Origin of the sequence: Streptomyces sp. NPDC091282 (assembly GCF_044757385.1) — a bacterium.
GTDB lineage: Bacteria > Actinomycetota > Actinomycetes > Streptomycetales > Streptomycetaceae > Streptomyces > Streptomyces gramineus.
The window spans coordinates 111,772-167,752 of the sequence record NZ_JBIVUX010000013.1 but is presented as its reverse complement, the minus strand read 5'-3'; the positions used below and the strand labels follow the sequence as shown (position 1 = coordinate 167,752).

The window sequence follows — 55,981 nt, the reverse complement described above, 5'->3', positions numbered from 1 at the left end:
GCCGCTGGCACTCCAAGGAGGCGGACCGCCTGATCGACATCGAGGAACTGTCCGAGGACCCGGCCGCGCGCACCCGCGCCCTCTCGGACCTGCAACGCCTGATGCGCGAGGAAGCACCCTTCGTCTTCCTCTACCAGATCGACAACATCTACGCCCGCAACGACCGGCCCCGCTGGATCCCGGGAGCCGCGGGCGTCCTCGCCATGGAGAGCGCGGAGGTGACCCGGTGAGCACACCGACCCTCGACCGACCACCCGCACCTGCGGCACCGGCCGCCCGCCCCCGCCGCGGGACGGCACTCCTGCGCGACGTCGGGAAACGCCTGGCCATCGCCGTGTTCGTCCTCTTCTGCACGGCGACCGTCACCTTCTTCCTGGTCCGCCTGTCCGGCGACCCCGTGAAGATCCTGCTGCCACCGGACGCCACCGCCGCACAGGAACGGGCACTGCGCCACTCCCTGGGCCTGGACCGGTCCCTGCTCTCCCAGTACCTCGACTACCTCTGGGGACTGCTCCACCTCGACTTCGGCGACTCCCTCGTCTACGGACAGCCCGTGAGCGAGATCCTCGCCGACCGGCTGCCCGCCACCCTCCAACTCGCCGCCGCCGCCCTCGCCGTGACCCTCGTCATCGCGATCCCGGCGGGCATCGTCGCCGCCATGCGCCGCGGCCGGGGCACCGACAGCACCGTGATGACCGGAGTCCTGCTCGGCCAGTCCACCCCGCCGTTCTGGGTCGGCATCCTGCTCATCCTGGTCTTCGCCGTCTGGCTGCGCGTCCTGCCCGCCTCCGGCTACGGCACCTTCGCCAACCTGATCCTGCCCGCGATCACCCTCGCCGTGTACTCCGTCGCCGTCGTTGCACGGCTGCTGCGCTCCTCGCTCGTCGACGTGCTCTCCTCGGACCACATCCGCAGCGCCCGCGCCAAGGGCTTCGGCCCCCTCCAGGTGGTCCTCAGGCACGGACTGCGCAACGCCTCCCTGCCCGTGGTGACCGTCGTCGGCCTCGAAGTCGGCAATCTGCTCGGCGGCGCGATCCTCACCGAACGGGTCTTCTCCTGGCCGGGGGTCGGACAGCTCACCGTCGAGGCGATCTCCAACCGCGACTTCCCGCTCGTCCAGGCCACCGTCCTGTTCTTCGCCACCACCTTCGTCGTGGTGAACCTGCTCGTCGACCTCTCCTACAGCTTCCTCGACCCGAGGGTGAGGACGTCCCGATGACCGTCATGACCCCCGCCACCACTGACCGGGCCGCGGCGCGGACACCGAACGGCGGCCCCGGCACCGGCGCCCGGTCCGCCGTCCTGCGGGCGCTGCTGCGTAACAAGCTCGCCGTGGCGGCCCTCGTCGTCCTCGCGCTGCTGCTCGTCGCCGCCCTGTCCGCCCCGCTGATCGCCCCCTATGACCCCAACACCCAGAACCTGCTGCTACGGCTCCGGCCTCCCGCCTGGCAGCACGGCGGCAGCGCTGCCCACCTCCTGGGCACCGACCAGCTCGGCCGCGACATGCTCTCCCGCGTCGTCTACGGCGCCCGGGTCTCCCTGCTCGTCGGCGCCGGCGCCGCCCTGCTCGCCGGTGTCATCGGCACCGTCGTCGGCCTGTCCGCCGGATACCTCGGCGGCTGGGTCGACCGCACCCTCATGCGCCTCGCAGACGTGCAACTCGCCTTCCCCGCGCTGCTGCTGGCGCTCGCCGTCGTCGGCTTCCTCGGCTCGGGACTGTGGATGGTGATCCTGGTCCTCGGCTTCACCGGCTGGGTCTCCTACGCCCGCGTCGTACGCTCCGAGGTGCTGTCGCTGCGCAGCCGCGACTTCATCACCGAGGCCCGCGCCATCGGCGTCACGGACGTCACCATCATGCGCCGCCACCTGCTGCCGAACGTGATGGCACCGCTGGCCACCATCGGCACCCTGCACGTCGCCGCCGCCATCGTCGCCGAGGCCTCCCTGAGCTACCTCGGCCTGGGCGTGCCCAAGGAGACCGTCACCTGGGGCGCGATGCTCTCCGACGGCCAGCTCTACCTCGGCACCTCCTGGTGGGTCGCCGTCTTCCCCGGCATCGCCCTGATGCTGACCTCCCTCGCCATCAACATCACCGGCGACGCCCTGCGGGACGTCGCGGACCCGAAGGCCTACCGCCGATGACCAACGACCGACGCACCCCCGAACCGTCCCGGCGGACGGACGACGAGCAACCGCTGCTGGCGATCGACGGCCTCAGCGTCGACTTCCGGCTCGCCACCTCCGTCGTCCACGCCGTCCAGGACGTCTCCCTGCACGTCCACGCCGGCGAAACCCTGGCCGTGGTGGGGGAGTCCGGCAGCGGCAAGAGCGCCACCGCGCTGTCCGTGCTGCGGCTCAACCCCAGCCCGCCCTGCGTCTACACCGGGGGCGAGATCCGCTTCGACGGCCGCGACCTGCTGAAACTCTCCGAGAAGGAACTCGGCAAGGTCCGCGGACGCGACATCGCCATGGTCTTCCAGGACCCCATGACCTGCCTCGACCCGCTCCAGCGCGTCGGCAGCCAGGTCGCCGAGGTCCTGCGGCTGCACACCGGCATGTCCCGCGCGGACGCCGCCGAAGCCGCACTGGCCGCCCTGGACGAGGTCGGCATCCCCGACCCGGCCGCACGCTACCGCCAGTACCCGCACGAACTCTCCGGCGGCCTGCGCCAGCGCGTGATGATCGCCACGGCCCTGGTGGCCCGCCCCCCGCGTCCTGATCGCGGACGAACCGACCACGGCCCTCGACGTCACCGTGCAGCGCCAGATCCTCGACCTGCTCGTCACCCTCCAGCACAGGCACGACATGGCCGTGGTCCTCATCACCCACGACCTCGCCGTCGTCGCGGAGACCGCCGACCGGGTCGCGGTGATGAACCAGGGCAAGGTCGTCGAGACCGGCGACGTCCTCGACGTCTTCGACCGGCCCGCCGACCCCTACACCCGCACCCTGCTGGCGGCCACCCCGCGACTGGAGGCGGCATGAGCACCGACGGCACCACACCCACGTCCACCCCCGAGGCAGCGCCCGCTCCGGTCATCCTCGAACTGGTCGGCCTGCGCAAGGAATTCGGCACCCGGCACACCAACGTCGCCGTCGACGACGTCTCCCTCGACGTCCACGAGAACGAGACCCTCGCCCTGGTCGGCGAGTCCGGCTGCGGCAAGACCACCCTGACCCGGCTGCTGCTCGGCCTGCTCGAACCCACCGCCGGCAGCGTGCGCTTCGACGGACAGGACCTCGCAACCCTCTCCGCGGCCCAACTGCGCGGCATCCGGAGGCAGATGCAGGTCGTCCTCCAGGACCCCTACTCCAGCATGAACCCGCGCATGCGCATCACCGACATCGTCGCCGAGCCCCTGGTCACCCACGATCCCGAGGCCCGCGGACGGCGCGCACGGGCCCGCAACCGGGAACGGGTCGGGGAACTCCTCGAAGCCGTGGGCCTGGACGCCGGCATCCAGGACCGCTACCCCCACGAGTTCTCCGGCGGCCAGCGCCAGCGCGTCTCCATCGCCCGCGCCCTCGCGCTCCACCCCCGCCTGCTGGTGCTCGACGAACCCACCAGCGCCCTGGACGTTCGGGTGCAGGCGACCGTCCTCGATCTGCTGGCCGACCTCCAGCAACGCCTGGGCCTGACCTACCTGTTCGTCTCCCACAACCTCGCCGTGGTGGCCCAGGTCGCCGACCGGGTCGCGGTGATGAGCGAAGGCCGCCTCGTCGAGGTCGGCGAGGCGACGCGGGTCCTGCGCGACCCGCAGCACCCGTACACCCGGCGCCTGCTCGACGCCGTACCGGTCCTCGACCCGCGCTGCGGGCGCCGGGCCGCCGAGCGGGCCGCGGCGACGGCGGGCGGGCAGAGCCGATGACCAGGACCGCTCCACGGGAGGCGACACCCGTGCGCACGGCACAGGCCCCCGCCTCCACGCCCGCCCTACGTGTGAGACAGGACCAGCCCCGCCCCGCCCAGCAGCGCCACGTCGTCGACGGCCGCCGTACCGACCAGCACCCGCGGCCGCTCGGCCCCCGCGAAGGCGACCGCGTCCCGCAGCCGCTCCTCCACCACGACGCGGAACCGCTCCCCGCCCTCGCGGGCCTCGCCGTGCAGGATGAACAGACCCGGCGCGAAGAGCTGCTGCACGTTCACCAGCCCGAGTGCCAGGTTGTGCGCGTACTCCTCCACCACCCGGTCGGCCAGCGGATCACCGCAGGCGACCAGCGACTCCAGCGAGCACGCCGGACCGAGCCCCGCGGCACGCGCCCGTGCCCGCAGCCAGCCGGTGGTGGCCAGCGTCTTCCAGCATCCCCGGCTGCCGCAGGTGCAGCGCTCACCGCTGGCCGACACGGTCATGTGCGCGCCGCTGCGGCCGCCCGGCGGGGCCATCACCTCACCGTCGTACAGGATGCCCACGCCCAGCACCTCGCCGGTGGACACCGAGGCGAACGTACGCCGCCCGCGGCCCGCGCCGAACCAGCGGTCGCCCAGCACCTGCAACCGCGCCCGGTGCTCCACCCGCACCCCGGCCCCGGTCAGCGCGGCCAGCCGGTCGGCCACCGGATAGCCGTGCAGCGCGGGCACGTCGTTGACCTCCAGGATCAGGCCCGCGCCGGGATCCACGAGCCCCGCAGCGGCCACCCCGATCCCCTGCAACCGGTGCTCGGCGAAGAGCGGCGCGACCCCGGCCAGCGCCCGGTCGATGTCGGCGGGGACGGCACGCGCCGCGTCGTACGACGACTCGGTGCGGTCCATGACCCGGCCGGCCATCGACAGCACGGCCGCCCTGACCCGGCCGGGCACCAGTTCGACGGCGCCCAGCCGCGGCGCCGCGGGAGGAGCGGCCGGCTGCTCCGCAGCGTCGGGGACCAGTCGCAACAGGGAACTTTTGTGGACCATGCGCCGACTCTGCCATGGCCCCGTTTCGGAGAGGTAGCACCGTGAGTCAATCGAGGCTGACCGAACTCACCTGGCGTGAGGTACGCAGGGCCGGCGAGGAGGGCATCGTCCTGCTGCCCATCGGTTCGCAGGAGCAGCACGCCGCGCACCTGCCGATGGGCACCGACACGCTGCTCGCCGAAGAGGTCGTCGACCGCGCACTGGACCTTTTGGACCGTGAGCCCGGGGCGCCGCACGTCGTACGACTGCCCGCCCTGCCCTTCGGGCACAGCCCCCACCACCTGTTCGCCGCGGCCGTCTCGCTGTCCGCGGCCACCCTCGCCGCGGTCCTGGACGACATCCTCGACTCCCTGGTGACCAGCGGCTGCCGACGCATCCTGGTCGTCAACGGTCACGGCGGCAACGACGAGATCATGCGGCTCGCCGTCAAACGGCTCGCGCTGCGCGCCGAGGTGACCGCCGCCGCCTGCTCCTACTGGACCCTCACCACCGGCGACGACCCGGCCGGGCGGCCCGAGGTCACCCCGGGACACGCCGGATGGTTCGAGACGTCCCTGATGTTCGCGGCCCACCCCGACCTGGTCCGCACCCCCGTACCGGCCCGTACCCCCGTCGAACCCCCACCTCTGTTCGACCACCCGCCCCACCCCGGCCTGACCGTGGAACGCCACGGCGAGTGGGAGCGGGTCGGCGGCTCCACCGACGACCCGTCCGGCGCCGACGCCGACCGGGGCCGGCTGCTCCTGGACGACCGGGCGCGCGCACTGGCGCACGCGATCCGGGCCTTCGACACCGCGAGCCGGTCAGCCCGATGACGCGAGGAGAAGAAATGAAGATCACCGACGTCGACGTGTGGGTCGTCAACCTCCCACTCGTCAATCCCTTCACGAGTTCCTTCGAGACCAAGACCGGCGAGACCCGCACCGTCGTCCGCGTGCGCACCGACACGGGCGTCGAGGGCTGGGGCGAGACGATGTGGGGCCGGCCGGTCGCCGCGATCGTCCGCCGGATGATCCCCGACCTGATCGGCACCAGCCCCTTCGCGGTCGAGAGCTTCCACCGCAGGCAGCACATGGTCCCCTTCTTCTACGGCTACCTCGGCTACGCGGCGATCGCCGCCGTCGACGTCGCCTGCTGGGACGCCATGGGCAAGGCCACCGGTCAGTCCGTCACCGACCTGCTCGGCGGCCCCGTGCGCGACGAGGTCCCGATCACCGCGCTGATCACCCGCGCCGACGCACCCGGTGCGACCGGCGCCTACCTGCCCAAGGCCATGGCGGAGCACGCCGTACGCGTCGTCGCCGAGGGCGGCTTCGAGGCCGTCAAGCTCAAGGGCACCCGGGACTCCCGGGGAGACGTCGCCATCCTGCGTGCCGTCCGCGAGGCACTCCCCGACCTGAACCTGCGCGTCGACCCCAACGCGGCCTGGTCCGTGCCGGATTCGATACGCGCGGGCATCGCCCTGGAGGAACTCGACCTGGAGTACCTGGAGGACCCCTGCGTCGGCATCGAGGGAATGAGCCAGGTCAAGGCGAAGATCCGCATCCCGCTGTGCACCAACATGTGCGTCGTCCGCTTCGAGGAGTTCGCCCCGGCCATGCGGCTCAACGCCGTCGACGTCATCCACGGGGACGTCTACAAATGGGGCGGCATCGCCGCGACCAAGGCGCTCGCCGCGCACTGCGAGACCTTCGGCCTGGGCATGAACCTGCACAGCGGCGGCGAACTCGGCATCGCCACCGCGGCCCACCTGGCCGTGGTCGCGAGCACCCCCGTCCTGTCACGGGCCATCGACAGCATGTACTACCTGCACGCGGACGACATCATCGAGCCGCTGCACCTGGAGAACGGCCGACTGCGCGTCCCGTCCGGGCCCGGCCTGGGCGTCACGGTCGACGAGGAGAAGCTCCTCCACTACGCCGCCGTCAACGAGCGCGAAGGAGACCTGACCGGATGACCGGCACACCGAACGGCAAGCGGCCCGTGAGCACCCCCGACGCACCACGTCCGGCCGGCGCCTACTCCCAAGGGGTCGTAGCGGGCGGCTTCCTCCACACGGCCGGCTTCGGCCCGCAACACCCGGCCACCGGCGAGGTTCCGCAGGGCGTCGGCGCGCAGACCGCCCAGGTGCTGCGCAACGTCAGCGCGGTCCTGGCCGCCGAGGGCCTGACCCTGCGGGACGTCGTGAAGGTCACGACCCACCTCCAGCACCTCGAACGGGACTTCGCCGCATACGACGCGGCCTACCGAGCCTTCTTCGAGGCCCCCTGCCCCGTACGCACCACCGTGGGATCCGACTTGATGGACATCCTCGTGGAGATCGACGTGGTGGCGGCCCTCCCGGCTCCGGCCCCACCCGACTGACACGGCACCGCGCCCGGCGGCCCGACGGAGGCCGGCGGGCGCGGCGACCGAGGGGCCACCGGAACCGATCAGGTGCCGAGGCTCCGGATGGTCGTCTCCACCAGCTGTCTGGCTCTGGAACCGTTCCAGGAGGTGTAGTTCGAAAGCTGGGCCACCGCCGCACTCACCCACTCCCGGTCCCCGAGCCGGTCCAGAGCCTTGGCTTCGCTGAGCTGGGCGAAAAGGAACTTCAGCACCATGACGTGGCTGCCTTTGTAGCCTCGCTGGTGATGGGTGTAGCGCACACGCCACGGTTCGTAGGGGTGGCGCACGAGGCCGTACAGCGAGCAGCCGTCGCGGCCCATGTCGGCGCCGGGCCGGGCAGGAAGGCCGGGCGTGGTCTGCCACTTCCGGAAGGCGGCTTGTACGTGCAGCTCCATGAAACGGGCCCACGGGAGGGTGAGTTGAGGTTCTGCTGCGCCGTGCCGTCGGTGCTCAAGACCCTCCGGGGTGAGCAGGACACACAGGCCTCCTGTTCGAGTCGGATCTCCGATCACCCACCCGTCCTGTGTCAGCTCCAGCGGCCCCAACAACTGCGCCATGGTCTCTCCCCGTTCCCGCGGCTGTCTGACCTCAGAACATAGCTGAGACCCCCAACAACCGGCGGAATTCCCCCGGTCCACGCAGATGCGGGTCGTGTCCGGGCCGCACTGAGCGTCGTCAGTCATCTACGATCCCCGCACAGGAAAACGGTGCGGGGGGCGGCGTGCTCTGGTGGGCTCTTGACGAGATACGACTGCAGGTGACGGGGCGCAGCGCCCGGTACTCGCAGGTGGTGCTGGAACTGGCCTGGGACCCGAACCCACAAGCGGACGCGTCGCTCGCGGCACACGTCCTTGCGGTCGGTGTGGCTAAGCGGGCGCAACTCTGGGCGCCGATCGGGTCCATGGTTCTCGTGGCACCGGGAGGGCACCCGGGGGTCGGGCCGGCCGTGGACACGGCCCGGGAGCTGTGGCCGGCCGCGGTGGTCACGGTGGTGGACGAGGCGGTGGCGGCCCTGGCCGGCGCGGGCCTGGACCCGGAGCCGTCCGCGTGTGTCGTGGTGCACCAGGATGCCGTGCGCACCTCGGTCGCCGTCGTCACCGAGCGGGAAGTGATCGTCAGCGGACTGGCGCCAGGTGGCACGCGCGGCCTGGCCGAGACCGTGGCCGAGCACCTGCGGGCCGTGCACCGCCTGGACGTGGGCCTGGAAGAGGCGTGGGCCGCAGTCGTTCACGACGGCGCGTTCGGCCCCTCGCCGTGGATACCACGCTCCGGGCCCGTCTACGGGACACCGATCACCTCGGACCGTATCCTGCCCTCTCCGCCGGGCACGGCGACCGTGTCACCGGCCGAACTGCGCGACGTCGTAACCCCTGCCTACGGGCCGGTGGCGGCCCTCGTGGAGCAGGTGCTCCGTGACGCGCCGCCTGAGACGGCCCGGCAGGCGACCACAGGAGGGTTGCTGCTGACCGGACCGCACCCGCCGGGAGTCGAGCATCACCTGACGGAACTCACCGGGCTGCCCGCCCGTCGGGTGGCCGAGCATAAGGCGGGCTTCCACCGTCCCCAGGTCCTCCTCGACGGCGTTGCTCGACTGCTCGCCGAGAACCCGCTGGCTCCCTCTCTCACCGAGGACCGTCCCGACGTCTCGAAGCCACTGCGGCTGCTGGAGAGTTTCGGCCTGCTGCCGCCACGCGGTCTGACCGCAGAAGAGAGGAATCGGTGAGCGGCACCGGACGGAGGCGGGGCGTACGGCTGCTGTGGACCGCACTCGCGGTGCCGGCCAGCGCGGCATTGACGGCGACGGCGTTCGCCGTCGTCTACGGTGCGTCGCTGACGCCCGTCGGATGGCGGAACACGATGGTCCTCGGCTTCGGCGGGGTCCTGTTGTGCGGAGCGCTGGTCGCAGTGGCGTTCGGCCTGTACGACCTGCGGGACAAGAGCACCGGCACACGGGAGACAGCGGTGGCCGTCTGCGTCGCTGTGACCATGTTCGTGTGCTGGATCGCCCTGAAGGACCATCAGTTGCACGAGCGCGGCCGGCCCGTTCAGGCGGTCGTGACCGCTCTGCAGGCCGGCGGCGGTGTGTACGACGCCGAAACGGAAGCGGTCGTGGCCGACGTGTCCCATCACCGTCCGCTCGGTGCCATCGGCGCGGGGAAGCTGGCTGTCGGTGACCAGGTCACCGTCACCGTCGATCCTCAGGGCAGGTACGGCGTCAGCGCGGGCCCCCCGCCGGACGACATCGCATGGCTCTGGACACTGGCCGCCCTGATCGCCGCACTTCAGGCCCTGCTCACCGCGTCCATCGGCTTCAGCGCGGCCAAGGAACGGTCGGCGAGCACCGGTTGACGGCCGGCACCCGCCTCCCGCATCCCGTTCGCTTACCTGGCGCCGGCGGCGGTGCAGAGCCGGCGTTGCTCGCGGATCTCGTCCGTGTCGGCGTCCGGCAGGACGATGGCCAGGTCGAAGTCCCCGAGAGCCAGGTCGGGGCGGCCGGCGGCCAGGTGGGCGATACCGCGGTTGAGCAGGATGTCCGGGTCCTCACCGACCGCTTCGAGCGCGGTGGACAGGTCCGCGACGGCCATCTCCGGCTTCGCCTGCCGGAAGTGGACCACGGCTCGGTTGATCAGCGCGGCCGGATAGTGCGGATCCTTCGCGAGCACCTGGTCGAGGGCTTCGAGGGCGTCGTCGAACCGCTCGCGCTGCAACAGCAGCGTGCCCTGGAGACAGAGGAGTTGGACCTCCCCGGGGTGAAGACGCAGGCCCGTGCCGATGTCGGACTCCGCCGCGTCGAGGTCTCCGGCCTCCAGGAGCAGTTCGGCCCGCGCGACACGCGTGTCGAGGTCACCGGGTTCCATCTCCAGGACGAGCGTGAAGTCCGCGAGGGCCCCCGCGACATCTCCGACGTGCACCCGGGCCGTACCGCGGTTGTAGTGCAACTCGGGGAAGGGCGGGGCGAGGCGGACCGCGCGGTCGTAGTCGGCGAGGGCCGCCTCGAAGTCCCCGCGGTCACGGGAGATACGGGCCCGCTCCGACAGGTAGTCGGTGTAGTAGGGGTCCATGTCGACGAGTTGGCTGTAGTCGGCGTGGGCCTCGTCCGGCCGGCCCAGCGCGACCAGCAGACGGGCGCGGTTGTAGAGCAGTTGGGAGCGGTGCAGCGCCCACTGTCCCTCGTCGAGTTTCTCGTCCAGGCGTCCGATGCACGACTCCACGAGGCCCAGGGCGCGGCCGAGGTTCCCCCGGTGCATCTCGACGAGCGCCAGGCCGTTGTCGTGGAAGACGCTGTACGTGAGGCGTTCGGCCGGGTCCGGGAGGATCCCGGCGATGGCGACGGCGTTGTGCTGCCACTGCACGGCGAGTTCGTGGTCGCGGGGCCTGAGGAACCGGGTGTGCAGCATCGCGATCGCGTAGCTGGTCATCATGTGGATCTTGGGGTCCGTGAAGCGGCGGAGCAGACCCTGGTACAGCTCCATGGACTGTTCCAGGCGCCCGACCGGGATGCACGCCGCGGCCGCTTCCCTGGTGAACTCCCAGTAGTCGTGCTCGTGCAGCAGCGGATCCGTCACCTTCCGGCCGCGCAGCCCCAGGTCCACCACGGCGGCCGAGAAGCCGGTGGCGACGGCGTGGCGTTGAGCCTCCAGCAGGGCGGCACGCCCCGCGCCGCCGGGGTCGCTGCCGTGCTCGCGGTGCAGGGCGACGGCCCCCATCCGCACCCCCCACGTGGCCGTCTCGGCCAAAGCGTCACCGCGCCGGTCGTGCAGCAGGGCACGAGTCGGCGGGTCGGTCTGCCGGTAGCCGGCCAGGGCACACGGATCGTCGTCGGTGCAGTCGCTGTCCACATAGACACGGGCCCAGTCGAGGACGGACCGGTCCGCGACCGACGGCCCCTCCGAACGCGGAGCCGCCACGACGTCCACCTCGGCCAGCGCGCCGTCGAGTTCGTCGGAGAGCTTGCCCGCGGTGGCGGAGACCACGACACGCAGCAGGCGTGGATCGGCCCGGCGCAGCAGCAGGGCGATCAACTCCTGCGTGGTGGCCTCCGCGGCGTGCACCTCCTCGAAGACGATCTCGAACGCGTCGGTGTCGTGCGCGCGCCGGACGTGTTCGAGCAGGAAGGTCACGATGCCCTGGCTCATGCACCGGATCCACCCGGCGCCGAAGAACCTGGTCCGCTCCTCGTACGGGGCGTCGTCGGCCAGAGTCCGCGGCGCCGGTCCGATGAGCTGCGCGAGTTCGGGCATGCCGTACAGGAGCGCCACGCGGTGCTCCTCTACGAGTTCCGGCCAGCGGGAGGCGGCCTCCGGCAGGACGGTCGTCAGTATGGTGTCCACCCCGGTGTACGGGCCCCGCAACCGCTGGTGACAGCGGACCACGAGCGCCTGTCGGGTATGGGCCGCGACAGCGTGCAGACGGTCGCCTCTTGTGGTGCCGACGATCCGCAGATGGCCCGTCATGCGAGTTCTACCTCCGGGGACGATGACGTGATGGAGTGGGCGGACTTCATCGCACGGCGTTTGCGCCGGGACAGGACGACGAGGGCGACGATCTGCGCCACGTTCATGCACAGGGACAGCACGGCGTCCCAGAACCCCGCGTTCACCTCGCCGGATCCGAGCGCGTGGCCCGCGATACGGACGTAGTCGACGGTCACGGGAATGCTGACGAAGACGGTGATCGCGGCGAGCGCGCCGTACCCGAGGACGATGAACGGCCCGTAGAAACGGCCGATCTGGCGGTCACGAGGCGTCCAGTTCTCCTCGTTCACGACACGCTCCGGGCGGTCCAGCAGACGCCACACACGGTTCTTCAGCAGGGTCATGCCGGCGTCGTGAAGATCGTGGCAGTTCCATGCCGTGGCGAGCACGTAGTAGAGATCGGTGCGCAGATAGAGCTGCAACTGCCACAGCATGCGCACGGCCACGGTGAAACCCAGCCCGAGGCAGAGCCGGCCGGCGAAGGAGAACGAACCCCCCGGATCCCGGGTCAGATCGGCGACGAGCCCCAACAGCGCGAAGACGACGCCGTCGCACAGGATCCCGGCGAGGAAGGGAAGGTAGCGTTTCGAACGGGGCACGCTGAGCAGCCCGTTGATCTGCGTCTCGGCGACGATGTACGTCAGGCGGTTGCTGACGCTCAGCCGTGTCGGGAGCCCGAGCCGGCGGCCGGCCAGGATGTGGAATCCCTCGTGCACCAGCAGCAACGGGACCTGCCCGAAGGTGATGACCAGCTGGACCACGAGCAGGGAGTGCGTGAAGAAGATCTGCCCGGGATCCGGTGCCAGATCGGGCCGTACGACGGCCGCCCGGATCCAGAGGCCCACCGCGAGCGCGTACAGCAGCCACGCCGGTGGGGAAAAGGCGGCCCGGCCGAGACCGCGCAGTCGCACGCGCGAGGCGGGAACGGGGGGCTGGGCCTGGGCGTCGTCGCTGACGAAGCCCAGTTCGTGGAGCGTCGTCAGGAAATCCTCGAGATCGACCTCCTCGCCGAAGGTCGACTCGTACCACTCCTCGGCGGTCACCAGCGGCATTCCCTCTCCGAGCCGCCTGAGCAGTTCCGCCCCGTCGGCCGGGAACACCGCGTAGGAACCGGTGTCCAGGCGACCGACCACCACCTCGTCGCCTTCCGGAACGAAACTCAGTTCATGGAAAACGAGGCCGTCACCGGCCACAGACCCTCCAAGTTTTCCTGATGAGAAAAGCCCGGGTGCGCCGGCAGGCGGCGCACCCGGTCGTGGCACGGCGAGGCGGTCAGGCCTGGACGGAGTACGGGCACTGACAGGCGGCCGACGTCAGGCGCACGTCGCCGGTGCGGCGCACCGCGATCTTCTTGGAACCGGCCTTCTTGCGCATGGCGACAGTCGACTTCATGACGGTCCTTTCTCGAAGTTTCTCGTACCGACCGGCGGCCGGCAGCAATCAAAGTTGTTCCAGCCGGACGAAAGGATCAAGGCTCGATTCACGCCATTCGATCCGGCCTCCAGATGCCGGATTCCGAAAAGAGAGATGGGGCAAGCGTTTTCCAGACGCTCCGGAACGAGGGGGCGGACCGCGGACAACTGATTCCGTTGCGCCCCGCCCCTCGACATCGTTGCCCAAGCGCCGCAATGGCTCATCTCCGCACCTGAAGCGCCATGAGCCGCCGTTGCGGAAAGAGCACCGCTCTGACGGCGACGGGCAAGCGGAATGCGATTCGCCGTATTCCGCTTCTCTCCGGCTCTGCATTCCTCGATTCAAAGAAAGGTAAGGAAAAATACAAAAAACGGCGCCCGGTGCCTTTCTGTGCGGTTGCTCGCCACCTGTCGCTGGCGGACGCCGGAGGGCGGATTTCGGACGGTCTACGCGCGTGCGGGGAGTCCTCGACGGCGCACAGGGCCCCGCGTCCGCTTCAGAGTCGCCGACCCGCCTCCACGTTCGCCGCACGGCCCACGCTCGACCGATCCCACGAGGTGCATGCACACGTCATGACGCCGACCGCTTTCCGACCCTCCTCCTGCGCGAGCGATGCCGCAGGGCCGAGTCGAGCAGCACCCGGCCCCGTACCGGACGGCACGCCTCCGCACCACCGCCGGCTGCAGGTCTCCGCACGCTCGCCGCGTGACCTTCACGAAACGTGCAGATCCAGGGCTCGGGCGAGAGCGGCCAACTGCCCCGCGCGAGACAGCCAAGAGCCGCATGGGGCCCCGATCAGCCGGCCGCGCCACCGACCGCACCATCCCGGCCGACCAACGCGTGCCCGGCTGGATCGGACCGTGAAGCTGTGGCCGGCCACTCGGGCCGCGCCCGTGCGCTCCTTCTCCTTCGAGGCCGACTCGGCCGCGAAGCCCGTTAGCCTCGCGGCCGGCAAGGGATGCGGCAACGGTCCGTGCCGTGAGTACCTGCGGCGCCGGGACATCCGGCAGACGATCCCGGAAAAGTCCGGCAGTCAGGCAGCCCGTCTGCGGAAGGGTTCGCGCGGTAGGCGGCCACTCGGCTCTACGAGGATCGTTACAGGAAACGCAGTACCGTGGAACGGGCGATCAACCAGCTCAAGCAGTCCCGAGCCGTGGCCACGTGGTCGGACGAGCGCGGTTACGTCTACCTCCGACACTGCAGCGGCACTTGCAACATGGCTCCGGTCCTGACTGACGCGAAGCAGGCCAGCACCCGCACGGACCGGCCCTACGGGTGCCACCCTAAGGTTCTGGAATGAGTAACTCTGCTGCGGCTGCTGTCTTCACAACCACCGACCTGCCTGAAGCGATGCGTGCGGTGCGGACCTTGCTGGGCATGGCGGACATCGATCACGCCGAAGTCGACTTCGAAGCCGTGATCAGGTCGCCGGATGTCCTTGCGCAAGTACGTCACGTACTCCCTGACCTCGAATGGTGGGCTTCGGCCGGCAAGGAGCACGGTTCGTCGGAGGACGGCGACAACCCAGCAGACTGCCTGCCGATCCGAGTGTTCGACTGGGGTCGCCCCCTGGACCGTGCAGAGCTCTTCATCGCTGCTATGGGGCCAGACCCCGCAGCTGTGCGGTGGGATCTGGACGCGTGGCCTGCGATTCCCGAAGCCGGGCTGGAAACGATCTCGCAGAAGTACGCATACCTCACGCTGACAGTGAATTCCCGGGACCTCTACCAGGACGAGCTGTCGCAGGACCACACCGTCCACGTGCACGTCCGGGACCGCAACGGCGACCAGATCACCCGCGTCCACTGGCTCGCCGGTCAGGTGGGTGGCCGATTCGAAGGCAGAGTGGAGTTGGCCCCTCTATAGCCCTTCATCAAACAGGCAAGACCGCCGTCTCCACCTGCCTCTGTCACGAGATCGACCAGACATGTCCTAGAAGGTCTGCTGACCGTTGAGGACACCCCGAGCCTCCAGGAACGCGCCCACCGCGGCGGCGAATTGCCCGGGCCGTTCGACATGTGCGAGGTGGCCGGTGCTCTCCAGGATCGTCAACTCGGCCGCTGGAATGGCCTCGTGCAGGAGAGCGGCCCAGCGCGGGCCGCAGATGAAGTCCTGACGGCCCGCCAGTACGAGGGTCGGTGTGGCGATGTCCGGCAGTTCGTCGCGGACGTCGAAGGGCGGGCCCTCTCCGCGCGTGGCAGCCGCGTACATGCGCATCGACCGGCGGGCCGGCGCGAACTCCGCCTCTCTTCCCCAGTAGTCGAAGACATAGGCGGGCATCATCGTCCGCAGGACGGCGGTGGTGCCGTCGTCATCGAGGAGTTCGAGACGGGTGGTGAGGGCCTCGACGTATCCGGCCGTCTCCGGGTGGTCGTCGGCATGGCCGCTCACGAATTGCTCCATGGAGGAGACCGCCGCCGCCCAGAACTGGTCGTCCGTCACCGGTGAGGTGTCGTACAGGACGAGGGCCGCAAGCTGCTCGGGATGGTCGAGAGCGAACTGCTGGGCGACGAAACCACCATGAGAGTGGCCGAGCAGGATGACCGGAGGCACGGCCAGATGCTCGATCACTCCGTGCAGGAAGTGCGTGTAGGTGGGCACGGTGTAGTCGCGCGGATCGGGCAGCCGACCAGAATCGCCCGTGCCCACCGGTTCGACATAGACCATGGTCAGGAAGGCTTCGAGGTCCGGCATGCGCAGGTAGTCCCAGCCGATGCCCGGTCCGCCCGAATGCGCGAGGCACACGGGGCCTGTGCCGGCGACGTGGTAGCGCACGTCGACGTCGGCCGAACCATGGCGGACGGAGATCGTATGGGTGCCCGGGGACAGAGGGGAGGACGGATCCTCGGTTGCGCGGGGGAGTTCCCGCGGCCGGCTTGAGTGCGTCACGCGGCCGCGCCGATCGCTGTCGAGCGGGTGAGTCGTTCGGCCTCGGCGACGGACATGATGCGGGTGGTCATGGATCTTCCTCTCGGCTCTGGGACGAAAACAGCGGTGTCACTCATCCCCCTTCCGTACAGACCGCACTGCGTGCGCGCGTGTGACAGCCGGCCCGTGTCGCCAGAACCGGGCGGGGCGGTCACGGCTCCGTCCCTGAGGCACCGCCGGTCCGGAGGCGGTGTCCTGTCACAACCGGACCAGTCGTCCGGTCTGTGGTGCGAAGCCGGAGACCATGTCAGCGGGAGGAGCTTCACATGCAGGTGGCCGTGGCCGGGGGAACCGGTCTGGTGGGGAAGTACGTCGTCGCGGAGCTGGAAGCCGCGGGACATCGGCCCGTGATCCTCGCCCGTTCGCACGGTGTGGACCTGGCCACCGGTGCCGGTCTCCTGGAGAGGCTGTCCGGCAGCCACGTGGTGATCGATGTGTCGAACATCGTCACGACGCGGAAGAGGCCCGCCGTCGATTTCTTCTCCCGGGCCACCGGCCACCTGCTCTCCGCCGCCCGGGCGACCGGAACCGAGCATGTGGTCACCCTGTCGATCGTCGGCTGCGACGAAGTCGACTTCGGCTACTACTTCGGCAAGCGCGTACAGGAGGAGATGGTCCGCGACGGTGGAGTGCCCTGGACGATCCTGCGCGCCACCCAGTTCTTCGAGTTCCCCGAGCCGCTGCTGGACAACCGGTCGCCCGTCGTCGCGATACCGAGCATGCTCACGCAGCCCGTCGCCGTCCGGGACGTCGCCGAGAAGCTCGTCGAGCATGCGTTGAAGGGTCCGTCGGGAAGGGCGCAGGAGATCGCGGGACCAGATCAGCTGAACATGGCGGACATGGCACGACGTATCGTGCGCGCACACGGTCGGCGGCGGCTCGTCGTGCCGGTGTCGCTCCCGGGCCGGGCCGGCAGGGCGATCGCCGCCGGTGGTCTGCTGCCACGCGGGCAGTACGTCCTGGGCCGCCGGACGTTCGACGACCACCTGGCGTCCCTGGAGCGGTCCGCACCTGCCGGCCGGTGATGTCTGCGAGGCACGCCTGCCGCCGGCTTCCTGGAAGACCTTCCCGGGACGCCGGCGGCCGAATTCTCCGCGTCGGTGTCACAGATGTGGTGTGCGTCCTGTCAGTGATGTGAACCAAGGGCGGCTTCTGCGCAGAGTCGTGGACCGACAGTTCGCCGTGGACCGGCAGCTCGCCGCGCACCGACAGCTCGTCATGGACCGAAAGCTCGTCGTGGAACGACGACATCGGCGCTCTGCCATGGGCCGCGGCAAGCCGCCCGCCCCCTCGCTACGACACCGGAAGTGAGCCTCTCACCCATGCTCCAGGACACGTTCGACACCTCCGACGACGTCTCGACGACGGGCATCGCCACGTTGGAAGATCTCCGCAGGCACCTGCAGTGGGCCATCGAAGTGGAACACTCCACGCTGCCGCCGTACTTGACGGCCCTGTACTCCCTCGACCCCGAGCGCAACGCGGACGCGGCACAGCTCATCGGCGGTGTCTTCGTAGAAGAGATGATCCACCTCGCACTGGTCGCGAACCTGCTCAACGCGGTCGGCGGTGCACCCCGGCTGGACGCCCCTCACCTGCTGCCTGGCCACCCGCGGACCATGCCCCACGCCGACCCGTCCATCCAGCTGGCCCTGCTGCCGTTCGGGCAGGAAGCGCTCCGCATGTTCCTCCGTCTCGAACAGCCGGCACATGCGGGAGACCGGGCCGAGGGCGACAACTACGAGACGATCGGGCAGTTCTACGACGCCGTCGAGAAGGGGCTGCGGCGCCTGTGCGCCGACCTGGGCGAGGACAAGGTCTTCACCGGGGACCCGGCCCGTCAGGTGGCCGGCGGCCCGTTCGCCCACACCGCCGGGCGCCTGAGCCCGGTCACCGACCTCGATTCGGCGCTCGCGGTGCTGGAGGAGATCGTCGAGCAGGGCGAGGGAGCTGCCCGTGCCGAGGTCTGGGACGGGGACGCCGACTTGTTCCACCCGGAGACCAAGGCGGTGTCCCACTACTACCGGTTCCAGGAACTTGCGTTGGGCCGCCGCTACCAGCAGGGGGACACGCCCGAGTCCGGACCGACCGGAGAAGCGGTGAGCGTGGACCTCGCCGGTGTCCGCCCGCTGCGACCCAACCCGCGGCTCGACGACCATCCCGAGGGCAGCGCGATCCGCACCGCTCAGGAAGCGTTCAACCAGACGTACTGCAAGATGCTGCACCAACTGGAGCAGGCCTTCAACGGCAAACCGGCGATGCTGGGCATGTCGGTGGGCACGATGTACGCGGCCAAGGGACAGGCGCAGAGCCTGATGGCCATGCAGGACGACGACGGTCTCGCCGCCGGCCCGACCTTCGACTACGTCGCACCCGAGGACCGGGTCTGAACCGCGGCCCTCGGCACGGCCGGTGACGGTACCGACCGGGGTCGTCGCGCTCGTACGGCACTCCAGTGGTCCCAGTGGTGTATCGCGGTGGTCGCGGTGACGTCGTTCGCGTACACCATCGCCACACGGTGGTTGTCCTGGATGGTGTACATCCTCCTGCCCTCGCCGACGACCTCTCCGGAGGTGAAGCAGTCGTCAATGGCGACGGGCGAGTGGAGCCACACCCGCGCGCGATGAACCAGATCGCGGTCCAGCCGCCCCGGACCCCGGCGACGACGAACTGCTGTCCGGCCTGGGCGGTGCCGCCCCAGTCACTGATCCGGTCCGTGCCCGCACCGGCCGGGTGGATCGCCTGGCCGCCGAAGATCGGGGCGCTCGGTCATTCAGGCTCCGCCGAGGGGCGCAGGGCGAGGTCGATCACGCCGTCGTTCTGGAGGAGTTCTGTGGCGAGGCCGCCGGTGTCGGCACTTCCGTCAAGTTCGAGCAGGACACGGGCGGGGTCGGCCTGACCGGGCGTCTGCTGGACTCTGATCTGGAGGATACGGAATCCGCGGCGGGTGCAGGTCTGCATCAGCTGGGGCAGCAGGGCGGTTCCCGTGCGATAGGACATACGCAGTTCGACGGCGGACGGTGCGGGGTCGGTCCTCACCTTGCGGAGGAGCAAGGGGTAGCCGCGGACGACGAGGAAGTGCAGGACCGTCACCGCCATGGCCAGGAGGGGCAGTCCGCCGCCGCAGGCCATGCCGACCGCACAGGTGAGCCACACGGTCGCCGCGGTGGTCAGCCCGCGGACCGCGTCGCTGCGTACGAAGATGATGCCGCCGCCTATGAAGCCGATCCCGGAAACGATCTGGGACGCCACACGCGACGGGTCGAAGGACACGTGATCGAGACCCAGTACGTTCGAGAAGCCGTGCTGGGAGACCTCCATCATCAGAGCACTCGCGATCCCGACCAGTGTGTGTGTACGCAGGCCTGCGCTCTTTTGCTGCGCGGCTCTTTCCCAGCCGATCAGGCTCGACAGCACAAGGGCCAGTCCCAGCTCTGCCAGCTGCCGTATGCCCTGCCCGTTGCCCGGATCCCACAACGGAACCGCCAGTCCGCCCATTTCCGACTCCCGCCCCGTGAACGTTCCCGCCTTCCCGGACAAGTCACCCCGATGACCTGATCAGGAATGTGACAACACGGAAGGTAACGGTGACGACGTCCCGGCGCGCAAGGCCGCAGGGCGGGGAGCAGCCGCGCACGACAGGGAGTGAGGAGGCGCACAGCTCCTGCGTGACATGCCGTCAACATTCACGCATTCCATATTTAGGAAAGATTTATCCGCATCGTGGAAGTTATTCTCCTTGTGTGTTGTTCGACATGGTGAAGCCGTTCAGCGGCGAGGAGAAAGTCCACCGTCTGTCGATGACCTGGCCGAAGGCGGACGAGACGAAACGACAGGCAGGTCGTGACCCTTCGGCCCGCCTGCCCGCACTGCGCATCCCTTGTATCCAGGACCAAGGAAATGACCATGTTCTTGCAGGTTTACCAGGTCACCGTTCCTGCGCGGCTCGGCGATGGCCGACAGGGCGTCCATGTGTTCACCGGTCGGGCCGGCTGTTCCGCCGAGGCGGTTCGCGAGGCCCGCAGAGCGTACGACGCGGCGACCGCCGCCCGACGTGCCGGTCTCCCGAAGAGGGCCTGTCGGCCCAACGGCTGGACGGCCATGGGCATCCGTTGTCACTGGCGGCTCACGTGGCCCGACGCGACGGTTCGCCTGTGGAGGGAGTCGGGGCTCGGAGAGTACTGACGGCTGACCGTCCGCGGAGACTGGGGTCAGCCCCGCTGCCCCCAGTCCAGCCGGCCGGCCAGCCCCGAGGCGGCGAAGGCGGCTGCCAACTCCTCGTGGCCTTCGGTGAAGTGGGCCCAGCTGTCGTAGTGGACGGGTACCACGCGGCGGGCGCCGAGGAGTTGGGCGGCTTCGGCGGCCTGGACGCTGTCGAGGACGATCAGTTGGTTGTCGAAGAGTGCGGGGAAGCGGGGGGCGCCGGCAAAGAGGAGGGCGGTGTCGATGGGGGCGAATCGCCCCGCGATCTCCCTGACCGCGTCGAGGGAGGCGTTGTCGCCGCTGACGTAGACGCTGGGCAGACCCTCACCGGTCAGGATGAAGCCGACGACCTGGCCGGTGATCGGCTCGACCTCGGCACGCGGGCCGGGACCGTGGACGGCGGGGACGCCGGTCACGGTGACCGTGCCGCCGCCGGGACGGTCCAGCTCGATGGACTCCCAGTCGGCCAGGCCCTTGGCCTTCTCCTTCAGACGCTGCGCGCCACCAGGAGTGGTGAGAGTGAGCGGGACGTCGGCGAGCAGGGCCCGGCCGGAGGTGTCGAGGTTGTCGGGGTGTTCGTCGTGGGAGAGCAGGACGACGTCGACGGGACCGAGATCGGCGGGGGTGCCGCTGGAGGGCGCGGTCTTGGTCAGGAACCGCCCGTCGGGACGGCCGTAGTCGCCCGGGGCGTCGAAGGTCGGATCGGTCAGGAAGCGCAGGCCGCCGTACCCGAAGAGGGCGGTCGGGCCGCCGAAGACACGGACAGGGAACTGGCTGGTCGTCGCGGGGAGAGAAGACACCGGGCACCTCACGGATAGGTATCGTCGAAACGTGAGACGACCGTAACCGCTTCTCACGGATGCGTGCAACCCGTACCATGAGGAACATGAAGGAGTCCGTGACCGAACAGCCCGGCCCGCCGCCCGCGCAGGGCGAGGAAGAGCATCTCTCTCTCGCCCTCGCCAACAGTGCGATCACGCTGCCGGGCGGGAACACGGTCGACCTTCTCGGCGCTCCCGAACAGGCGAATCACTGGCTGGCGGAACGCGGTCTCGCTCCGGTCGACGCCGGTATGCGGGAGATGTGCGCGGCGCAACTGCGCTCGCTGCGCGAACAGATCAGATCGCTGTTCGCCGCCCGCGCCGAGGGGCTGCCCGCCCTTCCCGCCGCGGTCGATGCCGTCAACGACGCGATGACCCGCGTCCCCACCGCCCCGCTGCTGCGGTGGGACGACAGGACCGGCCCCTACCGCGCCGCCGTCCACCCCACCACCGCGATCGTGGACCACGCCCTGGCCACTCTCGCGGCCGACGCCTCCGACCTGCTCACCGGCCCCGACGCGGACCGACTCACCGCCTGCGGCTCGGCACCCTGCAACCGCTACCTGCTGCGCTACGGCCGCCGCCAGTGGTGCTCCACCCGCTGCGGCGACCGCGCCCGCGCCGCCCGCGCCTACGCCCGCCGCGCCACTGCTCAGTGACGCGCGGACCGTGCGGCCGATGCCGGGCGGCGACTGAGGCGCGTCGCCCCGGCCCCCGGCACTGCTTCAGAAGAACGGAAAAGCTTCAGGCCCGGTGCCCGGCCTCCGCAAGGGCGTCGCGGACCTGCCGGGTCACGCGCGCCGCGTCCTCCGGGTTGTTCACCACGTCGGTGCTGTTCATGTCGATGACCAGGACGTCACTTGCCGAGTAATGCTCGTGCACCCACGCGTCGTACCCGGACCACAGTGCCCGGTAGTACTCCACGAGTGCGTGGTCCTGCTCGAAGTCGCGGCCGCGCAGTCCGATGCGGCTCATCACCGTCTCGAAGCTCGCCGTGAGGTAGACCATCAGATCGGGTGCCTTGCGGTACGGCAGGCCCTCGATCTCGCGCATCATCTCGTCGAGCAGCCCCTCGTACACCTGCATCTCCAGGGCGCTGATCCTGCCCAGGTCGTGATTGACCTTGGCGAAGTACCAGTCCTCGTAGATGGACCGGTCGAGGACGTTGTCGTTCTGCCGGTACGCCTCCTTGATCGAGGCGAACCGGGTCCGCAGGAAGTAGAGCTGGAGAAGGAAGGGGTAGCGATTGGCCCGTATCTCCTCGGGGCTCGCCGTGTAGAACAGCGGCAGGATCGGGTTGTCGTCCACGCTCTCGTAGAAGACCTTGCTGCCCAGTTCCTTGGCGAGCAGTTCGGCGACGCTCGTCTTGCCGATCCCGATCATGCCTCCGACGACGATCACCGACATGCCTCACTTCTCCAGGGGTCTCAGGGCCGTGAGCGAGGTCCGCCGACGACCCTCAACAAAACCACGAGGCGCCGCAGAGCCACAAAAGCACCCCTCGTCTGTCACCCGCGCCGCGCCGCAGCCGTCAGGAAGCCGCCTCGGCGGATCGGGGCCGGGCGTCGGTGACGGGGCCGCCGGCCGCGGGCGTACGCAGGACTCCGGCCGCCGCCGCGGCGACGACGCAGAAGAGCGCCGGAAGCAGGAAGGTGTGGTTGAGGGCCATCACGTGGGTCAGCCAGCCGATGACGGCGGGACCGGCGAGCATGCCGATGTAGCCGAGCCCGGCCACCCGTGACACGTTGGCTCCGGCCGCGGTCGGTTCGGCGTGTCCGGCGGCGCTGAACAGCTGGGGGACGCAGCCGGACAGGCCCAGGCCGAACAGGGCCCAGCCCGCCAGGGCCGCAGGGATCCACGGGGCGAGCGCCACGAGCGTGATGCCCACGGCGGCCAGGGCCGATCCGTGGCGCAGCACGTTCGCCGACCCGAAGCGGGCGGAGATGCCGTCGGCGAGGAGCCGGCCGATGGTCATGGCGGCGGCGAAGGTGCCGTAGGCGAAGGCGGCGGTGCTCTCCGGTGCGCCGAGCACGGTCTTGAGGTGCAGGGCGCTCCAGTCGTTGGCGGCGCCCTCGCACAGCATGATCAGGAACGCCAGGACGGCCAGCAACCAGATCCTCGTCGGAACGGCCCGGCTGCCGCGCACGGGCGCGCCTGCCTCGGAGGCGTCCGCGGGGTCGTGGGGCGTGGCCGGCAGGAGGCCGCGCGCCGCGCCCAGGGAGACGGCGGCGCTGAGGGCGCCGACGGCGATGAGTGCGGCGGGCACGCCCCAGCCGAGACCGAAGGCGGCGGCACCGGCGAGTGCGGCCAGGACGCCGCCGACGGAGAACGTGGCGTGGAAGGCCGACATCACCGGGCGTCCGTAGGCGTGTTCGACCTGCACGGCGTGGGCGTTCATGCTGGCGTCCAGGGTGCCGTTGCCGAAGCCGAAGGCCAGCAGAGCGGCTCCGAGGGCCCAGGGCCGGTCGGCGAGGCCGGGGAGCACGAGGGTCGCGCTGCAGAGCACCGCCGCGCCGGGTACGACGAGGCGGGAGCCGATCCGGTCGCACAGCCTGCCGCCGAGCTGCATGCCGGCGAAGGCGCCCACCCCGAGCAGGACGAGGAAGCCGCCCAGAGTCGCGTGGCTGATACCCACGCGCTCCTCGACGGCGGGGATCATCACCACCCACATGCCCAGCAGTGTGCCGTTGAGGATGAAATACACGAATGTCACGGCGCGTGCGACGCGCAGCCCTCTGTCCATGCCGAGAACCATAACGAACATCAGCGATGTTTGAAACACGGTCAATCGCACATCTCGTATGTTCGATGACGATGGTGTTGAATCACGGCTATGAGCAGCACTGCGGAACGGCATCGCCTCATCGCCCAGCAGGTCCAGGACGCGGGGACGATCACCGTCACGGACCTGGCACGCCTGACGGGCGCCTCCGAGATGACCATCCGCCGCGATCTCGACCACCTCGCCGGACAGGGGGTCCTGGAGCGGATGCGCGGCGGTGCCCGCGCACTGCTGCTGCGCGGTGAGGAGCCGCCGTTCGCCCTGCGCGTCCATGAGGCCGTCGACATCAAGCGCCGTATCGCCGCCGCGGTGGCCTCCTCGGTCACCGACGCCGAGACCGTGCTGCTCGACAGCGGCACCACCTGCCTGGAGGTCGCCCGCCTGCTGCGAGGACGGAAGATCACGGTCATGCCGCTGTCGCTCCAGGCGCTCGCCGTCCTGGCCGAGAGCCCCGAACCGACCGAACTCCTGGTCCCGGGAGGCAAGCCACGCATGCCCGAGGGGGCACTCGTGGGACCGCTGACCCTGGCCTCGCTGGGGGCGCTGCGCTTCGACACCGCCGTCCTCGGCTGCTGCGGCCTCACCGCCGACGACGGACTGACGGCCTACGACCTCGACGAGGCGATGGTGAAGAAGGCGGCCGTCGCCTCCGCACGCCGCGTGATCGCGGCCACCGACGGCAGCAAGATCGGCCGGACCGCGCGCGCGTACGTCGGCCCGCCGGCGATCATGCAAGCGGTGGTCACCGACCCCACCGCCGACCCCGCCCAACTGACCGCACTCCGGGAAGCCGGCATCGAGGTCGTCACCGCATGAACCGTCCCGCCGGGCGTGCCACAGCCTCCGCCTGCGTGATCATGAGTCATCGGACTTCTCGGGGTTCGGATGCTGTCGGTGGAACGGGAAGGCCAGTCCATGGACGATGACCGTTGGGCCGGCTGGCCCGACCGGTGGGTCGGAGCGGACTGCGACGTGCGGACGGCCGTGGGTGCGATCTCACGGCAGGTCAAGGACGGGTTGAGGTACGACGAGGTGCCTTGGCGGCGGTTCCCGCACTTCTACGGCCCCGGCGAGGAGATCCCCGGACTCCTCACCACGCTCGCCTCCGACGACGCCGAGACGGCGGACAGGGCGTTGTCGCGGCTCTGGACATGTCTTCACCACCAGGGCGGCACGACCGCGGTGGGAGCACTGGCGGTGCCGTTCCTGCTCCGGATCGCGACGAGCGGACACCGAGGACTCCGTGCCCGAACTCTTCGCCTGGTCGCGGAGACAGGCCGGTGTCAGCACATGGGCGACGGCTCGCGGGAAGGCCTGCTCCAGGTCGCCGAGGACCCGTCGGTGGTCGAGGGCAGCACGATGTGCCCCGTGGACTGGACGATCCAGGCAGCCCGTCAGGCCGTCACGGACGACCTGCACCTTCTGCTCCCCCTTCTCTCGGACCCCGACCCCGAGGTCCGCTTCGTGACGGCCTACGTCCTGGCGGCCGCGACCGGCGAGCACTCACGTGTCTCCTCGGCTCTGCAGTCCGGACTGGCGCGGGAAGACGACGCGGTGGTCCGGGTGAGCCTGATCCTGGCGATCGCCCAACTCGCCCGTGAACACCGGGATGAGCTCGCTCACACGTGGGCGCATGACCTGTGGTCGCATCCCGGGCGGCCGCCCGAGGTCCGTATCGGCGCCGGGTTGGCCTGGCTCTGCCTGGTCACCGACCCGGCCCCCGACGAACTTCGCACCCTCCTCACCGACCCCGGCATCCGTCGATACGACGACCTGCTCCAGCCGGTGCCATGGCTCACCTGGGTCGATCCCTCCGACGCCGGGCTGCGCAGTTGCATCGACGAGATGCTCATGGTGCGCACCCCTGGAAGGGCACTCGACGATTCCTGGAGTGGAAGATCGTCAAGCTGAACCCCCAGACGTCAACCGGCTGCGCGGCCGCAGAGGATCGGCCGCGCAACGACAACTTATGAACGGAATGTCAGGCGGGCCGCCCGCCGCTAGAGTTGTCCTGGGCCGCGACTGGCGCAGGTGGACAACCACCGGGGAGCGGCCGTGCCTGATCCGATGTGAGCGTCGACCGCCTGGGCGTCTCCGTCAGCGATGTCCCGCTGAGAAGGCCAAGACGTGGAACTGCGCTACGGACTCAACCCGCAACAGGAGCCTGCGTATACCGGCCCTGTGACCCCGGGCAGGTGGCCGGTTCGGCTGCTGCACGGAGAGCCGTCGTTCATCAACATGCTGGACGCCCTGAACTCGTGGCAGCTCGTGCGTGAGGCCGGCCGGGCACTGGGCAGGCCGGCGGCTGCTTCCTTCAAGCACGTCTCGCCGGCCGGCGCGGCAGTCTCCGGGGCCGTCGACGAAGTCGCCGCGGAACTCCACGGGGTCGCCGGGCACGAAGTCGGCGCGCTGGCCGGTGCCTACCTGCGGGCGCGGGACGCCGATCCCAGATCCTCCTACGGTGACTTCGCCGCCGTCTCACACCCCGTCGATGCCGAACTCGCCGAACTGCTGACCGGCATGGTCTGCGACGGCATCATCGCTCCCGGATACGAGCCGGGCGCCGTCGAGCGGCTCAGCAAGAAGAAGAACGGCCGTTTCCTGATCATGGAGGCGGACGACAGCTTCGTGCCGCCGGGCGAGGAGACGCGGGAGGTCTTCGGACTGCGCCTGACACAACGGCGCGACGACGTCGAGCTGTCCGCCGAACTGCTGGGCCACGGTGGCGACATGCTCCCCGCCGAGGCTGCGGCCGACCTGGTGCTGGGGCTGGCGGTGCTCCGCTACACCCAGTCCAACTCCGTGTGCTACGTGCGGGACGGCGTGACGCTGGGCATCGGTGCCGGTCAGCAGTCCCGGGTCGACTGCACCCGTCTGGCCGGTGCCAAGGCCGACGCCTGGTGGCTGCGCCGTCACCCGAAAGTCCGCGCGCTGTCCTTCCGCCCCGGCATCCGGCGCCAGGACCGCATCAACTGGCGGATCCGCTTCATCGAGGGCGACCTCACGCCGGACGAGGAAGGGCGGTTGGCGGAGGCGCTGGCCGCTCCAGCGGGGGAGTTCACCGCGGACGAACGCGCTCGATGGATGCGGCGGCTCGACCGGGTGGCCTTCGCCTCCGACGGCGCCCTGCCGTTCCGTGACAACGTCGATCACGCCCGGCGGCACGGTGTTCGGTACATCGCGGAGCCGGGCGGATCCATCAGGTCCGACGAGGTCGGGCAAGCCTGCCGACAGCACGGGATCACGCTGGCCCGCACCGGCCTCAGGCTGTTCCACCACTGACGGCCGCCTCCGCGGGCAGGATCCCGGGGCGTCAGGCGGAGAAGGCGGCGAGGATCCAGTGCTCGGGCACGTCGTTCTCCGGGGCGGTGAAGAACCGGTGCATGGCGTGGTCGAGGTCCTCAGGGGTGAGGGACCCGTCGCTGTCGCGGTCGAGGCGCGCGAACTCGGCCGTGGCGGCAGGATCGGTGACGTTCCGGGACTTGAGGTACTTCTCGAACTCGCTCTTGCCGATCTTGCCGTTTCCGTCCGCGTCCATCAGCGCGAAGACTCCGGCCGTCACCTCGCGGACGTAGCCGGGGAGACCGGAGACCGACTTCCCGACCATCGTCTTCTCCACGCAGGAGATCATCTCGGTCCTGGTCACCCGGGTGTCCATGTTGGAGTCGGCGGCCTTCGCGACGCCCGCGATGAACGTCCGGACGATACGGGCCCGCTGGTCCTCCGCGCTGCCCGGATCGCCGGCGGCACGCGGCAGGTCCTCGTAGTCGATGTAACCGTTCTTGCTGGTGTCGATGAGATCGAACAGGCGGAAAGCCCTGGTCTGATACGCGCCCATGGTGGTCGTCCTTCCGTGCGGCCCGGCTTCCTGGATGATCACCAGGAAAGGTAGGCGGCGACGACCGGAGAGCCGCGGCGGCACCAGCGGCGATCACCCGAAGGGGCGCAGTCCGTCGGAGGGTAACCTTCCCTTCTCCGGCTGTACGGCCGGCCGTCGGACGGCAATCTCCCTCCCGTACGCGGAGACCGCTGTCCTTGGCACGCCCCTCGACTCCCCTCCACCCACAGAGGTCGTCACGCCATGGCAGAACTCAACCGCCGTAGGTTTCTTCAGATCGCCGGCGGCACCGCCGCCACCACGATCCTGAACGAGAGCATCGCGCGAGCCGCCTCCATCGAGGCGCAGGTCTCCACCGGCACGATCCAGGACATCGAGCACATCGTCGTCCTCATGCAGGAGAACCGTTCCTTCGACCAGTACTTCGGAACGATGAAGGGTGTGCGGGGCTTCGGTGACCCGCGGCCGGTTCTCCAGGACAACGGCAAGTCCGTCTTCTACCAGTCGAACGGGACGAAGGACATCCTTCCGTTCAATCCGCAGGTCAACAACCTGGGCATGCAGTTCGTCGAGGGCCTCAACCACGACTGGGCCGGCGGCCACCAGGCGTACAACAACGGGAAGTACGACAAGTGGGTGCCGGCGAAGACCGCCACGACCATGTCGTACATGACGCGCAAGGACATACCGTTCCACTACGCCCTCGCCGACGCGTTCACGGTGTGCGACGCCTACCACTGCTCCCTGATCGGCGCGACGGACCCGAACCGCTACTACCTGTGGTCCGGTCACACCGGCAACGACGGCGTCGGCGGCGGCCCGGTCCTGGGCAACCAGGAGGCCGGGTACGGCTGGAAGACGTACCCTGAGCGCCTCGAAGCCGCCGGAATCTCCTGGAAGGTGTACCAGGACGTCGGCGACGGCCTGAACGCCGCCGGCTCCTGGGGCTGGATCAGCGATCCCTTCCGCGGCAACTACGGTGACAACTCACTGCTGTACTTCAACAACTACCGCAACGCGCAGCCCGGCAGCGCCCTGTACGAGAAGGCCCGTACCGGCACCAACGCCAAGGCGGGCGACGGCTACTTCGACCGGCTGCGCGCGGACGTGGTGAACGGCTCACTGCCCCAGGTCTCGTGGATCGCCGCGCCGGAAGCCTTCAGCGAGCACCCGAACTGGCCCGTCAACTTCGGTGCCTGGTACGTCTCCCAGGTCCTGGACGCGCTGACCGCGAACCCGGCGGTCTGGGCGAAGACGGCGCTCTTCATCACCTACGACGAGAACGACGGCTTCTTCGACCACGTGGTTCCGCCGTACCCGCCCACCTCGTCGGCGTGGGGCCTGTCCACGGCGGACGTCTCGAAGGACCTGTACGCCGGCGGCGGTGGCTACGCGGCCGGACCGTACGGCCTCGGACCGCGCGTGCCGATGATCGTCGTGTCGCCGTGGAGCAAGGGCGGTTACGTCTGCTCCGAGACCTTCGACCACACCTCGGTGATCCGCTTCATCGAGAAGCGCTTCGGCGTGCAGGAGCCCAACATCTCTCCCTGGCGCCGCGCGGTCTGCGGCGATCTGACCTCGGCCTTCGACTTCACCCGCGCGGACGCTTCCCCGGCCGCCCTCCCGTCGACGGCCGGCTACGTGCCGCCGGACCACAACACCCACCCTTCCTACCACCCGGTGCCTCCGGCCACCGGCACCCTGCCGAAGCAGGAGGCGGGCACCAAGCCGACCCGCCCGCTCGGTTACAGTCCCTACGCGGACGGCAAGGCCACTGTCTCCACGGGCCAGTTCACCCTGTCCTTCTCCAGCGGCACGGTGCTCGGCGCGCACTTCCACATCACCTCCGGCAACCGCACGGACGGCCCCTGGCCCTACACGGTCGAGGCCGGCAAGACCCTTTCGGACACCTGGAGCACCAGCAGTTCCACCGGTAACCAGATCAACCTCACCGCGTGGGGCCCGAACGGCTTCCTGCGGACCTGGAAGGGACCGGCGAAGACGGCCGGCCCCGAGGTCACGGCCCGCCACGTCGCATCGACCGGCAACCTCGCCCTCACCATGACCAACTCCGGCACGGCCGCGGTCAGTCTCACCGTGACCAACGCCTACGGCGGCACGGCCCAGACCTTCAAGGTCGGCCCCGGCGCCTCCGTCCCCTGCACGGTGGACCTGTCCACCACGGGCCACTGGTACGACGTCAAGGTCGTCTCCAGCGCGGACAGCACCTTCCTGCGCCGTTTCGCCGGTCACGTGGAGACGGGCACCCCGGGCGTCTCCGACCCGGCGATCAAGACCGCCTGACCCGGTCATCACGCTCGCCGCAGCCCCCGTCGCACACCGCCGGTCCGCGGCACGCCGACGGCGACCGGGGGCTGCGTGGAGTTCGCCAGGCACCACTCAGCCCCACAGGAAAGCCACGGCAGCCGGAGCGGCGACCGGCGGCCAACGGAGCCCGTCCCCGGTCGCAGCCCCGCCCGGCCTGAGCGTGGGACATCGAACCGCCACAACAGGCTTACCGCTGTACGGTCTTGGCGGCCAGCCGCAGGTTTCTGATCATCGGGTTCGGGTCGTCCTTGCGGCTGACGAGGACGACCTGGCTGGGAGGAGCACCTTCGAGCGGGACGGTGACGAGGCCGGGACGCAGTGAGCTGCGCCGGTCACCTACGGGCAGCACAGCGATCGCCCCGCCGCTCGCGACGAGTTCGAGCTTGTCCTCGTAGCTCTCGATCGGCGGCACGCCGGCCCCGAGGATCCGGTAGGAAGCCCAGTCCGCGGTCCCGGACGCGCAGGGCGCCACCTCTTCACCGGCCAGTTCCTCTGCGGCCACCGACGTGCGCCCGGCCAGGCGATGGCCGCTCGGGACCACGAGCATGCGCGGCTCCTCGTACAGCGGGGTGGCGACCACGTCGTCGGCGGAGAGCGGCAGCGGGGCCCGGGCGATGAGAGCGTCGACGCGCCGGTCGGGCAGCGCGTCGACGTCACGGCAGCTCAGGTACCGGGTGGAGATCTCGGCGTCCGGGTGTCGGCGGCGCAGTTCCTGTACGACTGCGGTGATCACCAGGTCTTCGACGTAGCCGATGGTGATGTGCTCCGTCTCGGCCTGTTCCCGTACGGTCAGCTCCGCCTGGCGGGCCGCCTGCAGCAGGGCTCGGGCCTGGGGGAGGAACCTTTCGCCCGCCTCGGTGAGCCGGGTCCCCTGGGGCGCGCGATCCAGCAGCCGTACGCCGAGATACTTCTCGAGCCGTTGGATCTGGCGGCTCAGTGCCGGCTGGGCGACGTGCAGCTCGGCGGCGGCCCGGCCGAAGTGCCGGTGCGCGGCCACCACGGTGAAGTAGCGCACCAGCCGCAGTTCCAGATCCTGTCCGAGGTCGTTCACCTTGCCAGCGTAATGCGTCATGCCTTTTCGGAATGATCAGGTTGCCGAACCGGTCTTGGACGGCCGAGCCGTCGCGGGCCTTGACTGAAGGAGCAGTGTTTTCCCAGGAAAGTGAGACAAGCGCGATGAAGGCGATCCAGTTCCGCGAACCGGGCGGCCCGGAGGTCTTGCAGTACGACGAGGTTCCCGCTCCCGCGATCGGTCCGGGGGAGGTGCTCGTCCGGGTGCACGCGGCGGGGATCAACCCGCCGGACTGGTATCTGCGTGAGGGGATGAAGGTCATGCCGGCCGAGATGAGGCCGACGCTGGAATATCCCCTCATCCCCGGTACCGACATGTCGGGCGTGGTCGAGGGGGTCGCTCCCGACGTGAAGGGGTTCGCCGTCGGCGACGAGGTCTTCGGCATGCTGCGGTTCCCCGGATTCGACGGCCGGACCTACGCCGAGTACGTGGCCGCACCGGCTTCCGACCTGGCGCACAAGCCGACCGGTGTCGACCACGTGGAGGCGGCCGGTGCGCCGATGGCCGCGCTCACTGCCTGGCAGTACCTGATTGATCTGGGCCACGACGTGCCGTCCCCGTTCACCGGCCGGGTGCACCGGCCGGTGCCGCTCGGGCCGGGCATGACCGTATTGGTCAACGGGGCCGCCGGGGGAGTGGGCCATTTCGCCGTCCAGCTGGCGAAATGGAAGGGTGCCCACGTCATCGCAGTGGCCTCGGGCCGACACGAGCAGTTCCTGCGCAAACTCGGCGCCGACGAGTTCATCGACTACACGAGGACACGAGCCGAGGACGTGGTCAGGGACGTCGACCTGGTGACCGACACCGTCGGTGGCCCGGACAGCTCACGCCTCCTGAGCTTGCTCAAGCGCGGCGGCACCATGCTTCCGGTGTTCTTCGCCCAGTACGACCCGGCGGAGACCGCAGGCAGGGACATCACCGTCTCGAACATCCAGGTGCGTTCCGACGGTTCCCAGCTCGCCGAGATCGGGCGCCTCCTCCACGAGGGCACACTCCAGGTCGGCGTGGACAGCACCTACCCACTCCCCGAGGCACACAGCGCACACCGGCGGGCCGCGCGGGGGCACATCCAAGGAAAGATCGTGTTGACAGTGGCCCCGTGACCGCCGGGCCTCCCTATCCGCCGCGTTGCCGGGCCGGGCCGCGCGTGACGCGAGCCCGGCCCGGTCGGTGCACATGGTCGCGCTGTGCTCAGTTGTCGATCTCGTACTGGCCGACGGTGCGGAAGTGGCGGAGCGCTTCCGGGCTGCCGTCGTCGAGGACCGCCTGGATCGCGTCGTACATGGCGTCGCTGATGTGGGGGTCGGTGAGCATGCGGACGATGTAGACGGAGTCGTCCTCGGCCTGGGCGAGCCGGTATCCGGTCCACCGGAAGGCGCTCAGGGCGTCGGCGGTGCCGGCGTCGAGCGCGGAGTTGGCCTCCGCGATCACTCTCTTGTCACCGTTCTGTGTGGCCACGAACAGGATGTGTGCCACCGCCACGGAGTCGTCCTCGGCCTGGGCCTGAGCGTATCCCGTCTGCAGGAAGGCGCGCAGCGCTTCCGGTGTGCCGGCGTCCAGGGCGGCGTTGGCCGTCTTGACCACCTTTTTGTCACCGTTCTGGGTGGCCACGGCGAGGACGTGGGCGACCGCGACGGAGTCGTCCTCGGCCTGGGCGAGGCGGCAGCCCGTGTCCAGGAAGGCGCGCATGTCCTGCGCCGTGCCGGTCAGCGCCTTGTTGGCCTCGCGCAGCACGCCCGTCCCCGCGTCGGCGTCCGTGAGGATGTCCTCCACCGCGGCCCTGACCTGGTCGTCCGTCAGGCCGTCGGTCGGAGTCCCGGTGCCGGCGGAGACGTCCGGGCACGCCGTGGCAGGCGTGGTGACGACGGGCGTGGTCGACGTGGTCGCGTCTGCGGCGAAGGCCGGTGCGGTGAGGAGAAGGGCGGGCGTCAGAGCGGTCGCGGCGAGCAGCATAGCGGCGCGAGTGGGTCTCAAGATGTGCCTCCATGGTCCGTGAGTTGATCGCTATGAAGCATCTATATGTGATGTGCACGGATCAAGGGGGTTTCTCGGCTGAGGCCGCAGCGGACGGTCGACAACTCCCGCCGAGAAGAGGCCAAGTTGGGCGCCGGCGACGTCCCGGGACCGGTCGACTTGATCGATCCCGTGCCGTACGCCTGCTCAGCCGAGGGGCTGAGGGGAGACGTGGCCCGGCCGGCCGCGGTCCCCTCCCGCGTGGCTCGCCAGGAAGGCGAACGCTTCCGCGGAGCGTGATCCGGGTTCCGGCACATAGGTGAGGATCTCCAGTCCGGGGTCGGCGGAGATCGCGAGTCGCTCGTAGTGCAGGGTGAGGTCGCCGACGAGCGGGTGGTGGAAGCGCTTCTCGGCCCGGCGATGCAGGCGCACGTCGTGGGTCGCCCAGAACGCGGCGAACTCCTCGCACCTGGTGGACAGTTCACCGACCAGGTCGGACAGCTCCCGGTCGAAGGGTTCCTGTGCTGCCTGCGCCCTGAGGGCCGCGGCGCATTCCTTGGCTATCCGGTCCCAGTCGGCGAAGAACTCCCGGGCGCGGGGGTCGAGATAGGTGAAGCGGACCATGTTCGCGGGTTCCCGGGCTTCGAAGACGGGTGCGCAGAACGCGCGTCCCAGGGAGTTGGCGGCGAGTATGTCCTGGCGGCCGTTGACGGCGAAGGCCGCCACGCCGTCCATCGCGTCGATCATCCACGCGACGCCGGGACGGACGCCCCGCGCGGTCGCCGGGCCACGGCGCCCGCGGGAGGGACGCCTCTGCGAGGCGCGGGCCAGGTCGACGAGATGCGCTCGCTCGGCCTCGTCCAGCCGGAGCGCACCGGCGACGGCCTTGAGGATGCCGTCCGAGACGCCCGCCAGGCTGCCGCGTTCCATCCGGTTGTAGTAGTCGACGCTGATCCCCGCCAGGGTCGCCACCTCCTCGCGCCGCAGGCCCGGAACCTGCCGCGTTCCGTAGGAGACGAGGCCCACCTCCTCGGGGGTGATCTTCGCCCGCCGGGACGTGAGGAAGTCCCGCACCTCGGTCTTCGTGTCCACGATGAGCGAGGTTACTCCCGGTCCCGGGACCGGGGGGTGCCCTGCGAGTACCTGGACGCGCGCGGCCTCTCACCCCCCTCCACGACGGTGCTCTGCTGGGTGCGGCGAAGCTCCCGGCAGCCGCCGGACCGCCGGTCGCAATCACAGGAGGACGAGGATGAAGATCGTGAGGAACGGGCTCGGAACGATGACCGGTCCCGCCGAATGGTTCGCCGGGGACGTCTACATCGACGTCATCAGCCCGCCGGCGCCGCCCGCGCGGATCATGGGCGGAGTCGTCCGCTTCACGCCCGGAGCGCGTACGGCGTGGCACACCCACCCGTTCGGCCAGACGATCCATGTCACCGAGGGGATCAGTCTGGTCCAGCGCGAGGGAGGGCCCGTCGAGGAGGTGAAGCCGGGTGACAGCGTCCACATCGAGCCCGGCGAGAACCACTGGCACGGCGCGACGCCCGCCTGCTTCACCACACAGATCGCCTACCAGGCCGCCGACGACTCCGGCACGCACACCGTCTGGGGCCGCCGGGTGGCCGAGGAGGAGTACCCCGGCTAGGTCGCCACGCGAGGTGCCTGGGTTCCGAAGGGGGACACCCTGCCGACTGGATCGATCATCACTTGCTCGACCAGTGATGGCGTGCCGACGGGTTCGGATGTCGTAGGTGCTTCTTTGCCTTCCGGAGCGGTGTCGAACGGCAATTTCTCCCTGATCAAGCAGTGATGGAGCGATAGAGCCGGTGCGCTGGCGTCTTCCGGGATCGAGAGCGTCACTTGTTTGACGGGTGACGCATCTCGTGAAACAGTCAGCTCGCCGGGCGTGCCGCAGAGTGGTACGTGTGCGTTTCACTCATGCATGACGGAGGCATTTCCATGATCGACAGGCGTACCTTCAGCAAGGTTCTGGGGATCGGTACGGGGGCGGCGGCCGTGTCGCTGTCCGGCTTCCAGACGGATGCGGGTGCGGTCGAGGCCCGTGACGTCCGCAATGCGGGTGAGGCGCTGGTGCCGGTCGTGCCCACGGTGGTGCCGGGTACGCACACGTCGTTCGGGCGGGTGAAGCAGGTGCGGGCGGGAGTGCTGGACGTGGGGTACGCGGAGGAGGGTCCCCGGCACGGCCCGGTCGTGATCTGCCTGCACGGCTGGCCCTACGACATCCACAGCTACATCGACGTGGCTCCGCTGCTGGCCGCGCAGGGGTACCGGGTGATCGTGCCGTTCCTGCGCGGGCACGGGTCGACGACGTTCCTGTCCTCGCGGACGGTCCGCAACGCGCAGCAGTCGGCGGTCGCGCTCGACATCCTCGCGCTGATGGACGCGCTGAAGATCGACAAGGCGCTGCTGGCCGGCTTCGACTGGGGCTCGCGAACCGCCGACATCATCGCGGCGCTGTGGCCGGAGCGGGTGAAGGGACTGGTCTCCGTCAGCGGGTACCTGGTCACCAATGTCGAGGCGCAGCAGAAGCCGCTGGCGCCGAAGGCCGAGTACACCTGGTGGTACCAGTACTACTTCGCGACCGAGCGTGGCCGACTGGCCATGGAGGACAAGACGGACCGGCATGACCTGTGCCGGCTCGTGTGGGACACGGTCTCACCGACCTGGGACTTCGACGACGCCGTCTTCGAGCGCACCGCCGCCGCCTTCGAGAACCCCGACTACGCGGCCATCGTGATCCACAACTATCGCTGGCGGCTGGGTCTCGCGGACGGTGAGCGCCGGTACGACCGCTACGAGAAGGTCCTCGCCACCCGCCCCGTCATCAGCGTGCCCACCATCACCCTCGACCCCGAACGCGACCCCTTCACCGCTCCGGGCGACGGCGCCTCTTACCGGGACCGGTTCACGGGCAAGTACGCCCACCGCACCCTCGCCGGCATCGGCCACAACCTTCCCCAGGAAGCACCCACCGCCTTCGCGCAGGCCGTCGTCGACGTCGACCACTTCTGACACCACGTGCGCCAGAGGGGAGGGGGCGTCGCGATGGGGCCGAGGCGTCACGCGAGCGTAGTCCTGCTTCCCGGGCGCGCCGCCGGTGCGCCGCACCACTCCGCCAGCGCGTCGCGGGTCGCGTCGATACGGCCTTCAGGCGACTCGTCGGAGACGGCCCACGCGATGTAGGCATCGGGCCGGACCAGCACACTCTTGTTCGTCGAGCCCTGTGCGGACACGATCTCCACTTGGTCGGACCACTCGCCGATCAGCGAGGAGAGCTGAGGGGAGTCGTCGGGGATGACCAGTACGAAGCGGCGGGCGCGAAGTGCTTCGTAGAGTCGACGCCCGTCGCTCAGCGGGACATCGGGTGCCCGTTTCCCGGCCAGCGGATGTGCGCCGGCCGGGGAGGCGTAGGAAATGTCGAGTCCTGAGATCGCCATGGCCAGCAGTTTGGCCATCCGAGGGGTCTTGAGCACCGTACGGGCTGAGAGATCGCGGATCCCGCACAGTGCTCGCGGCGTGGTCAGGACTCCGCGCAGCAGCGCACCGCTCATCCGCAGGACCCTGCGTCCCACGGGGTGCCGTTCACTCTCGTATGTGTCGAGCAGCGAGTCCGGTGCGCGGCCGCGCAGAACGGCCGCCAGCTTCCAGCTGAGATTGGCGGAGTCCTGGATGCTGGTGTTGAGGCCCATACCTCCGGCGGGGGAGTGGACATGTGCGGCGTCGCCCACGAGGAACACCCGGCCCACCCGATAGTGCGGCGACTGGCGCTCGTCGCTGTGGAAACGTGAGAGCCACCGCGGGTCGTGCATGGAGAAGTCGCTGCCGAGGGCCCGTCGGGCGACTTCACGGATCTCGTCCAGATCGACCGGCGCGTCGTCGGACATCGGGTGACGGCGATTCCACGCCATGACCCGGAACCAGCTGTCACCGAACGGCACCACAATGGCGAAGGCGTCCCCGATCGCTCCCACGGTGGGCGGCTTCCGCGGCGGGTCGGCCAGGCGCACGTCCGCCAGCATCATCGAGCGCACCGCGGACCGGCCGGGGAAAGGCAGGCCGAGCGAGCGGCGCACACAGCTGTTGCGACCGTCCGCGCCGACCACGAAGTCCGCACGCAGACTTTCCTCGGCCCCGTCCGGCGCCCGCACCGCTACGTCGACACCGGCTTCGTCCTGCTGGACACCGGTCACCTCGTGGCCCCGCATGATGGTCACGCCGCGCGCCTGGGCACGGGCCAGAAGCAGGCGTTCGGTGTTGTACTGCGGTGTCACCAGCACATGGGGATAGCGGCTCGGCAGCCGGGACAGATCGATGTGCAGGAACTGCAGAACCGGGTTGCGGATTCCGGTCAGCAACAGATCGTCCGCGAGACCGCGGGCGTCCAGTTGCTCCATCGTCCGAGCGTGCACGGCAAACGCACGCGTCAGCTTCGATTCGCCTTCCCGGCGCTCCACGACGGTGCAGCGAAGCCCTGCTTCGGCCAGGTCGCCCGCGAGCAGCAGCCCCGCCGGCCCAGCTCCGACAACGAGTACGTCAATGTCCGACCCCATACCTTGTCCTCCGCGTGACCCCGAGCAAGTAGGACGCCAGGTGATCATCCGGCCGACTGCGCAGGTCAGCTGACTCTTCCAGTGCACCATGCGCATCGTGCCTCTGCATCGCGTCAGGCGTTGCCGCACCGCTCTCCTTCAGAGCGGTGCTTTCCGGCGTGCCGAAACCATGGCGCGTGGTTAGCGTGATCTTTACGCCTGCTCCTGTCACAGCCCAGGCGGCGTGAAGCAGGGAGCGGCGAGCGAGCTGCGAGAGGAACGCACACCATGCCCTTCGCCACTGCCAAGGACGGAACTCAGATCTTCTACAAGGACTGGGGCTCTGGCCAACCCGTCGTCTTCTCCCACGGCTGGCCCCTCACCGGCGACGCCTGGGATCCCCAGATGAAGCTCATGGCGGACAACGGATTCCGCGCCATCGCCCACGACCGGCGTGGCGGTGGCCGCTCGGGACAGCCCTGGGACGGCAACGACCTCGACACGTACGCCGACGACCTGGCCGCTGTGATCGAGGCCGAAGACCTCCACGACGTCATCCTCGTCGGCCATTCCACCGGCGGCGGCGAGGTCACTCGCTACATCGGCCGACACGGCACGGGTCGCGTCGCCAAGCTGGTCCTGGTCGGCGCGATTCCGCCGCTGATGCTCAAGACGGAGGCCAACCCCGAAGGTCTGCCGATCGAGGTGTTCGACGAGATCCGCCAGGGTGTGCTCACGGACCGCTCCCAGTACTACAAGGACCTCAGCGCGCCGTTCTACGGTGCGAACCGACCGGGGTCGACCGTCACCCAGGGAACGCGTGACGAGTTCTGGCTCTGGAGCATGACGGTCGGAATCAAGGGCGCCTACGACTGCGTCAAGGCGTTCTCCGAGACGGACACGACCGAGGACCTGAAGAAGGTCGATGTGCCGACCCTGATCGTGCACGGCGACGACGACCAGATCGTGCCCATCGTCGCCGCGGGCGACAAGTCATCCAAGATCGTCAAGGGTGCGCAGTACAAGGTCTACGAGGGTGCGCCGCACGGCCTCGCGATGGTGCCCAAGTACGCCGAGATCTTCAACAAGGACCTGCTCGAGTTCGCACGCGGATGACGCCGGGACGTCCGCCGCCGGTGATGCTCACCGGACAGGACGCGGAACCGCTTGTGCATGACCGATGACGACGCCGGCGGCCGGCCCGCACTGCGGGCACCGCCGGCGTCCACCGGCGCCTCGCCACGAGCTGACGCCCGGAGCCGGAGCCGCCCGTGCACACCGGGGACGTCGGACGGGGGTCTTGAGGGCGCAGTGGGCGATCCAGGCGTGCGGCACGCGGGCGTAGGCTCCCCGGTATGAGGATCGGCGAGCTGTCCAGGCGCACGGGGGTGAGTCCGCGTTCGCTGCGGTACTACGAGGCTCAGGGCCTCTTGGCCAGCAGCCGTTCCGAGACCGGCCAGCGGCACTACTCCGACGCCGAGATCGAGCGCGTGTCGCTCATCAGGCAGTTGTTCGACGCCGGTATGTCCAGTCGGCTGATCGCGACGGTACTGCCATGCGTGGAGACCCCCGCCGACCCGGGCACCGTGGAGATGGCGTTCGCGGTGATGACACGTGAGCGGGACCGGATCGACGCGGACATCGTGCGCCTGGTCGACACCCGGAACGCGCTCGACGCGCTGATCGAGGCCAACGCCCGGCACCGGGCGGAGCTGTCGACTGTCGACGGAACGGTGGCCCGCTCGGCGTGACCCTGTGACCTGCGTCTCAACCCGTTGCCCCTGACATTGGTGTCAGAGGTGAGGATGGCCGCACGGCCTGGGAATCACCGGGGTCGGTCACATGGAAGGCAGTCGCAGATGGGGCAGGCGTGGGGTTTCGGCAGGTACGGCGGGCCCGAGGTGCAGGAGTACTTCGATCGACCCGATCCCGTCCCCGCCCGCGGAGAGGTGCTGATCCGGGTCGAGGTCGCGGGCGTGAATCCCCTCGACCACCTTCTGCGCGCCGGGCTGGTCCCCGGGCTCGACGGAGGGCGCCCGTTTCCTCTCGTGCTGGGGATGGAAGCGGCAGGGACCGTTCTCGCCCTGGGCGAGGATGTTCACGGGCTTGAGGTGGGCGACGGAGTTTTCGGTTTCGCCCTGACCGGTGGCGGCACCTACGCCGAGACGACCGTGCTGTCCGCGCCGAACACCGCGCGTATCCCGGCGGGCCTGTCCATGACGACGGCGGCGACGCTGCCGGTGGCCGGGACGACCGCGGTGGACGCGCTCGACCAGCTCGGTCTCCCGGCCGGCGCCACGATTCTGGTCAACGGGGTCGGCGGCGGCGTCGGCGTCGCCGTCGCCCGGCTGGCTGCCGAACGCGAGCTGCGCGTGATCGGCACGGGGAGCGGCGCGAAGCGCGGGCACGCCGAGGCCGCCGGGGTGCGGTTCATCGACTACACCGCAGAAGACGTCGTCGCCGCGGCGCGCGACCTGGCCCCGGACGGCTTCGACGGGATCGTCGACATGGTCGGAGGCACCTCGTTGCGGACGGTCGCCCCGCTGGCGAAGGATCCCCGCAACGTCATCGCCGTGGGCGACCCGACCGTGCCCGAACTCGGCGGCCGTTTCGTCGAGCGTCGCCTCGACCGCGAGAACCTGGAGCGAGCGGCCCGCCTGGCCCTCGACGGAGTCCTCGCGCCCGTGATCACCGCGGTCCACACACTCTCCGACGCCCCGGCCGCCCTCGCCGCCGTCGAGAACGGCCACACGTCGGGCAAGGTCGTCATCAAGGTGACGTGAGCAGCGCTCGGGCGGCCGGGCCGCGTCGCCTGTCTCCGCCGCTTGCGGGCGTCGGCGGGGGAGGCTCAGTAGGGTCGGTGACGTGCGTGATGTACGAGTGATCCTCATCGGCGGGACGTCGAACGTCGGGAAGTCGACCGTGGCCCAAGTGGTGGCGGAAAAGGTCGGGTTCGAGTGTCTGAGTACCGACGGGCTGGCCCGGCATCCTGGGCGACCCTGGAGAACCCCGGAGTGGGACGTGCCGGCCCATGTCGCCGAGCACTATGGATCGCTCACGGTGGATGAACTGATCACGTCTGTCCTTGACCACTACGAAAGCCTGTGGCCCCGCATCGAAGAGCTGATCACGGTCCGTGCAGCCGACGACCGTGGCAGCGCGGGCCTGGTCCTGGAGGGTTCGGCGCTCTGGCCGGTCCGTGTCGCACGGCTCCAGGTCCCGCACACGGCCGCCGTGTGGCTCACCGCCGACGAGTCGCTGGTGCGCTCTCGCATTCGCACGGCGGGCTGTTATGAGGCAGCCAGGGGCAAGGAACAGGTCCTGATGGACAAGTTCCTTGCGCGTAGCGTGCGTTACCAGAGGATCATGAGCGACGCCGTCGACAGATTGGCCATGGATCGCATCGACGCCGGTGACGGACGGTCCGTCGCGGAACTGGCTGATGCCGTGCTCGCGGCAGCCGACGCACAGAGCGCGGTGGGACGGTCGTCCAGCGGTCGGTGACCGCGCGGAGGAGGTCACCCGCTGCGCTTCCCGCAAGGCTGACGGTGTCCGCGGAGCGAGGAAGTCCGCGGCGCCCCCGCCGCAGTCGGACTCCCATGCCACCGCGGACGCGTCCAGCCCACTGACGTCCAACACACCCTCAGGAATCACGCGCATCCATCTGGCTGCCGCCACGGGCGGTGTGCTGTGATTCCCCTGTGATTTTGCATCGTTGAAATCAGCGGAGTGGCGCACCCGCGCGGGTGCGACGGGGGCCCGTCACCAGTCACCGAGAACGGAGTCACTCATGAGGTTCCTTCGTAGGAGACGGCGGTCGAGATCCCTGCGCCGATGGGCAGGGATCACCGCGGCTCTGGGTACGGTCGCCGCCGTCGCCCTCTCCGGTGCGTCGGCCGCGTCGGCCGCGTCGGCGCAAGGCGCAACGGCTAAGGCAGGCAGCCCTCGGCTGCGGATCCCGACCGTCACCGCCGGGGACGCACGCTTCGAGATCCTCTCGCCGACACTGATCCGCACCGAGTACGCGGGTGACGGCAAGTTCACCGACGCGCCGACCTTCAACGCCATCGGGCGCGCCGGATTCACCCCCACCGCCTACTCGACCGACAGGTCCGACGGCTGGCTCACCGTCCGGACCAGCGCCATGACCGTGCGCTACCGGATCGACTCGGGCCAGTTCGACACCGGTAACCTCTCCGTCGAGACGACGGCGGGCGGCGCCCAGGTGACCGCCACACCCTGGCAGCATCTCACCTGCGGCACCGGTGAGTTGTGCGAGGCGGAGAACCTCCGGCTCGACGGGGTCTCGGTGGCCACCGACCACACCGGCTACACAGGGACGGGCTTCGCCGCGGGATTCCAGAGCACCGGCGGCTCCCTGACCTCTGACATCGATGTCAGTGCCACGGGGGACTACCAGTTCGGCCTGCGGTACGCCAACTCCCGTGGTGGCGACGGGCAGACGCAGACCCGCACGCTGTCCGTCACCGTGGACGGAGGCAGCCCGCAGACGGTGAGCCTGCCGGCCACGGCGGACTGGGACACCTGGAAGCTCGCGACCGTGCCCTTGCACCTCGGTGCCGGACACCACACGCTCGCCCTCACCCGGACCGCGACGGACTCCGGGAACGTCAACGTGGACAGCGTCGCCGTCGTACGGCCCGGCGACCCGTACCCGCCCGTCTCCAGCACGGCCGCGGCCGACTGCCGGTTCGCCGTGAGCTGCGAGGCGGAGGGAGCCCGCACCGGCGGGACCGCCGTCAGGGCCACCGACCACAAGGGGTACGCCGGCAGCGGCTTCGTCGCCGAGCTGAACCAGGGCTCGACCCTGACCACTCACGTGGTGGGCGTCCCCGCCGACGGCACCTACACCCTGCACGTGCGCTACGCCAACGGCACCGGCAGCGACGGCCTGCACCGGACCCGCACCGCCACGGTGTCCGCGGGCGGCACCAGCGGCACGCTGTCGCTGCCTGCCACCGCCGACTGGGACACCTGGGACACCGCCTCCGTCCCCGTCACCCTGAAGGCCGGGACCGACGACATCACGCTCAACTGCCCCGAGGCGACGAGCTGTCACGTCAACGCGGACACCCTCGCGGTCACCACGCCCACCGGCGCGGCCCCGCCCCCGCACATCGCCCTCGGCGGCTACCGCCGCGGACTCGACGGTGTGACCGGCAACGGCGGCCCCCTCGTCACCACGCCCGGACTGCTCAACCGTGACGGCTGGTACCTCCTCGACGACACGTCCTCGGCGCTCTACGACACCGGCACCCAGAAGGTGACACCGCGCCCCGGTCACGGCGGCGCCCCGTACCAGGACGGCTACCTGTTCGCGTACGGGCACGACTACAAGCAGGGTCTCGCCGACCTGGCCACCCTCACCGGGCCGCCCGCGCTCCTTCCCCAATGGGCCTACGGCGTCTGGTACTCGGAGTACATCGACCGCACCGCGGCGGACTACCGGAACACGATCCTGCCGTCGTTCCGCTCCGAGGGCGTCCCCCTCGACGTGCTGGTCACCGACACGGACTTCAAGGCCGTCAATAGCTGGAGCGGCTGGGAGATGGATCCGGTGAAGTTCCCGGACCCCAAGGGCTTCTTCGACTGGTCCGCCGCCGAGGGCCTGCACAACACGCTCAACGTGCACCCCAGCATCCTCGCGTCCGACCCGCAGTTCGCCCAGGCGCAGGCCACGGCCAAGGGCAAGCTGGTGAAGGGCGGTTGCGCCTCGGGCGCCGGGGACGACTGCTACACCTTCGACTTCGGGGATCCCGACCAGCTGAAGGCGTACCTGGACCTGCACCGCACGATGGACGACCAGGGCAACGACTTCTGGTGGCTCGACTGGTGCTGCGACGCGGCCCGTTCGACCCTCCCCGGCGTCACCCCGGACGCCTGGATCAACCAGCAGTACGCCACCGCCACCGCACAGCGGATCGGACGCGGATTCGTCCTCTCCCGGGCCTACGGATCACTCCAGGCCGGCGGCTACAGCGGTCAGCAGGGACTGCCCACCGGGCCGTGGGCCGACAAGCGCTCCACGGTCCACTTCACCGGCGACACCTCGTCCACCTGGGGCACGCTGAAGCTCGAAGTCGGCTACACCCCAGGGGAGTCGGCGGCGACCGGCATGGCGGCCATCACCCACGACATCGGCGGTCACAACGACACCACGGGCCTGACCGGTTCGGAGACCTACACCTCGGACGGCAAGACCTACACCACGCACAAGCTGCCCGACGACCTCTACGCCCGCTGGGTCCAACTGGGCACCTTCCAGCCGATCGACCGCCTGCACAGCAACCACAGCGACCGGCTGCCCTGGCAGTACGGCACGGCCGCACGGAAGTCGGCGGACAAGTTCCTCAACCTCCGTGAGGCGCTGGTCCCGTACACGTACACGCTCGCGGAGGAGGCGAACAGCACGGGCCTGCCGATCGTCCGCCCCATGTACCTGGAGTACCCGGACGAGGAGAAGGCGTACACGACGGCCGACAGCGAGTACTTCTACGGCTCCGACATGCTGGTCGCGCCCGTCACCACCGGCGGCACCTCGGCCACCACCTCGGTCTGGTTCCCGCCGGGCCGGTGGACCGACTACTTCACCGGCAAGACCTACGACGGCGGTACGACCCAGGACATCACCACCGGTCTCGACACGATGCCCCTCTTCGTCAGGGCCGGCGGCATCCTGCCGACCCGGACCCATGACGTCGCCGCGGACGGTCTCAGCCCGCTGACCGACGTCACCCTCACCGTCGCCGCCGGGGCCTCCGGCTCCACCAGCCTCTACGAAGACGACGGCAAGGCCGTCGGCCGGCTCCACAGCGCGACCACCGCCATCCGCTACAAGGAGTCCGGCGGCGTCCACACCCTGACGATCGGCCCGGCCCGCGGCACCTTCCACGGCCAGCCCCGGCAGCGCACCTGGACCGTGTCGGTCCGCGGCACGAAAGCACCGGCCCGCGTCACGGCAGCCGGTAGGACCCTGTCCGCACACGCCTACACCTGGGACGCCACCACGGACACACTGACGATCACCGTTCCCCGCCACTCCGTCCACGCGCCCCTGACGATCGCGTTCCGTCAGGAGGCTGCCCCGTAAGGGGCCTGCGCTGTCCTGCGCGGGCCGGAGTGTGGAGCCGGGCGATGCCGAGCATCGCCCGGCGAGCGCTACGGCGCCGGTCACAGGTGCGGGCTGCGTCGTACTCCGCCGGAAGCTACGCGGGGACAGCCCACTGGCCTCCAACGCGCTCGGCCCTCTCGCCGTGCAAACGCTCGTGGACACGGTGCGGGCCGAGGCCTGACCGACTTGCCGCAGTCGTCCGCTGAGCGTCATGTCGCGGCAACGCAGGATTGTGCTCACTCACAAGGATCGCTCCATGCAGACCAGTTGATCCCGCTCGTCCCACGACTCCGTGACGACGGTGAATCCGAGCCGCTTGTACAGGGCGATCGCGCCCGTCCGCCACTTCCACACCGACAACTGCACCGTGCTCACGCCGCTCTCCGCTGCATGCACGAGCGCGGTGCTGATCAAACGGGAGGCAATGCCCCGCCCGCGGAACCCTGGGTCCGTCCAGAGTCTCTTGACCTCGGACCGCCCGTCGACAGGTGCGGTCAGTACCAGGCAGCCCGCCGCGGTGTCCCGGCTGAACGCGAGGAGCACGACATGGTCAGCGAATACGGCTCGTGGATCCGCGATCTCTACCCGGTAGCGCGGTGGCAACTCCTCCACGCCGGCGACGGCCTCACCCTTTTCGGCCTGCGTCTGCAGGTGATAGGCCGCCAGCAGATCCGCCAGCTCATCAGGCGCCGAAGCGAGCTGACCCGGCCAGCGGACGATGGCGATCTCGCGTTGATCATTCATGACGCGAGCATCACATGGCATGGGCCAGGGCCGGGCCCGGGACCAGTATCTTGATCCACTTTCGGTACATCCCGTAGGGACTGTCCCCTAACCGCTGGTCACGGAGTCACCCGGGGCGTGGAAACTGCGTAGCTGCTGAGCGCGCGGTGTCGGTATCGTCCGGTCTCCCGACCGCTTCCGCCGGTCACGTTCAGAGAGTGATGCCAGATGACCAGCCGGCTAGTGACGACGACCCTGTGGCGCCCCACCGGTCCCCGGGAGCTGGATCTGGTTCGGGAGCTGAACTGGCGTGCCTGGCCGCCCCGGCTGCCGGAGCAGCCGATCTTCTACCCGGTCCTCAACGAGGACTACGCGGTCAGGATCGCGCGGGACTGGAACGTGAAGCACGACGGCGCCGGCTTCGTCACTCGTTTCGAGGTCGAGTCGGAGTTCTTGAGCCGGTACCCCGTCCAGCAGGCCGGCGGGCAGACGATCCTCGAGCTGTGGGTTCCGGCCGAGGAACTGGACGACTTCAATGCCCACATCGTCGGCGAGATCGAGGTGGTCCACGAGTTCCGCTGAATCGGGGGCTCTATGCGGGATCGGTGTGTTCGCCGGTGACGAGGTAGACCATGCGCTGGGCGATGGAGACGGCATGGTCGGCGAAGCGTTCGTAGTAGCGGCCGAGCAGGGTGACGTCGACGGCGGTTTCCACTCCGTGGTGCCAGCGGTCGTCCATGAGGTGCTGGAAGATGCCGCGGTGGAGTTCGTCGATGCGGTCGTCGTCCTGTTCCATCTGGGCGGCGGCTTCGACGTCACGGGTGACCAGGACGTCGGCGGCCTGTGCCATCAGCCGTTGGGCGAGCTGGCTCATCTCCAGGAGGGTGCGGCGCAGGTCCTGGGGGACGGCCTGTTCGGGGTAGCGCCGCTGGGCGACCTTGGCGACGTGCTGGGCGAGGGCCGAGCAGCGTTCCAGGTCCGCGCTCATGCGCAGTGAGGTGACCACGAGCCGCAGGTCGGTGGCGACCGGCTGCTGGCGGGCCAGGACGGTGATGGCCCTGTCCTCCAGGTCCCGTTGGAGGTCCTCGACCCGACCGTGGGTGCCGAGCACGCTCTCGGCGAGGTCGAGATCCGCGTCCAGCAGCGCGCTGGTGGCCCGTGCCATGGCGGAACCGACCAGATTCGCGATGCCGACCAGGCCCTCGCCGATCGCATCCAGTTCCGCGTGGTACGCGTCCCGCATGCCAGTCCTCACTCTCCAGCTGTCCACGTTCCTGCACCCGCTACCCTCCCACACCCCCGCACACCAGGGCTCCTGCAGGCACCCCTGCAGGCGAACCCTTCGCTGCTGCGGCGTACCACTCTGCGAGCGGCCCGAGGGATACCGAGCACGACTTCCGCTCGGCGCCGAGTGCGGAAGACGTCCAGAGGCTGGTGTGGTCCGAGCTGTTCGTAGGCAGTTCTCCGGGCGCCGGCGCCACCGGTGACGTCGCGCCTGGAGTTCCCCAGTTCACCGGAGCCGCCGGGAAGCGGCTCGGCCCTCCGGCGTGCCGCGGTCAGTGGCTGTGTGTCGAGGTGCTGCGGTAGTCGGTGTACGTGTAGGGGTTGTCGAGGACCTTCGTCTCGGGGACGTCCGGGTTCATGCCGTTCACCCAGGCCTCCTCGCCGATGGTGGACCGCAGGTGCCGGACCGTCTGCTCGACCGTGCGCCGTACGGCGGTCAGGTCGATGTCGAGCAGTCGGTGCTCGTGCTTGACCACGCGGCCGTTGACGACCACGGTGTGCACGTCGCCGCGCTGGGCCTGGAACGCCACGTGCCCGTAGGGGTTGAGCACGGGGAACGAGACCGGCGAGTGGTCGTTCTTCAGCAGGACGAGGTCGGCCTTCTTGCCCGCCGCGATGGTGCCCAGATCGTGCTCGCGGCCAAGTGCCCTGGCACCGCCGGCAGTCGCCCACTCCACCACCTGGTCGGCGCGCAGGGCGCAGTGAGTGATCGTCTCTTCCCTGGCGTGGGCGGCCAGGTGTTCGCGGGCCCGGTCGGCGCCGAGCGTGCTGCGCATGGCGGAGAACAGGTCTCCGCTCCACCACACGCTCGTGTCCATGGACAGGGAGACCGGGATGTCGTGGGAGCGGATCGCCCAGGTCGTCGGATAGCCCTGACCGGCGCTCTGCTCGCTCTCCGTGGACACCGAGATCGAACCGCCGGTCGCCGCGATGCGGTGGTAGGAGTCCGCGGAGAGGGACGAGCCGTGCACGTAGACCGTCTCCGGGCCCATGAACCCGTGCTCGTGCATCAGCCGGATGCCGTCGTCGTTGGTGGCCCCCCACACGCCGGCATGCGTGGTGACGGCGACGCCCAGGTCGCGTGCGACGTCGAAGGCGGGCTTCTCGGGGAAGGCGGGGTCTCCGGTGACGTCGAAGGCCAGCTGGAAGCCCAGCATGTCGTCGCCGGTGATGCGGCGGCGGACGAAGTCCCGGAACTCCGGTGCCGCGGTCCATTCCGCCGGTGCCTGCTGGATGTTCCCGTAGGCGAGGACGAAGCGGCCGGGCACCGCCTGCAGCGCGTCGACCGCGGCGTCCGCATGGTCGACCGTCTGCAGTCCGTGCGACCAGTCGACGACCGTGGTCACCCCGGCGTCCAGGGCCTCGACGGCGGCGAGGAGGTTTCCGGCGTACACGTCCTCGGGGCGGAAGGCCCTGCCGTGTTCGAGGTAGTACCAGACGAAGTACTGGGTCAGGGTCCAGTCGGCGCCGTAGCCGCGCATCGCCGTCTGCCACATGTGCCGATGGGTGTCGATCATGCCGGGCATCACGATGCCGCCGGACGCGTCGACTTCCACCGTGCCCTCCGGGACGGCGAGGCGCGGGCCGACCGCGGTGATGCGGTCGTCGGTCACGAGGACGTCGGTGTCGGCCAGTACCCGGCGCTCGGGAGTCATGGGCAGCACCGTGCCGCCTCGGAAGACGATGGGGCGTCCTGCGTGGAAGGGGGTGGACCGGGGCATCGCTGTGTCTCCCGCCTACGTCGGACAACTGTCCGTATCCCGGTTGCTGATTGGTGATTGATGCTCATCGGGTCAGTGGTGACTGTCAATCCCGCGCGCACCGCAAAATCCCCTCAGATCCTTCACCAGGCGTCCGCCCTGCGGTCAGTTGACCGCGGGCGGTGCCGAAGTCGCGACCTCGCACCCCGTTCTGCTGCGTAGAGTGGCTTCGAAAGGCCGTCCGCCAGGCGGACGAGGTCGAAATGAAGCCGTCGAGACGCACAGGAGCTGTCATGCCGCGTGAAGGAACCGGTCCGGACTTCATCGAGGCGCTGGCCCGGGGTCTGGAGGTCATCACCGCGTTCCGGCCCCGGCGACCGGTCATGTCGCTGACCGACGTGGCGACCGCGACCGGACTGGCCAGGCCCACCGCGCGCCGGATCCTGCTCACCCTGGTCGAGTTGGGATACGTACGCCCGCAGGACGGCGGTTTCTCCCTGACCCCGCGGGTCCTGGACCTCGGTGTCGCCTACGTGCGCTCGACGGGGCTGTGGGACGTGGCCCGCCCCCACCTGGAGTGGCTCGTCGAGCGCACGAACGAGTCCTGCTCGATCGCTCAGCTCGACGGCTCGGACATCGTCTACGTCGCCCGGGTCTCCGTACCCAAGATCGTCACGCTCGCCGTGCAGATCGGCACGCGTTTCCCCGCGTTGCCCACCTCGCTCGGGAAGGTCCTGCTGGCGGCCCTGCCGCCCGACGACGTGGCGGGGGTCCTCGCCGAGCCCACCCGATCCGGCCTGAACTCCGTGTGGCACCCGGATCGAACGGAGTGGGAGTCGGAACTTCGCGAGGTGCGGGCGCGGGGATGGGCGATGACCGACGAGCAACTCGCCAAGGGCATCAGGTCGGTTGCCGCTCCGCTGCGGGACGGCTCGGGACGGGTCGTCGCGAGCGTCAACGTCAACGCGCACGCCGCGGAGACCTCGGTGGGGGTGCTGCTCGACGAGTACCTGCCGCTCCTCCTGCAGGCCGCCGGCCGGATCAGCGGGGACTTCGCGCGGCTGGAGACCGTGCCGCACGCCGTCCGGCCGACGGGTGTCGGCGCGACGTCTTGACGCGCCGGTCGTACCGCACTCAGAATCGATCTCCGGACAAACGTCCGCTGTGCGGACGGGAGGGCGAGGATGATGTCCCAGAACGCGAAGCCCGTACAGCACAGCCCCGCGGCACCTCTGTCCGGTGTGCTGGTCGCGGACTTCTCGCGGATCCTCGCCGGGCCCTACGCCACCATGCTGCTCGCCGACCTGGGCGCGGACGTGGTGAAGGTCGAGGGACCCAGCGGCGACGACACCCGAGCCTGGACGCCCCCCACTCGCGGTGGGGTCTCGACCTACTACCTCGGGGTCAACCGGGGGAAGCGTTCGATCGCCCTCGACCTGCGCGACGAGGACGACGTCGAAGTCGCACGGAAGCTGGCCCGCCGGGCGGATGTGCTGATCGAGAACCTCAAGCCCGGCGGCATGGCGAAGTACGGACTGGACTTCGAGTCGGTCCGGCGGGACAACCCCGCGCTCATCTACACGTCGATCACCGGATTCGGTGCCGGGCCCGGACGTCATGTCCCCGGCTACGACCTCATGGTGCAGGCCGTCTCCGGGCTCATGAGCCTGACGGGCGACCCGGACGGCCCGCCCTACCGGGCCGGGATATCCGTCTTCGACGTGATGGCCGGCAACCACGCCGCGATCGGCATCCTCGCGGCGCTGCGGCACCGCGACGCCACGGGGACGGGCCAGCTCGTCGAGGTGAACCTGCTGTCCTCGGCTCTGACCGGACTGGTCAACCACAGCTCGGCCTACGTCGCCGGCGGCACCGTGCCGTACCGGATGGGCAACGCCCACCCCAGCGTCTTCCCGTACGAGCCGCTGCCCACCGCCGACAACGACCTCATCGTGACCGCCGCCAACGACGGCCAGTTCCGCAGACTGTGCGAGGTGCTCGGCATACCGGAGGTGGCCGACGACCCGCGGTTCGCGCGCAACGCCGACCGCACCGCACACCGTGAACAGCTGCGGCCGCTGCTGGTCGAGAGGCTGGTGACGCGCGGCGCCACCGAATGGTTCGAGGCCCTGGTCGAGGCCGGTGTGCCGAGCGGACCGATCAACACCATCGACGGCGGGTTCGCCATGGCCGAGCGCTTCGGACTCGACCCGGTCGTCACCGTGGGAGAAGGGGGCCGTGCGGTGCCCACCACGCGGCACCCCATCCGGTTCTCCGCCACCCCGGCCACCTACCGGCTGCCGCCGCCCGAACTCGACGAACACGGCGAGGAGTTGCGTAAATGGCTGTGCGCACCCGAGGCGGCCGACCGTGACTGAGCCGGAAGCCCGACCCGCCTACCCCACCGCGCTGGGCGCCTCCGACCTGAAGACCATCACCCTGCTCGGGCACGACCTGGCCGAGGACATCATGGGGTCCGTCGGCTTCGGTGAACTCGCCTTCTGGCTCGCCACTCAGCGCAGGCCCCGCACCGGTGAGACACGTGTCTTCGAGGCCGTACTCGCCGCGCTGGCCGACCACGGATTCACCCCCACGGCCATCGTCACCCGCCTGACCTACCTCTCCGCGCCGGACTCCGTGCAGGGCGCCCTCGCCGCCGGCCTGCTCGGCGGCGGCTCCCGCTTCCTCGGCGTCACCGAGGACACGGGCCGCTTCCTGCACGACGTACTGGAATCCCTGGACGGCGCCCTGCCCACTGACGAGGCGGGCTGGGACGAGCTGGCCCTGCGCACGGTCCGGGAGCAGCGCGAGGCCGGGCGGTTCGTCCCCGGCCTGGGGCACCACGTGCACAAGGAGGGCGACCCCCGCACGCCGCGGCTGATGCGCATCGCGCAGGAAGAAGGCGTCTTCGGGCCGCACTTGAGCCTCTTCGCCGCCATCGGCCGAACGCACCCGGCCGTGCTGAACAGAACGCTTCCCCTCAACGGCGCGGGAGTCTGCGGTGCCGCCCTCGCGGACCTCGGTCTCCCGCTGCCGCTGCTGCGTGGTTTCGCGCTGCTGGCCCGCACCGCCGGACTGATCGGCCAGCTCGCCGAGGAACTGCGCCACCCGGTCGCCCAGGACATCTTCCTGTCCGTCGACCGGAACACCGTCCCCGTGCCACCAACTTCTCACGCGGCGGGACCCCTTGAGGAGGAGCGGCGCGAGGAATGAGCCCGCGAGTGCCGCACCTCGGTCACCGCACCGCAGAACAAGGAGCCGCAACCGTGTTCGTCGACGAGGACAACATCACCGAGCTGGCCGTCCAGCGCTGGGCCACCGCGCACTCTCCGCGGCTGGGCGAGCTGATGACCGTGCTGGTGCGCCATCTGCACGCCTTCGCACGGGAGGTGCAGCTGACCGAGGACGAATGGACGGCCGCCGTCGGGTGGCTGACCGCGGCCGGCCAGGCCTGTGACGACAAGCGCCAGGAGCTGATCCTCACCTCCGACGTGCTCGGACTGAGCACCCTGGTGGTGCAGTTGAACAACAGGTTCGCGCCGCAGGCGACCCCCGCCACGGTGCTCGGGCCCTTCCACGTCGACGGATCGCCGACCGCGCCCTACGGTTTCGACATGTCCGAGGGCATCGACGGCACGCCGCTGTTCTTCACCGGCAAGGTGACCGACACCGAGGGCAAGCCGCTCGGGGGCGTCGTACTGGACGTCTGGCAGGCCGACGCCGACGGGGCCTACGAGGCCCAGCTCCCCGAGATCGACGAGGCCCGTCTGCGGGCCAAGTACCGGACCCGGCCGGACGGTACGTACTGCATCCGCACCATCGCGCCGCGCGGCTACGCCATCCCCATGGACGGCCCGGTCGGCGACCTGATGCGCAGGACGGACATCAGCCACTTCCGGCCCGCGCACGTCCACTTCCTCATCGACGAACCGGGATACCGGAAGCTGACCACCCACCTGTTCCAGGAGGGCAGCGAGTACCTCGACTCCGACGTGGTCTTCGGCACCAAGGACGCGCTGATCGTCCCGTTCACGTCACGGACGGCGGGCCCGGCACCCGACGGAACCACGCTGGACACCGCGTACCTGCGGGCCGAGTACGACTTCGTCCTGCAGCCCGGCTGACGAGGATCCGGGTGGCTTGCCGACATGAGCCGGCACACCACCCGGGACTCGCCGTTCCGCCCCCGAAGCTGGGGGCGGCGCGCGTGGAGGGCTGTGTCCGGGCCGGTTCAGTCGTGGAGGCCGTCGGTGGGGGTTGGGGTGGTGTGCCAGGAGCTGAGGATGCGCAGGGCGTGGTCTTCGGGGCTGCCGGGCTCGGCGGTGAGGACCACGAAGGTGACGTCGGGGTCGGACGGGCTGGTCCAGGTGTCGCAGTCGAGGGTGAGCGGGCCGATGAGGGGATGGCGGTAGCGCTTGGCGCCGTAGGCCGTGTCCGAGACGATCCGGCCGTTCCACCACGCGCGGAACTCGGGGCTGCGCACCGACAACTCGCCCACCAGCTCCGCCAGGCGCGGGTCGTCCGAGGCGGCCGCTGTCTCCATCCGCAGGGTCGCCGCGCTGACGCGTCCGGCGTCCTCCCAGTCGGCGAAGAGGTCACGCATGGCCGGATCGAGGAAGATCAGCCTGAAGTAGTTGCGCTCGGCCGGCTTCAGCAGGGCGAAGTCCTGGTAGAGGGCCGCGGCGGCGGCGTTCCAGGCGAGGATGTCGCCGTAGCGGCCCAGCACCATGGCCGGGCAGTGGCCCAGGGCGTCGAGCATTCGCTGCACCGACGGCCGCACCCGCTGAACCGGGCGGCGGCGACGGGAGGCGGCCGGCCTGCCCGCCAGCTCGTACAGGTAGGCCCGCTGCGCTTCGTCGAGCCGTAGCGCCTTCACGAGGGACGCGAGCACGGTCGCGGACGCCCCGACGCGTCCCTGCTCGATGCGCGTGTAGTAGTCGGTGCTCATGGTGGCCAGGCGCGCGACCTCGTCGCGGCGCAGGCCGGGCACACGCCGGGGGGTCCCGTCGTCGCCGAGACCGGCCTGCGCGGGCGTGATCTCGGCCCGGCGTGCCTTCAGGAACGCGCCGAGCTCGGAGCGCGGTGAACGCGTATCGGACATGGCAGCCACTATGCCCGAGCCACACCCCGGTCAGAGGGGGCAGAAATCTTCCCTGGCACGACCGTGCCCCGGCAGGAACCCTCCCCTCCCGCCTCGCGGCAACGACGGGCACGGTGAAGCCATGCGTACCGATGTGACCTTCCTCAGCGCCGGGATCCCTCTCGCCGGCCACCTGTACACCCCCGACACCGCCGCCGACGGCCCGCTCGCCGCCGTGGTCGTCGGCCATCCCGGCAGCGGTGTGAAGGAGCAGACCGCCGGCTCCTACGCCCGAAGGCTCGCCGAGGCCGGCTTCGCCGCGCTCGCCTTCGACGCCGCCTGTCAGGGGGAGAGCGGCGGTATCCCGCGCGGCCTCGAAGACCCGGCCCAGCGTGTCGAGGATTTCAAGGCAGCGGTGTCGTACCTCACCACACGCGCCGACGTCGACACCGACCGGATCGGTGTCCTGGGCATCTGCGCGTCCGGCGGCTACGTCATCCCCGCGGCCGTCACCGACCACCGCATCCGCGCGGTGGCGACGGTCAGCGCCGTCGACATCGGGCTGAGCTTCCGCGTCGGCCCCGACGGCACCCAGGACCCGGCCGTCGTCCAGAGCCTGCTCGACGCCGCGGCCGCCGCCCGTACCGCAGAAGCCGCCGGCGAGCCCGTCCCGACCTTCCCCCTGCGCACCACCGAGGACGAAGCGCGCGCCGCCGGCCGGTACGCCTACGAAGGGTGGGAGTACTACGGCACCGACCGGGGACGGCACCCGCGCCAGACCGACGACTTCCCCTTCACCAGCATCGACAGGATCGTGAACTTCGACGCCTTCCACCTCATCGACCTCCTCGCACCACGTCCGCTGCTGATGGTCGCCGGCGACGAAGCGTCCACGGCCTGGATGACCGAGGAAGCCATCAAGAGGGCCGGTGAGCCCAACCACCTGCACTGGATCCCGGGCGCCAGTCACATCGACCTCTACGACCGCTACGTCTCCCAGGTCGCTCCCGAGCTCACCGCGTTCTTCACCGAGCACCTCGCAGCGGGCGGGGCGGGTGCGGCCGGCCGACGGGCCACCTGAAGGGGGTCCGGTCCGGAGTGTCTCCGGTGGCACGAGGGCCAGCCCGGAATACGCCGACTGGGGAAGTTCCGATTACCTCCCCCAGGAGGCGCCGGACACCCACGGCTCCTGGGAACCTGGAGAGAGCGCTCACGGACCCGGCGGTTCTCCCGCGTCGGCCGTCCGCCGAGCGAGGCAGACGACCGCGATCACCGGGAAGGAAGCCATGAACGCCAAGGATCCTCTCGCTGACCACCACCGCAAGCGCGACTTCTCCCTCACCCGGGAACTCGGCGGCGGTGAACATCCGGGCAGCCATGAGCACCGGTACGTGATCCAGCTCCATGACGCCGGCACGACGCACTTCGACTTCCGGCTCGAGGTGGACGGCGTGCTCAAGTCCTGGGCGGTCCCCAAGGGCCCCTCCGGCGACCCGCACGACAAGCGGCTGGCCACCCCCACCGAGGATCACCCACTGGACTACCAGGACTTCGAGGGCACGATCCCCGAGGGGGAGTACGGCGCCGGCACGGTACTCATCTGGGACGAGGGCACCTACCATCCGCTGCCCGACCGCAAGGGCCGCGAGACCCCCATGGACGAGGCGTTGCGGCACGGCCACGCCTCCTTCTGGCTGGACGGAGCAAAGCTCCACGGCGGCTATGCCCTCACGCGCTTCCGCGAGGGACAGGACGGCGAGAAGGAGGCATGGCTGCTGGTCAAACGGGCTGATCGGCGGAGATCGGACCGGGGCGCGCCCACGCCGTTCCTGGCGCGTTCCGCGCGCAGCGGGCGCACGCTGAAGCAGATCGCTTCCGCCTCCGGCTCACGCCGGTAGCGGACCGGCCCGCGGGTGCCCGGTCCGCCGCGTGTCCGCTGCCGTCCCGGCAGCGGACACGGGCGCCGTCATCGCAGTTCACGTCGGGCTGGTCCGCCGCCCGGGTCACCACCGTCCGTGGGGTCCGCCTGCACGGATCCGCGGGAGCCGGGCGACTCGAGCCTCTCGGTACATCTCTCACCGTCGGTGATTCCCAGGCGCCCGATGAACGCGGGCTCGCTGCGGGCCAGGACACGACGGAGCGCTTCACGTGACTCCGTGTACTGCGCATCCGTTCCGTACCGCTGTGTTGTCACGCCAGTACCAACGAATCGCCCCTCGGTGGCGAAGTCTGCCGGACGAGTGAGCGGCGAGCCCGGATCCGGGGGCGTCGTACCAGGAGGCGTGCGGAACACGAATTCCGGTCGGACACTGGAGGTCAGAGCGGCGGGCCCGACGCCGCTTGGAACCGGAGCGTGATGGCATGAGCTACGGCACGACGCACTCCTCCGGTGTGAACGAGACCGTCTCCACGGGCTC

At 69.9% G+C, this 55,981-nt stretch carries 51 protein-coding genes, 2 pseudogenes and 1 riboswitch (2 of these 54 running past the window's edge); of the genes and pseudogenes, 34 read left to right on the top strand and 19 right to left on the bottom strand.

The window, feature by feature from the left end; translation table 11 throughout:
* From ACIQOE_RS39430 to ACIQOE_RS39410, 5 genes and pseudogenes are all read left to right on the top strand, one after another.
* On the top strand, positions 1–230 hold the 3' portion of the coding sequence (locus ACIQOE_RS39430) for an ABC transporter substrate-binding protein (protein WP_401416894.1). The gene continues 1,348 nt to the left of window position 1, outside the view; 230 of the gene's 1,578 nt are visible here — the last part of the coding sequence; the start codon falls outside the window, past its left edge; it ends in the stop codon at positions 228–230.
* A complete protein-coding gene (locus ACIQOE_RS39425) occupies positions 227–1,219 on the top strand; it encodes an ABC transporter permease (protein ID WP_399008826.1) in 993 nt (330 codons plus the stop codon). The genes ACIQOE_RS39430 and ACIQOE_RS39425 overlap by 4 nt, the downstream gene beginning before the upstream one ends.
* Positions 1,216–2,142 (top strand): ABC transporter permease, encoded by a 927-nt coding sequence (locus tag ACIQOE_RS39420; RefSeq protein ID WP_401416892.1) that lies wholly within the window; start codon positions 1,216–1,218, stop codon positions 2,140–2,142. The genes ACIQOE_RS39425 and ACIQOE_RS39420 overlap by 4 nt, the downstream gene beginning before the upstream one ends.
* A pseudogene (locus tag ACIQOE_RS39415) lies at positions 2,139–2,985 on the top strand (ATP-binding cassette domain-containing protein). The gene ACIQOE_RS39420 and the pseudogene ACIQOE_RS39415 overlap by 4 nt, the downstream one beginning before the upstream one ends.
* Positions 2,982–3,869: an ATP-binding cassette domain-containing protein gene (locus tag ACIQOE_RS39410; protein ID WP_401416890.1), complete on the top strand. Its 888-nt coding sequence runs from the start codon at positions 2,982–2,984 to the stop codon at positions 3,867–3,869. Before ACIQOE_RS39415 ends, ACIQOE_RS39410 begins: the two are co-directional and overlap by 4 nt.
* A gap of 65 nt (positions 3,870–3,934) precedes the next feature.
* On the opposite strand, the gene ACIQOE_RS39405 is transcribed toward ACIQOE_RS39410, so the two are convergent.
* On the bottom strand, positions 3,935–4,894 hold the full coding sequence (locus ACIQOE_RS39405) for an ROK family protein (protein ID WP_401416889.1): 960 nt from the start codon (positions 4,892–4,894) through the stop codon (positions 3,935–3,937).
* A 41-nt stretch (positions 4,895–4,935) separates the two neighbouring features.
* Here ACIQOE_RS39405 and ACIQOE_RS39400 point away from each other — a divergent pair, with 41 nt between their 5' ends.
* The 3 genes from ACIQOE_RS39400 to ACIQOE_RS39390 are packed head-to-tail and all read left to right on the top strand — an operon-like array spanning position 4,936 to position 7,258.
* The gene (locus tag ACIQOE_RS39400) at positions 4,936–5,709 is read left to right on the top strand and encodes a creatininase family protein (RefSeq protein ID WP_401416888.1); all 774 of its coding nucleotides are present in this window, start codon (positions 4,936–4,938) and stop codon (positions 5,707–5,709) included.
* 14 nt (positions 5,710–5,723) lie between these two features.
* The gene (locus ACIQOE_RS39395; protein ID WP_401416887.1) at positions 5,724–6,851 is read left to right on the top strand and encodes a mandelate racemase/muconate lactonizing enzyme family protein; all 1,128 of its coding nucleotides are present in this window, start codon (positions 5,724–5,726) and stop codon (positions 6,849–6,851) included.
* Complete coding sequence (locus tag ACIQOE_RS39390; RefSeq protein WP_365555878.1) at positions 6,848–7,258, top strand: Rid family hydrolase; 411 nt, start codon at positions 6,848–6,850, stop codon at positions 7,256–7,258. Before ACIQOE_RS39395 ends, ACIQOE_RS39390 begins: the two co-directional genes overlap by 4 nt.
* A gap of 68 nt (positions 7,259–7,326) precedes the next feature.
* On the opposite strand, the gene ACIQOE_RS39385 is transcribed toward ACIQOE_RS39390, so the two are convergent.
* Positions 7,327–7,839, bottom strand: a complete 513-nt coding sequence (locus ACIQOE_RS39385; RefSeq protein WP_401416886.1) for a hypothetical protein — start codon at positions 7,837–7,839, stop codon at positions 7,327–7,329.
* A 200-nt stretch (positions 7,840–8,039) separates the two neighbouring features.
* Between ACIQOE_RS39385 and ACIQOE_RS39380 the strand changes: the two genes are divergently transcribed.
* Together ACIQOE_RS39380 and ACIQOE_RS39375 are read left to right on the top strand one after the other, a co-directional pair.
* The gene (locus ACIQOE_RS39380) at positions 8,040–9,005 is read left to right on the top strand and encodes a rod shape-determining protein (protein ID WP_401416885.1); all 966 of its coding nucleotides are present in this window, start codon (positions 8,040–8,042) and stop codon (positions 9,003–9,005) included.
* Entirely contained in the window at positions 9,002–9,631 is a 630-nt protein-coding gene (locus ACIQOE_RS39375) for a hypothetical protein (protein ID WP_401416883.1), read from the top strand. Before ACIQOE_RS39380 ends, ACIQOE_RS39375 begins: the two co-directional genes overlap by 4 nt.
* A 32-nt stretch (positions 9,632–9,663) precedes the next feature.
* Here ACIQOE_RS39375 and ACIQOE_RS39370 read toward each other — a convergent pair whose 3' ends face one another.
* Positions 9,664–11,736: a tetratricopeptide repeat protein gene (locus ACIQOE_RS39370; RefSeq protein WP_401416881.1), complete on the bottom strand. Its 2,073-nt coding sequence runs from the start codon at positions 11,734–11,736 to the stop codon at positions 9,664–9,666.
* Complete coding sequence (locus ACIQOE_RS39365; RefSeq protein ID WP_401416879.1) at positions 11,733–12,893, bottom strand: hypothetical protein; 1,161 nt, start codon at positions 12,891–12,893, stop codon at positions 11,733–11,735. Before ACIQOE_RS39365 ends, ACIQOE_RS39370 begins: the two co-directional genes overlap by 4 nt.
* A 1,573-nt stretch (positions 12,894–14,466) precedes the next feature.
* On the opposite strand from ACIQOE_RS39365, the gene ACIQOE_RS39360 reads away from it, so the two are divergent.
* Complete coding sequence (locus tag ACIQOE_RS39360; RefSeq protein WP_401416877.1) at positions 14,467–15,036, top strand: hypothetical protein; 570 nt, start codon at positions 14,467–14,469, stop codon at positions 15,034–15,036.
* Positions 15,037–15,102: 66 nt separating this feature from the next.
* Here the strand turns inward: ACIQOE_RS39360 and ACIQOE_RS39355 are convergent, their stop codons facing one another.
* Positions 15,103–15,945, bottom strand: coding sequence for an alpha/beta fold hydrolase (locus tag ACIQOE_RS39355; protein ID WP_401416875.1), 843 nt, complete (start codon positions 15,943–15,945; stop codon positions 15,103–15,105).
* 419 nt (positions 15,946–16,364) lie between these two features.
* Here ACIQOE_RS39355 and ACIQOE_RS39350 point away from each other — a divergent pair, with 419 nt between their 5' ends.
* Positions 16,365–17,123, top strand: coding sequence for an SDR family oxidoreductase (locus ACIQOE_RS39350; RefSeq protein ID WP_401416873.1), 759 nt, complete (start codon positions 16,365–16,367; stop codon positions 17,121–17,123).
* 297 nt (positions 17,124–17,420) lie between these two features.
* Positions 17,421–18,488: a ferritin-like protein gene (locus ACIQOE_RS39345; RefSeq protein ID WP_401416871.1), complete on the top strand. Its 1,068-nt coding sequence runs from the start codon at positions 17,421–17,423 to the stop codon at positions 18,486–18,488.
* Here ACIQOE_RS39345 and ACIQOE_RS39340 read toward each other — a convergent pair.
* The 3 genes and pseudogenes from ACIQOE_RS39340 to ACIQOE_RS39330 form a co-directional block, all read right to left on the bottom strand.
* A pseudogene (locus ACIQOE_RS39340) lies at positions 18,461–18,861 on the bottom strand (hypothetical protein); the annotation flags it as partial. The gene ACIQOE_RS39345 and the pseudogene ACIQOE_RS39340 sit on opposite strands and share 28 nt — an antisense overlap.
* Before the next feature lie 6 nt (positions 18,862–18,867).
* Positions 18,868–19,596, bottom strand: coding sequence for an MgtC/SapB family protein (locus ACIQOE_RS39335; protein WP_365555860.1), 729 nt, complete (start codon positions 19,594–19,596; stop codon positions 18,868–18,870).
* Between the two features lie 713 nt (positions 19,597–20,309).
* Positions 20,310–21,101, bottom strand: coding sequence for an MBL fold metallo-hydrolase (locus ACIQOE_RS39330; RefSeq protein WP_401416869.1), 792 nt, complete (start codon positions 21,099–21,101; stop codon positions 20,310–20,312).
* An 86-nt stretch (positions 21,102–21,187) separates the two neighbouring features.
* On the opposite strand from ACIQOE_RS39330, the gene ACIQOE_RS39325 reads away from it, so the two are divergent.
* The gene (locus ACIQOE_RS39325; RefSeq protein WP_362641669.1) at positions 21,188–21,781 is read left to right on the top strand and encodes an ABATE domain-containing protein; all 594 of its coding nucleotides are present in this window, start codon (positions 21,188–21,190) and stop codon (positions 21,779–21,781) included.
* Between the two features lie 85 nt (positions 21,782–21,866).
* Here the strand turns inward: ACIQOE_RS39325 and ACIQOE_RS39320 are convergent, their stop codons facing one another.
* Positions 21,867–22,529: a deoxynucleoside kinase gene (locus ACIQOE_RS39320; protein WP_401416868.1), complete on the bottom strand. Its 663-nt coding sequence runs from the start codon at positions 22,527–22,529 to the stop codon at positions 21,867–21,869.
* A 124-nt stretch (positions 22,530–22,653) separates the two neighbouring features.
* Positions 22,654–23,865 (bottom strand): MFS transporter, encoded by a 1,212-nt coding sequence (locus tag ACIQOE_RS39315; RefSeq protein WP_401416866.1) that lies wholly within the window; start codon positions 23,863–23,865, stop codon positions 22,654–22,656.
* 90 nt (positions 23,866–23,955) lie between these two features.
* Here ACIQOE_RS39315 and ACIQOE_RS39310 point away from each other — a divergent pair, with 90 nt between their 5' ends.
* The 3 genes from ACIQOE_RS39310 to ACIQOE_RS39300 all read left to right on the top strand — a co-directional run bounded on the left by ACIQOE_RS39310 (position 23,956) and on the right by ACIQOE_RS39300 (position 27,186).
* Positions 23,956–24,720 carry a DeoR/GlpR family DNA-binding transcription regulator gene (locus tag ACIQOE_RS39310; protein WP_401416865.1) on the top strand — a complete coding sequence of 255 codons (765 nt, stop codon included), beginning with the start codon at positions 23,956–23,958 and terminating at the stop codon, positions 24,718–24,720.
* A 99-nt stretch (positions 24,721–24,819) separates the two neighbouring features.
* Positions 24,820–25,815: a hypothetical protein gene (locus tag ACIQOE_RS39305; RefSeq protein ID WP_401416864.1), complete on the top strand. Its 996-nt coding sequence runs from the start codon at positions 24,820–24,822 to the stop codon at positions 25,813–25,815.
* Between the two features lie 97 nt (positions 25,816–25,912).
* Positions 25,913–26,001: riboswitch (ZMP/ZTP riboswitch) on the top strand.
* A 30-nt stretch (positions 26,002–26,031) separates the two neighbouring features.
* Positions 26,032–27,186 carry a phosphoribosylaminoimidazolecarboxamide formyltransferase gene (locus tag ACIQOE_RS39300; protein WP_401416862.1) on the top strand — a complete coding sequence of 385 codons (1,155 nt, stop codon included), beginning with the start codon at positions 26,032–26,034 and terminating at the stop codon, positions 27,184–27,186.
* A 31-nt stretch (positions 27,187–27,217) separates the two neighbouring features.
* On the opposite strand, the gene ACIQOE_RS39295 is transcribed toward ACIQOE_RS39300, so the two are convergent.
* Positions 27,218–27,742, bottom strand: a complete 525-nt coding sequence (locus ACIQOE_RS39295; RefSeq protein WP_401416860.1) for an EF-hand domain-containing protein — start codon at positions 27,740–27,742, stop codon at positions 27,218–27,220.
* 243 nt (positions 27,743–27,985) lie between these two features.
* Between ACIQOE_RS39295 and ACIQOE_RS39290 the strand changes: the two genes are divergently transcribed.
* Positions 27,986–30,046, top strand: coding sequence for a phosphocholine-specific phospholipase C (locus tag ACIQOE_RS39290; RefSeq protein WP_401416858.1), 2,061 nt, complete (start codon positions 27,986–27,988; stop codon positions 30,044–30,046).
* A gap of 211 nt (positions 30,047–30,257) precedes the next feature.
* Here the strand turns inward: ACIQOE_RS39290 and ACIQOE_RS39285 are convergent, their stop codons facing one another.
* Positions 30,258–31,121, bottom strand: coding sequence for a LysR family transcriptional regulator (locus ACIQOE_RS39285; RefSeq protein ID WP_401416856.1), 864 nt, complete (start codon positions 31,119–31,121; stop codon positions 30,258–30,260).
* 125 nt (positions 31,122–31,246) lie between these two features.
* Here ACIQOE_RS39285 and ACIQOE_RS39280 point away from each other — a divergent pair, with 125 nt between their 5' ends.
* Complete coding sequence (locus tag ACIQOE_RS39280) at positions 31,247–32,245, top strand: NADP-dependent oxidoreductase (RefSeq protein ID WP_401416908.1); 999 nt, start codon at positions 31,247–31,249, stop codon at positions 32,243–32,245.
* A gap of 88 nt (positions 32,246–32,333) precedes the next feature.
* On the opposite strand, the gene ACIQOE_RS39275 is transcribed toward ACIQOE_RS39280, so the two are convergent.
* Together ACIQOE_RS39275 and ACIQOE_RS39270 are read right to left on the bottom strand one after the other, a co-directional pair.
* Positions 32,334–33,116 (bottom strand): ALF repeat-containing protein, encoded by a 783-nt coding sequence (locus tag ACIQOE_RS39275; RefSeq protein WP_401416854.1) that lies wholly within the window; start codon positions 33,114–33,116, stop codon positions 32,334–32,336.
* A 186-nt stretch (positions 33,117–33,302) separates the two neighbouring features.
* The gene (locus ACIQOE_RS39270) at positions 33,303–34,187 is read right to left on the bottom strand and encodes a helix-turn-helix transcriptional regulator (protein WP_401416853.1); all 885 of its coding nucleotides are present in this window, start codon (positions 34,185–34,187) and stop codon (positions 33,303–33,305) included.
* A 157-nt stretch (positions 34,188–34,344) separates the two neighbouring features.
* Between ACIQOE_RS39270 and ACIQOE_RS39265 the strand changes: the two genes are divergently transcribed.
* Together ACIQOE_RS39265 and ACIQOE_RS39260 are read left to right on the top strand one after the other, a co-directional pair.
* Positions 34,345–34,740 (top strand): cupin domain-containing protein, encoded by a 396-nt coding sequence (locus ACIQOE_RS39265; protein ID WP_401416852.1) that lies wholly within the window; start codon positions 34,345–34,347, stop codon positions 34,738–34,740.
* Positions 34,741–35,054: 314 nt separating this feature from the next.
* Entirely contained in the window at positions 35,055–36,128 is a 1,074-nt protein-coding gene (locus tag ACIQOE_RS39260; RefSeq protein ID WP_401416851.1) for an alpha/beta fold hydrolase, read from the top strand.
* A gap of 47 nt (positions 36,129–36,175) precedes the next feature.
* Here the strand turns inward: ACIQOE_RS39260 and ACIQOE_RS39255 are convergent, their stop codons facing one another.
* On the bottom strand, positions 36,176–37,666 hold the full coding sequence (locus ACIQOE_RS39255; RefSeq protein ID WP_401416850.1) for an FAD-dependent monooxygenase: 1,491 nt from the start codon (positions 37,664–37,666) through the stop codon (positions 36,176–36,178).
* A gap of 267 nt (positions 37,667–37,933) precedes the next feature.
* Here ACIQOE_RS39255 and ACIQOE_RS39250 point away from each other — a divergent pair, with 267 nt between their 5' ends.
* The 5 genes from ACIQOE_RS39250 to ACIQOE_RS39230 all read left to right on the top strand — a co-directional run bounded on the left by ACIQOE_RS39250 (position 37,934) and on the right by ACIQOE_RS39230 (position 44,756).
* Positions 37,934–38,761 (top strand): alpha/beta hydrolase, encoded by an 828-nt coding sequence (locus tag ACIQOE_RS39250; protein WP_351327185.1) that lies wholly within the window; start codon positions 37,934–37,936, stop codon positions 38,759–38,761.
* 239 nt (positions 38,762–39,000) lie between these two features.
* Complete coding sequence (locus ACIQOE_RS39245) at positions 39,001–39,396, top strand: MerR family transcriptional regulator (protein WP_399008781.1); 396 nt, start codon at positions 39,001–39,003, stop codon at positions 39,394–39,396.
* Positions 39,397–39,504: 108 nt separating this feature from the next.
* Positions 39,505–40,428: an NADP-dependent oxidoreductase gene (locus ACIQOE_RS39240; protein ID WP_401416849.1), complete on the top strand. Its 924-nt coding sequence runs from the start codon at positions 39,505–39,507 to the stop codon at positions 40,426–40,428.
* Positions 40,429–40,510: 82 nt separating this feature from the next.
* A complete protein-coding gene (locus tag ACIQOE_RS39235; RefSeq protein ID WP_401416847.1) occupies positions 40,511–41,149 on the top strand; it encodes a hypothetical protein in 639 nt (212 codons plus the stop codon).
* Positions 41,150–41,435: 286 nt separating this feature from the next.
* Positions 41,436–44,756 carry a TIM-barrel domain-containing protein gene (locus tag ACIQOE_RS39230; RefSeq protein ID WP_401416845.1) on the top strand — a complete coding sequence of 1,107 codons (3,321 nt, stop codon included), beginning with the start codon at positions 41,436–41,438 and terminating at the stop codon, positions 44,754–44,756.
* Positions 44,757–45,017: 261 nt separating this feature from the next.
* On the opposite strand, the gene ACIQOE_RS39225 is transcribed toward ACIQOE_RS39230, so the two are convergent.
* Positions 45,018–45,521 carry a GNAT family N-acetyltransferase gene (locus ACIQOE_RS39225; RefSeq protein WP_365573089.1) on the bottom strand — a complete coding sequence of 168 codons (504 nt, stop codon included), beginning with the start codon at positions 45,519–45,521 and terminating at the stop codon, positions 45,018–45,020.
* 207 nt (positions 45,522–45,728) lie between these two features.
* Between ACIQOE_RS39225 and ACIQOE_RS39220 the strand changes: the two genes are divergently transcribed.
* The gene (locus tag ACIQOE_RS39220) at positions 45,729–46,082 is read left to right on the top strand and encodes a hypothetical protein (RefSeq protein WP_351327175.1); all 354 of its coding nucleotides are present in this window, start codon (positions 45,729–45,731) and stop codon (positions 46,080–46,082) included.
* Between the two features lie 10 nt (positions 46,083–46,092).
* On the opposite strand, the gene phoU is transcribed toward ACIQOE_RS39220, so the two are convergent.
* Both phoU and ACIQOE_RS39210 read right to left on the bottom strand, forming a co-directional pair.
* On the bottom strand, positions 46,093–46,743 hold the full coding sequence (gene phoU / locus ACIQOE_RS39215) for a phosphate signaling complex protein PhoU (protein ID WP_351327173.1): 651 nt from the start codon (positions 46,741–46,743) through the stop codon (positions 46,093–46,095).
* A gap of 313 nt (positions 46,744–47,056) precedes the next feature.
* On the bottom strand, positions 47,057–48,439 hold the full coding sequence (locus ACIQOE_RS39210) for an amidohydrolase family protein (protein WP_401416842.1): 1,383 nt from the start codon (positions 48,437–48,439) through the stop codon (positions 47,057–47,059).
* A 338-nt stretch (positions 48,440–48,777) separates the two neighbouring features.
* On the opposite strand from ACIQOE_RS39210, the gene ACIQOE_RS39205 reads away from it, so the two are divergent.
* The 4 genes from ACIQOE_RS39205 (at position 48,778) to ACIQOE_RS39190 (ending at position 52,608) form a co-directional block, all read left to right on the top strand.
* Positions 48,778–49,599: an IclR family transcriptional regulator C-terminal domain-containing protein gene (locus ACIQOE_RS39205; protein ID WP_401416840.1), complete on the top strand. Its 822-nt coding sequence runs from the start codon at positions 48,778–48,780 to the stop codon at positions 49,597–49,599.
* A gap of 72 nt (positions 49,600–49,671) precedes the next feature.
* Positions 49,672–50,862 (top strand): CaiB/BaiF CoA transferase family protein, encoded by a 1,191-nt coding sequence (locus tag ACIQOE_RS39200; RefSeq protein ID WP_401416906.1) that lies wholly within the window; start codon positions 49,672–49,674, stop codon positions 50,860–50,862.
* On the top strand, positions 50,855–51,697 hold the full coding sequence (locus ACIQOE_RS39195; RefSeq protein WP_401416838.1) for a citryl-CoA lyase: 843 nt from the start codon (positions 50,855–50,857) through the stop codon (positions 51,695–51,697). Before ACIQOE_RS39200 ends, ACIQOE_RS39195 begins: the two co-directional genes overlap by 8 nt.
* 53 nt (positions 51,698–51,750) lie before the next feature.
* Entirely contained in the window at positions 51,751–52,608 is an 858-nt protein-coding gene (locus ACIQOE_RS39190; RefSeq protein WP_401416837.1) for a dioxygenase, read from the top strand.
* A gap of 107 nt (positions 52,609–52,715) precedes the next feature.
* Here the strand turns inward: ACIQOE_RS39190 and ACIQOE_RS39185 are convergent, their stop codons facing one another.
* Positions 52,716–53,585: a helix-turn-helix transcriptional regulator gene (locus ACIQOE_RS39185; RefSeq protein WP_365573106.1), complete on the bottom strand. Its 870-nt coding sequence runs from the start codon at positions 53,583–53,585 to the stop codon at positions 52,716–52,718.
* A gap of 121 nt (positions 53,586–53,706) precedes the next feature.
* Here ACIQOE_RS39185 and ACIQOE_RS39180 point away from each other — a divergent pair, with 121 nt between their 5' ends.
* The 3 genes from ACIQOE_RS39180 to ACIQOE_RS39170 all read left to right on the top strand — a co-directional run.
* On the top strand, positions 53,707–54,645 hold the full coding sequence (locus ACIQOE_RS39180; RefSeq protein WP_401416834.1) for an alpha/beta hydrolase: 939 nt from the start codon (positions 53,707–53,709) through the stop codon (positions 54,643–54,645).
* Positions 54,646–54,850: 205 nt separating this feature from the next.
* Entirely contained in the window at positions 54,851–55,462 is a 612-nt protein-coding gene (locus tag ACIQOE_RS39175; RefSeq protein ID WP_401416832.1) for a DNA polymerase ligase N-terminal domain-containing protein, read from the top strand.
* Between the two features lie 463 nt (positions 55,463–55,925).
* A protein-coding gene (locus ACIQOE_RS39170; protein ID WP_365555805.1) for a VOC family protein crosses the window boundary here: on the top strand, positions 55,926–55,981 show its beginning. 748 nt of this gene lie beyond the right edge of the window; only the first 56 of its 804 coding nucleotides appear in the window; it begins with the start codon at positions 55,926–55,928; its stop codon lies beyond the right edge, outside the window.

What these genes read in the sequence shown, in the direction of transcription:
- ACIQOE_RS39360 (WP_401416877.1), top strand. Translation starts at nt 14,467, where the DNA reads ATGAGTAACTCTGCTGCGGCTGCTGTCTTCACAACCACCGACCTGCCT.
- ACIQOE_RS39230 (WP_401416845.1), top strand. Translation starts at nt 41,436, where the DNA reads ATGAGGTTCCTTCGTAGGAGACGGCGGTCGAGATCCCTGCGCCGATGG.
- ACIQOE_RS39345 (WP_401416871.1), top strand. Translation starts at nt 17,421, where the DNA reads ATGCTCCAGGACACGTTCGACACCTCCGACGACGTCTCGACGACGGGC.
- ACIQOE_RS39240 (WP_401416849.1), top strand. Translation starts at nt 39,505, where the DNA reads ATGGGGCAGGCGTGGGGTTTCGGCAGGTACGGCGGGCCCGAGGTGCAG.
- ACIQOE_RS39265 (WP_401416852.1), top strand. Translation starts at nt 34,345, where the DNA reads ATGAAGATCGTGAGGAACGGGCTCGGAACGATGACCGGTCCCGCCGAA.
- ACIQOE_RS39175 (WP_401416832.1), top strand. Translation starts at nt 54,851, where the DNA reads ATGAACGCCAAGGATCCTCTCGCTGACCACCACCGCAAGCGCGACTTC.
- ACIQOE_RS39250 (WP_351327185.1), top strand. Translation starts at nt 37,934, where the DNA reads ATGCCCTTCGCCACTGCCAAGGACGGAACTCAGATCTTCTACAAGGAC.
- ACIQOE_RS39220 (WP_351327175.1), top strand. Translation starts at nt 45,729, where the DNA reads ATGACCAGCCGGCTAGTGACGACGACCCTGTGGCGCCCCACCGGTCCC.
- ACIQOE_RS39280 (WP_401416908.1), top strand. Translation starts at nt 31,247, where the DNA reads ATGAAGGCGATCCAGTTCCGCGAACCGGGCGGCCCGGAGGTCTTGCAG.
- ACIQOE_RS39320 (WP_401416868.1), bottom strand. Translation starts at nt 22,529, where the DNA reads ATGTCGGTGATCGTCGTCGGAGGCATGATCGGGATCGGCAAGACGAGC.
- ACIQOE_RS39385 (WP_401416886.1), bottom strand. Translation starts at nt 7,839, where the DNA reads ATGGCGCAGTTGTTGGGGCCGCTGGAGCTGACACAGGACGGGTGGGTG.
- ACIQOE_RS39305 (WP_401416864.1), top strand. Translation starts at nt 24,820, where the DNA reads ATGGACGATGACCGTTGGGCCGGCTGGCCCGACCGGTGGGTCGGAGCG.
- ACIQOE_RS39245 (WP_399008781.1), top strand. Translation starts at nt 39,001, where the DNA reads ATGAGGATCGGCGAGCTGTCCAGGCGCACGGGGGTGAGTCCGCGTTCG.
- ACIQOE_RS39370 (WP_401416881.1), bottom strand. Translation starts at nt 11,736, where the DNA reads ATGACGGGCCATCTGCGGATCGTCGGCACCACAAGAGGCGACCGTCTG.
- ACIQOE_RS39200 (WP_401416906.1), top strand. Translation starts at nt 49,672, where the DNA reads ATGTCCCAGAACGCGAAGCCCGTACAGCACAGCCCCGCGGCACCTCTG.
- ACIQOE_RS39410 (WP_401416890.1), top strand. Translation starts at nt 2,982, where the DNA reads ATGAGCACCGACGGCACCACACCCACGTCCACCCCCGAGGCAGCGCCC.
- ACIQOE_RS39395 (WP_401416887.1), top strand. Translation starts at nt 5,724, where the DNA reads ATGAAGATCACCGACGTCGACGTGTGGGTCGTCAACCTCCCACTCGTC.
- ACIQOE_RS39205 (WP_401416840.1), top strand. Translation starts at nt 48,778, where the DNA reads ATGCCGCGTGAAGGAACCGGTCCGGACTTCATCGAGGCGCTGGCCCGG.
- ACIQOE_RS39405 (WP_401416889.1), bottom strand. Translation starts at nt 4,894, where the DNA reads ATGGTCCACAAAAGTTCCCTGTTGCGACTGGTCCCCGACGCTGCGGAG.
- ACIQOE_RS39225 (WP_365573089.1), bottom strand. Translation starts at nt 45,521, where the DNA reads ATGAATGATCAACGCGAGATCGCCATCGTCCGCTGGCCGGGTCAGCTC.
- ACIQOE_RS39310 (WP_401416865.1), top strand. Translation starts at nt 23,956, where the DNA reads ATGAGCAGCACTGCGGAACGGCATCGCCTCATCGCCCAGCAGGTCCAG.
- phoU (WP_351327173.1), bottom strand. Translation starts at nt 46,743, where the DNA reads ATGCGGGACGCGTACCACGCGGAACTGGATGCGATCGGCGAGGGCCTG.
- ACIQOE_RS39210 (WP_401416842.1), bottom strand. Translation starts at nt 48,439, where the DNA reads ATGACTCCCGAGCGCCGGGTACTGGCCGACACCGACGTCCTCGTGACC.
- ACIQOE_RS39315 (WP_401416866.1), bottom strand. Translation starts at nt 23,865, where the DNA reads ATGGACAGAGGGCTGCGCGTCGCACGCGCCGTGACATTCGTGTATTTC.
- ACIQOE_RS39295 (WP_401416860.1), bottom strand. Translation starts at nt 27,742, where the DNA reads ATGGGCGCGTATCAGACCAGGGCTTTCCGCCTGTTCGATCTCATCGAC.
- ACIQOE_RS39290 (WP_401416858.1), top strand. Translation starts at nt 27,986, where the DNA reads ATGGCAGAACTCAACCGCCGTAGGTTTCTTCAGATCGCCGGCGGCACC.
- ACIQOE_RS39390 (WP_365555878.1), top strand. Translation starts at nt 6,848, where the DNA reads ATGACCGGCACACCGAACGGCAAGCGGCCCGTGAGCACCCCCGACGCA.
- ACIQOE_RS39325 (WP_362641669.1), top strand. Translation starts at nt 21,188, where the DNA reads ATGAAGGAGTCCGTGACCGAACAGCCCGGCCCGCCGCCCGCGCAGGGC.
- ACIQOE_RS39350 (WP_401416873.1), top strand. Translation starts at nt 16,365, where the DNA reads ATGCAGGTGGCCGTGGCCGGGGGAACCGGTCTGGTGGGGAAGTACGTC.
- ACIQOE_RS39180 (WP_401416834.1), top strand. Translation starts at nt 53,707, where the DNA reads ATGCGTACCGATGTGACCTTCCTCAGCGCCGGGATCCCTCTCGCCGGC.
- ACIQOE_RS39255 (WP_401416850.1), bottom strand. Translation starts at nt 37,666, where the DNA reads ATGGGGTCGGACATTGACGTACTCGTTGTCGGAGCTGGGCCGGCGGGG.
- ACIQOE_RS39335 (WP_365555860.1), bottom strand. Translation starts at nt 19,596, where the DNA reads ATGGGCGGACTGGCGGTTCCGTTGTGGGATCCGGGCAACGGGCAGGGC.
- ACIQOE_RS39420 (WP_401416892.1), top strand. Translation starts at nt 1,216, where the DNA reads ATGACCGTCATGACCCCCGCCACCACTGACCGGGCCGCGGCGCGGACA.
- ACIQOE_RS39185 (WP_365573106.1), bottom strand. Translation starts at nt 53,585, where the DNA reads ATGTCCGATACGCGTTCACCGCGCTCCGAGCTCGGCGCGTTCCTGAAG.
- ACIQOE_RS39260 (WP_401416851.1), top strand. Translation starts at nt 35,055, where the DNA reads ATGATCGACAGGCGTACCTTCAGCAAGGTTCTGGGGATCGGTACGGGG.